This window comes from Simiduia agarivorans SA1 = DSM 21679 (genome assembly GCF_000305785.2).
Classification (GTDB): Bacteria; Pseudomonadota; Gammaproteobacteria; order Pseudomonadales; family Cellvibrionaceae; genus Simiduia; species Simiduia agarivorans.
Window position 1 is genome coordinate 3283586 of record NC_018868.3, and the last position, 56858, is coordinate 3340443.

Here is a 56858-nt window from a genome sequence, read left to right on the forward strand (position 1 = left end):
GTAGGGAATGCGCAGCATGGTGAGGGTGGAACCCAGGCCTAAGAAGCCCATACCGTGACGGCGCTTGCGTTGGATTTCGGCCTGCTGGCCGGGCAGCGCAAGGCCATTGATTTCCACCACGTTGTCGAGCATGCGGGTGAATATGCGCACCAGCTTGCGGAATCGGTCCCAGTCAAATCCGGCCTCGGGTTTGAATGCATCTTTCACAAACCGAGTCAGGTTCACTGAGCCCAACAGGCAGCTGCCATAGGGCGGCAAGGGCTGCTCGCCACAGGGATTGGTGGCACGGATGTCTTCGCAGAACCAGTTGTTGTTCATCTGGTTCACGCGGTCAATCAGGATGAAACCGGGTTCGGCGTAATCGTAAGTGGACGCCATGATCTGGTCCCACAAGCGGCGCGCGGGCATGGTGCGGAAAATACGGCAGGCCACTTCGCCCTGTGGGTTGCGCACAAATTCATCGTGCAGGTGGTCGAGCCGACGCCAGACCACTTTCTCACTGTCCTGCAAATCCACCGGATTGTTTTCCAGATCCAGGCGGGTCATGGGGAAGGACAGTTTCCAGGGCGCTTCGGCTTTTACGGCTTCAATGAAGTCTTCGGTAATCAGCAACGACAGGTTGAACTGGCGCAGGCGGCCGTCTTCGCGCTTGGCGCGGATGAAGTCCTGCACGTCCGGGTGATGCACATCGAAGGTGGCCATCTGGGCGCCACGACGGCCACCGGCGGAAGACACGGTAAAGCACATCTTGTCGAAGATATCCATGAACGACAGCGGGCCGGAGGTGTAAGCGCCGGCACCGCTTACATAAGCCCCGCGCGGGCGCAGGGTGGAAAACTCATAACCAATGCCGCAGCCCGCCTTCAGGGTCAGGCCGGCCTCGAGGTTCTTTTCCAGAATGCCCTGCATGGAGTCTTCGATGGTGCCGGAGACGGTGCAGTTAATGGTAGAAGTGGCCGGCTTGTAGGCCTGGGCGCCGGCATTGGACACAATGCGGCCGGCGGGGATGGCGCCGTTTTCCAGGGCCCAGAAGAATTCCTTCTGCCACTGCTTTTTGTTTTTCGGCTCCACCGCCGCCAGCGCTTCGGCCACCCGTTGCCAGGTACCGTGCACATCGGCATCGACCGGATTGTCCTGGCCGTCTTTGAGCCGGTACTTTTTATCCCAGATGTCTACCGAGGCCGGCTGCAGCGCCAGTTCGGCAATGCGGTCGGTGGGGGTGGCGTGTGAAGTGCTGGTCATGGTCTGTCCCTGTCTTTGTTCTGATGGGGTAAGAGTGCGGTAAACGCGTATTCTGCCACAATACCTAGTGGTGGGTAAGGTGGGTTTTGGCTATATGTGGGGTTTTTTGGTGACCGGCGGGACAGTGCTGGGGTATCGAGGGCTTGACCTTAAAGTACCAAGGGACCAGACCCCTTGGTACTTTGGGGTTAAGGAGTCAGTTTCGGCTGCTGCAGGGCGTACGCTTTGTGTGCTGGAGGTGCGGCACGAAATTGCAGGGGCCCTGGCGGGCGTCCAATTGGGCGCCGATGATCTCGTCCCAGGCGGTGCGGCAGGCATTGTTGGACCCGGGCAGGCAGAAGATCAATGTGCCGTTGGCCAAACCGGCGAGCGCGCGGGATTGGATAGTACTGGTGCCGATCTGGGCGTAGCTGATCTGGCGGAATAGTTCGCCAAAGCCTTCTACGGTTTTGTCGAACAGCGGCAGCATGGCCTCGGGGGTGGAGTCGCGGGCGGTGAAGCCGGTGCCGCCAGTGATAAGAATCACCTGCACATCGGCACGTGCAATCCAGGCAGAGGTCTGGGCGCGGATCTGGTACACATCATCGATCACCAGTGCGCGATCGGCCAGCTGGTGGCCGGCAGTGGTGAGCTTGTCGATCAGCAATAAGCCCGAGGTGTCGTTGTCAAAATTGCGGGTATCGCTCACGGTGAGTACGGCAATGTTGAGCGGTTCCAAGGTGTCGGCGGTTTGATGGCCCATGTTGAAGGATTCCTGTTTGTTAATTCCTGATTGCTGACTTACCCCCCCAGCATGGCCAGGTGGCGGGTATGGCCGGTGAGGCCTTCGGCCAGCCGGTGGCCGGCCGGTTTGAACTGCAAGCCTGCATGTATGGCCTCGGCGACAGCAGGCGGATTCTGCTTTTTGAGCAAAGGCCGCAGGTCTATTCCTTCATCACCGAACAGGCACGGATGCAGCTTGCCGTGCGATGACATCCGCAGCCGGTTGCAACTGGCGCAGAAGTTTTTTGAATAGGGCAGGATAAAACCCACGTTGCCGGCATAGTCGGGGTGGGTGAATTCCGCCGCCGGGCCGGCATCCTGGCCGCGCACCTTCTGAACCCAGCCCTCAGCTTTGAGTGCGTCCATGATGCTCTGGCCCGCAACGTGGTGTGCGCGGTAATACGCGGTGTTGTCTCCGGTATTCATCAGCTCGATAAAGCGCAACGTAATCGGCTCGTGCCTGACCAAATTAAAGAAGTCTTCCAGCTGGTCCAGGTTGTAGCCCTTGAGCAAGACCGTATTCAATTTGGTATTGCGCATGCCTAGTCGGTTGGCCAGCTGTAGCGCATCGAGCACCTGTTGAAGCTTGTCGTGGCCGGTAATCAAACGGAAAGATTCCGGTCTCAGACTGTCGGCACTGAGGTTCAGTTGATCCAGCCCCGCGTTAACATAGTCGGGAAGCTGGCGGGCAAGGCGATAACCATTGCTGGTCAGTGCCACCTTTTCTATCCCGGGTGTTTGTTTGCAGATCTGAATGATCTGCGCAAGATCTTTGCGCAAGGTGGGTTCGCCGCCGGTAATGCGCACTTTGCGTGTGCCACACAAGGCGAAGGCTTGCACCAGAGTTTCAATTTCTGACAGCGACAGTGGTGCGTCGGTGGTACTGGGGCAATAACCCTCGGGCAGGCAATAGTTGCAACGAAAATTGCATGCCTCGGTTACCGACAGGCGCAGGTAAGTAAAACGGCGATTGCTGCCGTCGCTGGCTATAAGCGGGTGTTGTCTTTGCATAGATGCCTTTCCAGGTTGGGAGGCAAAGGCGTTTCCATCTTTACCCTGAGAAGAGACTGCATCAATAACGGCCAGCCTTTTCTTTTGCGCACTTTTTTTGCGCATCGGCTGCAAAACCCTACGCGATAATGCGCTTAGGTGGTGCAGCTCGGCATGTCATCTATGGTGCATCTTTGCCGTGCGGTTGTGCATTCCCCACAGCTGGTATATGCGTGCGACTTTTCTACCCCCTTGTGGGTAGCTTTTCGCAGCCTGAAGCCACATTTCCCGCCGCACTCTGTACGTGTGAACCAGCGAAGGTTTATTTAGACGCCAATCGAAAGCCAAAAACTATCTTGTCAATTTACTGTCACTATGCTGGCTCAGACTTTGCAGTCACATACCTGAACGCAGTCCTGTTGGGTTGCGTCGTCTCTTGTTGTGTCTGTTCATTCGGCACCACAGAACCGAGGCATGTCTCCCCATTTCAAACGAGGTTTTTGCCATGGAAGCGGTTTACATTCTGAATGCCGGTCGGGTGCCGGCAGTGAAGTCAGACGAAGATGATGTTGCGCATTTAGCGGCTCGTGCTATCGCACCGCTGTTTGCAGAACAGGCGGCAGATCCCGCTGAAGTTACCGCGCTGTATGTGGGCAATATGCTGTCTGGCATTTTGTCCAATCAACAATTGCTGGCGCCGCTCATTGCGCAGCACGCGGGTCTCACGGGTTGTGAAGCGATTACGGCGGAAGCGGCCTGTGGCTCGGGTGCGGCGGCCATGCGCCAGGGCGTGATGGCCATTGCCAGCGGTTTCCATTCGTTGGTGGTGGTTGCCGGTGCTGAACAAATGAGCCGGAGTTCGCGCGATCAGGTGAGCCGCGGTCTGGCTACCGCCTCCTGCTGGGACAGAGAGGGCGGCCTGGGCGAAACGTTTATTACCCTTAATGCCCGCATCATGAAACGCTATATGGAACACTATGGCGTCTCGCGTTCGGCGTTCGCCCCTTTTGCGGTGTCGGCCCACAATAACGCGCAAAAAAATCACTGCGCCATGTTGCAAAAATCCATCACCACCGACGACTACGAGAGCGGGCGCATGCTGGCCGACCCTATCGGCCTGTTTGATGCGCCCCCCATTTGCGATGGCGCCTGTGCGTTGTTATTGGGCAATAAAGACATGGCCCGGCGTGCGCAGCGCATGGGATTGCCGGTGGTGAAAGTACTGGCGTCTACCTGCGCCACCGATCGGTTGGCACTGGAAGATCGCGATGACCCGCTCGCGTTGGCGGCGGCGCGCGACGCCTTTGCCAAAGCCTATCGCATCAGCGGGCTCACCAAAAACGACATCGATATATTTGAACCCCATGATGCCTACACGGTGATGACCGCGCTCAGCCTTGAGGCTGCAGGTTTTGCAGCCCCTGGTCATTCCACCAGCATGGCAGCGGAAGGAATGTTTACCAAAAATGGCGAGCTGCCCATCACTCTGTTCGGTGGCCTTAAGGCCCGTGGCCACCCTGTGGGTGCGACCGGCGTTTATCAGTTGGCGGAATGTTTTCTGCAGCTGACCGAGCAGGCCGGTGAATTACAAGTGCAGGGCGCGCGCATTGCCATGGCACAGAATCTGGGGGGCGCGGCGGGTAGCGCGTTTACCCATATTCTTGAGCGCGTGGCTTAACCGATATTTGAAAGAACTGTGAAATTATTTAACGAGCGAGGAAGAGATTATGATTGCAAAAGCACCCACCACTGATCGTCTGGCGCTGGTTACCGGCGGGACCCGGGGAATAGGTGAAGCCATCAGTATTGGCTTGCAGGAACAGGGCTATCGCGTATTGGCGAGCTACCAGCGCAATCAGGCGGTGGCCGATGAATTTTCGGCGCGTACCGGTATCCCGGTGTTCAAATTTGATGCATCGGATTTCGATGCTACAGAGCAATCGATTCGCACTATCGAAGCCGACATGGGCCCGGTGGAAGTACTGGTAAACAATGCCGGCATCACCCGCGATGGTGTGTTGCATAAAATGACCCCGCAGAACTGGCAGGATGTGATCGAAACCAATCTTTCATCCTGTTTTTACACTTGTCATGCAGTGATCGCCGGCATGCGTGAGCGTCGCTTTGGCCGGATAGTGAATATCAGCTCTATCAATGGCCTGGAGGGCCAGTTTGGCCAGACCAACTACGCAGCGGCGAAGGCGGGCATGTGCGGTTTTACCAAGTCGCTGGCGAAGGAATCGGCCCGCTACGGCATCACCGTGAATAGCGTTGCGCCAGGTTATGTGGATACAGACATGGTGCGTGCCATTGCACCAGAAGTGCTGCAAAAAATTATCGACAAAATTCCCGTGGGCCGATTGGCCAAACCCGAAGATGTGGCGCGCTGTGTGAATTTTCTGGTAGCGGATGATGCGGACTTTATTACCGGAACTACCCTGTCGGTAAATGGTGGGCAGTATATGAGTTGATAGAAGATTTCTGGTTTCTGGTCTCAAAGGACCAGAAACCAGAAATTCAGCTGTACTTATTAATAAACTCCGTAATCAACGGTCGGATATGCATCCTGAACTTCGAGCCACTGAAAATCCCGTAGTGCCCCGCGCCCTCTTGTAGATGGTGTTTGCGCTTTTTCTTGGGAATGTTCTTGCACACGTCCTGCGCCGCTTCAGTTTGACCGATGCCGCAGATGTCGTCGTTGGCGCCCTCCACGGTGAGTAGCGCCGTGTCGGTGATGTTGAGAAAGTCCACCGGCTTGCCGTGGTAAGTGGTGGCATTGCGGGCGATTTCGTTGTGGTGGAATACCCGCTCGATGGTTTCCAGATAGAACTCGGCCGGAATATCGAGCACCGCCATGTATTCATCATAGAAAGCGCGGAAGCGGTCGGCGTCTTCCTCTTCACCGAACATCAGGTTCTGGTAGAAGTTGAAGAACTTTTTCACGTGGCCGTCCATGTTCATGCTGAGAAAGCCGCCCAGTTGCAAGAAGCCGGGGTACACCCTGCGGCCCTCCCCCGGGTAACCTTTGGGCACCGTCATGATCGCGAAGTTGCGGAACCAGTCGAGCGAATGCTCTTGCGCGTAGGTGTTTACCCGGGTGGGATTTTTGCTGCAGTCGATGGGGCCTGCCATTAGCGTGAGTGACTTGGGCGTGGCGGAGCTTTTGCGCTCGGCCAGCACGGCGGTGGCAATCAATGCTTGCACGGTGGGCTGGCAAATCGCCACCACGTGGGTGTTTTTGCCCAGGTGTTCGATAAAATCCACCAGATAGTCCACGTAGTTGTCGAAACTGAACTCGCCTTCCTCCATGGGGATTTCCCGCGCGTCCAGCCAATCGGTAATGTACACCTCGTGATCGGGCAGCAGTGCTTCAACCGTGCCGCGGGTGAGTGTGGCATGGTGACCGGACAGCGGTGCCACCAGCAGTACCTTGTCGCTTTCTTCCAGACCGCGGCGTTTGAAATGCATCAGATTGCAGAAAGGTTTTTCCAGTTCGATGCGTTCATATACACCCACGCGTTTATTGTTCACAAACACTTCTTTGATGCCGAAGTCCTGCTTTTCATAACGCTGGGTCATGCGCAGCCCAAGTTCCAGGCCGGCATGTACCGCGCGCCCGGGCGGGGTGTGGATGAGCGGATTCTGATCGGCCAGCTGTTTTACCAAGCGCAGTGATTCATGCCACACACGCAGGCCGCTGGCGTAGGTTTCGAAGGTTTGATAACGCATGGTAGGGCTCCTTGGGGCGGGACCCGGAGGGCAGGCTCCATAGCGGAGCCTGCGTGTCGCTTGGTTAGCTGGCCTTGGTGGCGGGCTTGGCTTTTGCCGGCGCGGCCTGAGAAAACATGTCTTTCCAGGTTTCAGCCGCTTGTTCCTGCGCTTCCGACAAAATGCTGTAAGCATCTTTGGCGGCGGTGGTGAGCTTTTCCTGCATGCCTTCGGCAAAAGACTTGTTCGCTTCCATGTAGCTGTTCAGGTCTTTATGCGACGACAGGGTTTTGGTGTAGCTCATGGTGTCGTTTACCAGCCCGCTCACCAGTGCGGTGTTGTGCTGGGTGAGTTTTTCAAAGGTCTGGATATTCATGGCCAGCAGGCTGTTGGCCGGCTTCATGGCGGATTGGAACTGCTCGGTGATTTGCTCAAACATAGCCTTGCTCCTGATTGTCGGATCTATCCGGGATTAATTTTGCTGCACTGCAGCATGTGTTCGTTTAGATTAGGTGCGGGCTGAACAGAAATCAAGCAGTTTTTGCTGCATCGCAGCAAAATAATTCGGGACTGGTGCGTCAGTCCTTTTTGGGCGGCTGCTGGCCCGGCCAGAGCGGGTTGGCTTGCTGCATGAACTGGTTGAACAGACCCATGGGGCTGTTGTTCACCATCTGTTTCATGAAGCCGTCAATGGCATCTTGCTGGTCCAGGAAATGGGCCAGGCTCATTTCCAGGTATTGCCGCACAAATGCCTGCATATCGCTGTCATAGAAGCGTATCAGCTGCATGAGCAGGGTATTGGTCAGCAGCGACTGCTGATCGGTACTTTCCTGCTCGGCGATAATCTGCAACAGCAGGCTTTTGGTGACATCCTCGCCGGTTTTGGAATCCACCACCTGAAACGCCTTGTGACTGTTGATCAGGGCCTTGATGTCATTCAGGTTCACGTACTGGCTTTGGCTGGTGTCGTAAAGCCGGCGGTTGGGGTACTTTTTAATGATAATCACGTTCGCGCTCATGCTGTTTGCTGCATCACAGCATAACGCGCACCGGCCCCGGGCGCCAACGCCGGGGTTATCAGTCCCTTACAAGCGCTTCAACACATACCGCCCCGGCGCCTCAGTCAGTGGCGGAAAGAGACCGTTGCCCGGTTCCCGTGCCGGGGTTTTCTCGTTGCATTGTCCGGTCAGCCATTCAGCCCAGTCGGGCCACCAGGAGCCTGCGTGGGATGTGGCCTGCTGCAGCCAGTCCTCGGGCTTCAGACTATCAGCCCGGCTCAGCGGGCCGGCACAGTAGCCGTATTTTTGCAGGGCCGGTGGGTTGATCACGCCGGCAATGTGGCCCGAACCGGCCTGTACAAAGCGGGTAGGGCCGGTGAGCAGGCGGGCGCTGGCGTAGGCCGCCTGCCATAAAACAATGTGGTCTTTGGCGGCGCCCAGCACATAGGCCGGGGTATCGATCATGCGCGGGTGGCACAGTGTGTCGCCCACCATCAGACCTCCGTTGTTCACAAACGGGTTATCGCGATAAAACCGCTTAACGTAGCTGTGAAAAATCTGCTCGGTGAGATTGGTGCTGTCGCTGTTCCAGTACAGCAAGTCGAACGCCGGTGGTGTTTGCCCGTGCAGATAATTATTGATGAACGTGGGCCAGTACAAATCATTTTCGCGCAGGAAGTTAAAGCTGGTGGCCAGTACCCGGCCATCGAGTAAACCGCGGCTTTCTACCAACGGTTCCAGGCTTTCGAGCATGGGCGAATTCAGGTAATGACCCAGGTCGCCCGGTTCGGAAAAATCCAACAGGGTGGTGAGCAGCGTTATGCTCGCCAACGCCTCGCGTCCCTGTGCCCGCAGCCAGGCCTGGGTGGCGGTGAGCAGGGTGCCGCCAACGCAATAGCCGGCGGCGTGAACTTTTTCTGTACCGCAGATTTCGCACACCACCTCCAGTGCGGTGAGCAGTCCCTCCTGCATATAGTGCTCAAAGCCCAAATCACGGTGTTGGCTTTCCGGGTTGGCCCAGGACACCATAAACACGGTAAAGCCCTGATCCACCAACCAGGCCACCAGCGATTTTTTTTCGTTCAGATCCAGAATGTAGTACTTGTTGATAAACGGCGGCACGATCAGCAACGGGGTTTTATACACCTGCTCGGTGCGGGGTGCATATTGGATCAGTTCCATCAGTGCATTGCGATACACCACCTGCCCTGGCGTGGCGGCTACGTTTTTACCCAACGCGAAGCCGCTGTCGTCAACCTGGGAAATACGCAATGCCTCAAGCGGACTTTTTTGCAGATCGTTCAACAGATTAGTCAGCCCTTTTTGCAGGTTTTCGCCCTGCTGCGCCACCGTTTCGCGCATCACTTCTGGATTGGACCAGGCGAAATTGCCGGGGGCCATGGCGTTGATCAGTTGGCGAGCATAAAAACGCCAGTGCTTTTCTTCTTCCGCATTGTCGAAGCTCACCGCATCCAATTGCTGGGTCAGCAGGCGTGCATTGGTGAGGTAGGTCTGGCGCAAAAAACTGTACAACGGCTGTTGATGCCAATCTGCATCGGCAAAGCGATGGTCGCCGGCATCATCCGGTACCAGCTCGGGCATGTGTTCCTGTTTCTGCAGCGCCTGTGCAAGTGCGCCGCAGAGCGCTGTGTGCTGTTGCAGTGCCTCGGTTTGTAACCTCAGCCATTGGTCAATGTCCACGTCCGGTTTGGGCGAAAACGCCGGTGACGGCGGGTATTGGCCGATGTGCGCCTGCATTTGCTTGAGCGCTTGCTCGGTCAGCTGGGTAAACAGCTCGCTGAAATTGACGTTCATAGCCGTGTTTCCTCTCACTCATCGGGCGGTCCAGCCGCCATCCAGTACCAGGGTTTGCGCCGTCATGTTGCGGGCGGCCGGGCCGATCAGGTAATCCACTGCGCCACAGAGTTCATCTGTGCCAATAAACGATTTTTTAGGCATTGGCTTTAACATGATGTCGTTAATGACCGCCTCTTCGCTGATACCGTGACTTTGGGCCTGAGCACTAATCTGTTGTTCCACAAGCGGTGTTCGCACATAGGCCGGGCACAGGGTGTTGATAGTGACATTCCGCTCGGCGGCTTCGAGCGCAATGGTTTTGCTGAAACCAATCAGGCCGTGCTTCGCTGCCACATAGGCGCTTTTGTAGGGGGATGCCACCAGTGCGTGGATGGAGCCGATGTTGATAATGCGGCCGTAGTTCTGCGCATACATGCCGGGCAGAAAGGCGCGGGTCATCATGGCGGGGCCAGTGAGCAACACATCGATGAGCGTGCGAAAGCGTTGACTGGGGAAATCTTCAATGGGCGCCACGTGTTGCAGGCCGGCGTTATTGATCAGCAAGTCCACCGCGCCAATCTTGTCCGCTATTTGTGTAATTTGTGCTTCATTGCTCACGTCCAGTGCATGTGCCTGAACCATGCCAGCAAGGTTGGCCGCGGCAGCCTCAGCGGCTGCCAGTGAAATGTCGGTCAGATGCACCTGAACATTTTGTGCAGCCAGATGCCTGGCAAGTGCCAAACCTATGCCGCTGGCGGCGCCGGTGATCAGTGCGCTTGTGACCTTTGTTTGCGTACGGCCTTGCGAATCAGTTGGCATAGCGTCCTACTCCTCTCGGGTGCAAGAATCTTTCGAATACTACTCCACTACATATGACAGGATTACGAAAAAGACCGGCACCGGCGTTTTACTTGCGTTAACGCCGTGCCGGTACAGAGGCAAACCGGTCAGGCGACGGCCCGGATTTTTTTGTCTTCGGCCTTTTCAGAGCTGGTTTCTGGTGTCGGCTTTTTCTGTGCCGGATTACTGTGACGCTTGTGCAGGAATTCCAGTACTTCGGCGCGGTAACGGTTGTATTCGGCATCTTTGGCCATTTCCAACCGATCGCGTGGGCGCGCGAGGTCTACCTGCAGTATCTCGCCGATGGTGGCGGCCGGCCCGTTGGTCATCATCACAATGCGATCGGACAGGAGTACCGCTTCGTCCACGTCGTGGGTGATCATGATCACGGTACTGTTCAGCTCGGATTGGATTTCAATCAGTGAGTCCTGCAGGTGGGCGCGGGTCAGCGCGTCGAGTGCGCCAAAGGGCTCATCCATCAATAGCACCTTCGGTTCCATGGCCAGAGCGCGGGCAATGCCAACGCGCTGCTTCATGCCGCCGGAGATTTCATCGGGGCGTTTGTGCATGGCGTGTTCCATGTGCACCAGGCGCAGGTTGTGTTCAATCCACTCTTTCATTTCGGCTTTCGATTTGGTGCCTTTGAATACCTGATTCACCGCCAGCTCCACATTCTGGTAAGCGGTCAGCCAGGGCAGCAGGCTGTGGTTCTGGAACACCACCGCGCGCTCGGGCCCCGGTTGGTTCACTTCTTTTTTGTCCAGAATGACACCGCCCTCGGTGGCCTCGTACAAGCCAGCAACGATATTCAGGACGGTGGACTTTCCGCAGCCCGAGTGGCCAATCAACGAGATAAACTCGCCTTTAGCGATACGCAGCGACACGTCGTTCAGCGCACGGAAAGGCCCGTTCGGGGTGGGGAAGTCGATGCTCACATTCTCAATGGAAAGGTAGGCGTTTTCTGCATTTTTCTGTTCAACTGTCATTGTATTTCTCCTAACGCAGCGCGGCGCTCTTGTCCCAGCTCACGGCTTTCTGCAAAGCCAGCATGCCGCGATCCAACATGAATCCGATAATGCCAATGGCGAACACGGCAACCATAATGCGCGCCAGCGACTGGGAAGAACCGTTCTGAAATTCGTCCCATACAAACTTGCCCAGCCCCGGGTTCTGCGCCAGCATCTCAGCGGCAATCAATACCATCCAGCCCACACTTAATGACAGGCGAAGGCCGGTAAAAATGCCGGGGATGGCGGAGGGAATGACGATTTTTCGGATGTGTGTGAAGGCTGGCAGGCGTAGTACTTTACTGACGTTAATCAGGTCTTTGTCCACGCCCGATACCGCCACGGTGGTATTGATCAATGTGGGCCACAGGCAGCACAGCGTGACCGTGATGGCCGATACCAGAAAGGATTTTTCCAGCCAGGGATCATCGCTTACATAAAGCGCGGATACCACCATGGTCACCAACGGCAACCAGGCCAGTGGTGACACGGGCTTGAACACCTGAATCAACGGATTTACGGCGTTATAGAAAGTGGCCGAGAGCCCGCACACGATGCCTGCCGGAATGGCGAACAGCGACGCAATGGCAAAACCCACAAACACGGTTTTCAGACTGGTAAAAATCTGATCGATAAACGTGGGGCGGCCATTGTAGGTGCGCCATTTCACCTCGGCATCCGGGTTCTTTTCCAGTTTTTTGGCATTGCGGGCATCCTGCCGCTCATAGAAAGCGGTTTCTTTGCCGCGCTCTTCGCGGTGTTCGGCCCACAGGGATTTCGCCTGTTCGGTCACCTGCACCGGACCGGGTAATTGGCCCAGGCTGGTATTGATCTGTGCAGCCGTGATGTGCCAAAGACCCAGAAATAAAATCAGGGTAATGAGTGTGATGAGCGCCTGCCGGATAGGGCCGGTGGCGGGCGAGCCACCCAGCTCGCGCAACCAGCTGAAAAAGCCGCTTTTGGTACTGATTGATGCGGATGTCATTGAATTTGCCTCCAGTAGTGGAAAAATCCCTGCTGTTTTCGCTCTTCCTTGCGCGCCGGTTGAGCAGTGAACACCGCAGGGTGTTCACTGCTGCCCGGATTACAGTTTGTCTTTCGCTTTCAGGCCGATGCTGAATTGTTCCAGGTACGCTGTGGGCTTGGTGCCGTCATACACTACGCCGTCAATGAACTCTTTTTGCGGTGCCTTGAAACCGGTCTCGCTGTCAGACGGGAAGTCTGTGGCTGCCATCTTGCCTTCTGCTACCAGCTCTTTGGCGGCCTTCATGTAGATGTCCGGACGGTAAACTTTTTTGGCGATATCCATGTACCAGCTGTCGGGCTTGTGCTCGGCAATCTGGCCCCAACGACGCATTTGGGTGAGGTACCAGATGGCGTCGGAGTAGTAGGGATAGGTGGCGTTGTAGCGGAAGAATACGTTGAAGTCGGGCACTTCGCGCTTGTCACCTTTTTCATACTCAAAGGTGCCGGTCATGGAGTTGGCGATCACATCGTAGTCTGCGCCCACATAGTAAGGCTTGGACAAAATTTTCACCGCTTCCGGCCGGTTGGCGTTGTTATTCTCATCCAACCACTTGGCCGCACGGATCAGTGATTTCACCACGGCGATATGGGTCTCCGGGTATTTCTCCGCCCAGTCTTTGCTTACGCCAAATACTTTTTCCGGATTGTTTTTCCAGATTTCGTAGTCGGTGATGACCGGTACGCCAATGCCTTTGAATACCGCTTGCTGGTTCCAGGGCTCGCCCACGCAGTAGCCGTAGATGGTGCCGGCTTCCAGGGTGGCGGGCATTTGCGGTGGTGGCGTTACGGACAGCAAGACGTCGCCGTCAATCTGACCCGAGGTGTCGCCTTTGTGCGGTGCATAGTAGCCCGGGTTGATGCCGCCGGCGGCGAGCCAGTAGCGCAGCTCGTAGTTGTGGGTAGACACGGGAAATACCATGCCCATGTTGAATGGCTTGCCTTCGTCCTTGTATTTTTCAATAACCGGCTTCAGGTAATCGGCTTTAATGGGGTGTACCGGCTTGCCGTTTTCATGGGGAATGTTCTTTTTCATTTCTTCCCACACCGCATTGGATACGGTGATGCCGTTGCCGTTCAGGTCCATGCTGAAGGCGGTGACAATGTGCGACTGGGTGCCAAAACCGATGGTGGCGCCCAGAGGCTGGCCCGCCAGCATGTGAGCGCCGTCCAATTCGCCGGTAATCACCCGGTCGAGCAGAACTTTCCAGTTGGCTTGCGCTTCCAGTTCAACAAACAGGCCCTCTTCTTCAAAGAAACCTTTTTCCAGTGCAATAGCCAGTGGCGCCATGTCGGTGAGTTTGATGAAGCCAAACTTCAGCTCATCTTTTTCGGGTTCGGCGGCAACAGCCCCCTGAAACGCACCCAGACTCACGGCAAGGCCCAGCAGCAGGGATTTAGCTTTGTTCATGATTCACTCCTGTGGTTTTTGTGATTTTGTTGACAGGAGTAATACAAGTGCTGTGCCAGTTTTCAGCTTTTCCTTATGGGTAATGAGGTTTTTGGCAATCTTCACCGACTTGGTGCATAAATTCGGGGTTGGTTGATTTTTGGTGCGTAAAATCGTACGTACCCAGGCCGTCACTGATTGGTTTTGGTGCCGGTGTGCACCAATGTATTCACGAGCGCTGCTGGGTGTGCACTGTTTGTGGTTGAGTGGGAGATAATTTGGTGCGCAGGTAGGAGGTCAGTTCACCTATAAGAATCGGTTATTTCCGTGTTGGCAGTCGGTCATTGCTCCCTCCAAAACCGACATTCCTGCCCTCCATGGCAGTCATCGCAAACCCGCCATCCGTGACTCCTGTTTGCATACATACCCTCCTTGGCAATAAAAAAGGCTCCCGAGGGAGCCTTGTTATCCGAGGAGGATAATTTTACAAAGTGATCTGAACTTGTAGCCAGATTTTCTGGGTATCGCTTGAGAAATCGTCGGCGCTGTAGTCGGCGAACTTAAGCAGGGTTTTTACCTGCTTGTTGATCGCGTAGGCGGCGGTGAAGTCCCATTCAGTCCCGTAGCTGGCGCTGCCTTCTACAGCCTGGAAGTCATGGTAGGTTAATGACAGCGCAACAGGGCCTGCTTTGCCACTCACACCGGCGTAAAGATCCTGTACGCCATTAGCGGGGGTGCCAAGGAATTTGTCGGCAAAGCCCTGGAACTTGTGTCCGGTAGCCAGTGGTGTCTGGAAGCCTTTCACGCCGCCATCTGAACCGAGAATTTCAGCGCCGACGGTGGCGGTAACCACGTTGAAATCGCCGCTGGCTTCCAGCAGCAGATAGTCGGTGCTGTAGTCCACGGGGGCATCGCCGGTTTCAGACTGGGTGGCGTAGCTGCCGGTCAGGCCAACGGGGCCGAATTTGCCCTGATAACGCAGGCCCAGTGTCTGGTTGTTAAGTGCCGCGGCGTCGTCAAAATCCATGCTGTAAAAGAAGCCGGTAAGTTTGTGCGCGTCGCTGATTTTCCAGCCGCCGTTGGCCAGATGAACGTCACCGCGCAGGGTGGCACCCGCGCCACTTGGGCCGAAGATGCGGTTAACCTGGCTCACGTAGCTGTATTCTGCGCTGAAGGCATCCTGACCAAACTGAAGGCGGGCGCCATCATAGGTTTGCTCGTTCTGGCGCCAGGCCACACCACCTACGAAACGCTGATCATCCAGCACAATGCGCTGACGACCGCCAGTGGCTGTGAAGCCGCCGGCACTGTATTTTGCGTAAGCCTGGTTCAGGTCCGTGCCGCGTGGATCTGCCACAACGGGGTAGTCAGTCTTGCCGTTGCTGGTTGAATTGAAGTCGGTGGTGAGATGACGGACATCGTCAAATTCCAGACCGAAAGAAACGCCGCCCACGGTGCCGGTGGTTAAAGAGAGGCGAGTACGGAGTGTATTGGCATTGGCATCTTCGGCCTTGCCATCTTCTTCCACGCCTTCGTAGCGGTAACGCAGATCAACGTTGGCGGTACCGTCTTTCACCAGTGTTTCGAATGTGGAATCGGCGTGTGCAACAGTGCCAGTGCAGGCGGCGGCGATGGCCAGCGGTAAATACAGTTTTTTCATATCTCACTCTCTTTTTTTTACCAATGATGTTTGGTGGTCATAGACTAATGCTGTTTTTCGCCCGGTCAGTTGATGTGTATCAAGCGGCGGCGCGGGTTACTTCCCCAGAGAACTTTAAGTAACACCTTGTAGGTAACAAATACTGTGCCAAATCTATTCAAGGGGAAGTAGTCGGGTCTGATGCTGTGTTGTTTGGTGCCTTAATCACAGGGGTTTTTTGTGTGAGGCGCCTTATGCTGCCTGCCCGGTGTGACAGTTTGAGCGTTGAATGCTTCGGGGCTGAAGTGCCCTCCGAGTGGCACCGATAATGTGCAGCCACCCGTAAATGTGCTCCATCTGGTGCAGCATTCGTGGCGCGACTTGGGGCAAAGGGCGCCATGTTGGGCGAGACTGGTGCACAAAAAATCAACCGGGTTTGCCATCCAAACGCGCGCGCGTGAGCATGGGAAAGTAGCCGATACAGAAAATCCCGTAGCCAAACAGCCAGGCGATGGTCGCCATCGACAGCCACAGTAAGTACTGCGAAGGCCACAACCACACCGCCAATACTCGGGCTGTGGCGGCGAATAGCAGCGCGGCAAAAGCGAACGACATCCAGCGGGGGGCGAGCAGCGGTCTGCCCGTATGGCCCAACGCGACGCGGGCCATCATGGCCAGAATCATATTGCCCATGGCGCCAGCAAACAGCGCGTGCATGGCGGTGCTTTTACTGATGGGCAGCAGGCCGACGGGCGCAAGATAGTGCCAGGCCAATAAAAGAAACAGTACCGGCAAGCACCAGAACGCCAGGTGCAAGGACCATAACAATGGCACCCGCAAAGTAACCCGGAAACGCAAGCGGAAGAGCCGGGCACTGTGTGCCAAGCCCACCAGCGATGCCAGGCCGCCATTGAACCAGGTTGGTAATTGGTTGGCCACGCCGCTGCCCTGCAGTAAGACCAGCGCGAGGGTCAGGCCGATGCAGGTAAGCTCCAGCCAACGCAGGTTTTCCACCCGCGGGGTCTGACTGCCGTTGGCGGTAAACATGGGCAGAATGCGACCACCCAGCACGGTCATGATAAACACCACCATCCAGGCTGCGAGATAAACACCTTGCAACGCCAGGCTCGGATCACCTTTGGCAGCGCCCCAGTGTGACAGGGCATTGCCCAGCGTCATCACCAACAATACCGGCACAAACATCAGGTTGCGGAATTGTCTGGCTTCGATCACCGGGCTTGCCAATCGCCAGGCCGCGAGCGGCAGAAACAGACAGTCGACCAGCGCAGTAAAAACGGTGGGCAGATTAAGTGCCATGGCCAGTCGCCCGGCCAGCCAGACCAACACCAGCAGCGCCAGCAGGGGACCGCGCGTACCGATGATGCCGGTCCAGTTTTGTACGGCGGTCAATAGAAAGCCCACCACAATCGCCATCACAAACCCAAATACCATCTCGTGGGCATGCCAGAACAGGCCGCCGCCATAGGGGGTGAAATCGAGATGCCCGGTCAGGTTGGCGGTCCATAAAACGATGGGAAAAAGACTGAACGCGGCGCCCAATAAAAAGAAGGGGCGAAACGCCAGTCGAAGCAGTGGGATGGGTAATGCGTCTTGTGACATCAATCCTGTTCCAGAAAATTATGGCTCTGTGCAAACCGCAGGCGTTGCTGAAAGCGGTCGGCTTTGTTGGCAAAAAACATCACCACCATACACAGCGCCAGAACACCGTAGAGCACCATAAAGCAGACGCTGTAAATGCCCACCAGATCCACGGCCAAACCGAATACGATGGGCAGGGTGCAGCCGCCGAGCGCGCCGAGTGCGGCCACAAAGCCGCCCACTGAGCCCATGGCGTTGGGGTAATAATCATTGATGATTTTATACACGCTGGCGCGACCAAATCCCTGCGCAATGCCAATCACAAAAATCAGCCAGGAAAAAAACCACACATTCACTTCCAGTGTCAGGTGCACGTCGCGGTCTACGCCGTGAATGGTCATGGTGGTGGGTGGGTAGCTCAGAAAGAACAGACACACCAGACACAGCCAGAACACATTCCAGTTCACCGCGCGGCCGCCATAGCGGTCGGCAAACCAGCCGCCCAGTGCGCGCACCATGCTGGAAGTGGTGGCGAAAAACAAGGTAAAGGCCATGGCCTCGGCATCGGTGAGTCCATAGGCGTTCACGTAATATTGTGGCAACCACAGTATCAACGCGAGAAACGAGCCGAAAACGAAGTAATAGTAGAGGCCAAAGCGCCACACTTGCGGATTTTTCAGGCTCGCCATTTGCGTTTTCAAGCTGGGACGTTCGTCTTGTTTGCGCGCCCGCTGGCGGGCAATGGCATGCACGGGTGCGGCCAGCGCAAACAAAAGAATCATCAACAGCATACCCAATGCGTAAAACCAGCCGAGCGAATCCCAGCCAAATTGCGCCACCAGAATCGGCGCCAATGCCAGGGTAATGGCGGCACCGGCATTACCTGCGCCGAAGATGCCCAGCGCGGTGCCCTGTTGGTTGCGTTCAAACCAGTCGGTGACATAACGGATGCCGAAGGTAAAGGATGTGCCGGAGATACCCAGCCATAACCCGAGCAAGACAAAGTGCGCCAGCGATTCGGCAAACGGCAGCATCAACAGCGGCGGCAGGGTCAGCGCCATTTGCCATAGCCACAGCTTGCGGGCGCTGTGTCGGTCGGCCAGCAACCCGGCCGGAATCCGCAACAGCGCGCCGGTGAGCATGGGCGAGGCAAAGAACAAGCCCAGCTCGGTGGCGGATAAATGCAAGGTGTCCTGCAGATCCAGCCCGATTACCGCATAGAGTACCCAGACGGAAAAATTGGCGGCAAAGGCCAGCGTGGCCAATGCGAGTGCGCGCCGGGCGCCGGGTGTGGAGTTGGATTTTGCCATGGCCCCAATGTCTCTCAGTCATTCAATCTTACGGCTTCCACCTTATCGAAGCGGGGCGTCGGGCTCCATCGACTATCCCCAACGCGCCAGCGTGACCCGGGCCGCTACCCCCGAAGTGGTAGTGCCGTCGATGGTGTCTGGTGTGGCGGTCAGATCGGGCGTTTCCGAAGGGGTAGTAAAGGGGGTAGTCACACACGCACGGCCGCCGTGTCTGCGGCCTGCGCTTGATGCAGGTCAATATCCCGAAGTGATGGAAAGCGACACTGAGCGGGTAAATCACGCCAACTCCGATTGGCAACTAGCGGAGGCATTATGTCCACTGATCACAAAATAAACCTGTTCGCACTCAGTGATCCCAAAATAAAAACCTTACACATCACCTGGTTTGCGTTTTTCCTGACCTTTGTGGTCTGGTTTAACCACGCACCCTTGTTGGTGTTCATGAAAGAGGCGTTTGATCTCACCAGCCAGCAAGTCAAAGCGCTGATGATTCTGAACGTGGCGCTCACGATTCCGTCGCGCATTATTATCGGCATACTGGTAGACAAACTCGGCCCGCGCAAAGTCTATTCGGGCTTGCTCATCATATCGGCGGCCTTGTGTTTTATGTTCGCGTTCGCGAATACCTACCAGCAGCTGGCGCTGTTCCGATTTCTCATGGGCTTTACCGGTGCCGGTTTCGTGATTGGTATCCGCATGGTGGGTGAATGGTTCCCGCACAAGTCTGTGGGCATTGCCGAGGGCATTTACGGCGGTTGGGGCAACTTCGGTTCTGCCGCCGCTGCCATGTCGTTGCCCACGCTGGCCATGATCTACGGCGGTGACAACGGCTGGCGTTATGCACTGGCCACTACTGGCGCCATCGCCGGCCTCTACGGTGTGTTCTATTACATTACTGCACGCAATACACCAAAAGGTTCCACTTACTTCAAACCGAAAAAAGCCGGTGGTCTGGAAGTTACCAGCTGGGGCGATTTCTGGTTGTTGCAGGCCATGAACATTCCCATGTACCTGGCGCTGGCGTTGCTCACCTGGAAACTGTCACCCACTAACCTCGGGCTCCTGTCGGATACAGCCTGCTACGCCATCTACGGCGGTCTGGTGTTGCTCTATGCCTATCAGGCGTACCAGATCTATCAGGTTAATATTGAACACCTGCGCGCGGGTGTGCCGGAAATGGATCGCTATCACTTCAAACAAGTGGCCATTCTGGATTGGTCTTACTTTGTCACCTTCGGCAGCGAGTTGGCCGTGGTGTCCATGTTGCCGCTGTTTTTTCTGGAAACGTTTGAAGGGCTCGACCCCGTAAAAGCCGGCTTGCTGGCCTCCGGTTTTGCCTTCATGAACCTGGTGGCACGTCCTACCGGTGGCTGGTTCTCTGACCGTTTCGGTCGTCGCAAGGCGCTGATGATTCTGATTGGCGGTCTGGCGGCGGGCTACTTCGTACTGGGCCAGATTAACGCCGGCTGGTGGATTCCGGTTGCCGTAATTGCCACCATGGCCTGTTCATTCTTCGTGCAGGCGGGTGAAGGTGCCGTGTTCGCTGTGGTGCCTTTGATCAAGCGCCGCATGACCGGCCAGATTGCCGGCATGGCGGGAGCGTATGGCAACGTGGGTGCGGTGACTTACCTGACCGTGTTGAGCTTTGTGGACTACTCCACGTTCTTCATCGTGATCGGTGCCAGTGCCATGGTGGTGTTCTTCATCGCCATGATGATGGATGAACCCAAAGGCCAGATTACCGAAGTGCTGCCTGACGGTACTGTTCACCTGATCGATGTGGGTTGATTGAGTGGGCGCCCGCGCAAGCGGGCGCTTTTGCTTATGCCTGAGAAATGCCAATGACCCAACCGCTTAAAATCCGCATCGCCAGTCACACCACGGCGGGTATCAAATCCATCAACGAAGATGCGGCGGCGTGCGAGTTGCCGGCCGATGAATTTTTGCTGGCGTCAAAAGGGGTTATGGCTCTGGTGGCCGATGGTGTGTCGTCGGCCGAAGCCGGTAAGGAAGCGAGCGAAACGGCGGTCAGCCGGTTTGTGGAAGAATATTACAACACACCGGACACCTGGTCGGTGGCGCGCGCGGGCGAAAAAATCCTGTCTACGCTCAACCTGCGCCTGTACCGGAAAAGCCACGAGTTTGTCACCTCCACCAAGGGTTACCTGTGCACTTTCAGCGCGGTCATTGTCAAAAGCCGCACCGCGCATTTTTTTCATGTGGGCGACAGCCGCATTTTTCTGTTCCGGCGCAGTGCTGACGGGCCGACGCTCAAGCAACTGACCCGCGATCACGCCGTGATGATGGGCGGCGACAAGCCCACGCTCACCCGCGCACTGGGCATGGATAACCGGCTCAACATCGATTACGGTACCGCCGCACTCAAGCCGGGCGACATGCTGCTGGTTACCAGCGACGGCGTGCATGACTTTCTGGCTGAAGACGCAATCACCACCGCGTTATTATCCGGTCAGAAAGCACAGGCTTTGGTAGCCTCTTTGTGCGCCCGCGCCGAAGCCGCCGGCAGCGATGACAATATCAGTGCGTCGCTGTTGATTGTGGACAGCCTGCCCGAAGAAAGCCTGGAAGATTACCACGCCAAGCTGACCCGCCTGCCGTTTCCGCCGGATCTGGAACCGGGCGAAAAACTGGACGGCTATCGCATCGATAATCCGTTGTTCGCATCGGCCCGGTCGCAGTTGTATCAGGTGACCGATGAGGTGACCGGCGCCAGCTATGTGATGAAAACGCCTTCGCGGAATTATGAAGACGACGCCAGCTATATCGACCGCTTTATTCAGGAGGAGTGGATTGGCAAGCGCATTCACAGCGAGCGGGTGGTGAAAGTGGTGAGTGCCGGGCGGCAGAAAAATTTTCTGTACTACCTGATGGAGTTTGTGCCTGGCATTGGCCTGGACAAATGGATTGCCGAGCACACCCCGCCCAGCCCCAAGCGCGCGTTTGCGTTGATCAAAGACATTGCCGAGGGCCTGCGCGCGTTTCACGACAACGAAACCGTACACCAGGATCTGCGCCCGGCCAACATCATTGTGACGCCGGACGAGCGGGCGGTGATTGTGGATTTTGGTTCTGTGTATGTGGCAGGGGTTGCCGAACAGCAGCGGCCGATTGTGCACGACGCCGCCTTGGGCACTGCCTCCTATTCCGATCCGCTGTACATCATGGGCTCGAATCCGGGCGTTCAGGGCGATGTGTACGCGCTGGCCACCATTGCCTATGAAATGTTTACCGGTCATCTGCCTTACGGCGACCAGATAGAAGAATGCCGCACGGCGTTCGACTACAGCCGACTGCGTTACCGCGACGCGGCCATGTTCAACCCGGTTGTACCAATTTGGTTCGACGCTGCGCTAAAAAAGGGCACAGCGTTCGAATTATCCGAGCGATATCGCACGGTTGATGAACTCTTACTCGATTTACAAAGCCCGAATCCGCTGTTTTTGCAGGACGAACCGGTCACCGCCAGTGACGCCTCAAGCCTCGCATTCTGGAAGATATTGAGTGGATTCTGGTTTCTCACACTACTGCTAGTGATTTACCTCTTTTCACAAGTGCGATGATTTTTTATTCAGACTAAAGCGCTGGCCTGGTTTTTGAATAGCATCCTGGAAAAACGCCGCCTGCGGCAACAATGAGTCACACACATCGGAGCAACTATGAAAACACTGTTCGGTTTTTTGATCTTTATCGGCCTGAGCATGGGGCACGCTGCCAATGCTGCCATCACCATGGGCGAGGCCATTGACCGCGCCGGCCAGCAGCGCATGTTGTCGCAACGCATCGCGCAGAACTATTTGTTGGCAGCCATTCAGCCCGGGTCGGAAAAAGGGCCGGACCGGATGAACCGCGCCATCAGCCAGTTCGAGAGCAATCTGGCGGCGCTTGAAGGGTTTGATCGCGCCGCCAGCATTTCGCCCGAACTGATCAAAGTCAAAGCGCTATGGGTGCCCTACAAAACCCTGTCGCAACAGCCGGTCAGCCGCGAGGGCGCCGAGAAAATGCTGATTCAGAGCGACGCCCTGCTGGCGCAGGCGCATGCGTATGTCGGCCTGCTGGAAGGCTTGTCCGATTCCAAAAAAGGCGAGCTGGTCAACATCTCGGGTCGCCAGCGCATGTTGTCCCAGCGCATCGCGAAAAACTATCTGGCTTACTACTACCAGATTGGTGGCGAAGAACGCATTAAGGCACTCTATGAGGACCTGGCAGAGTACGAAAATGTATTGGGTTTTCTGAAGGAAAGCCCGCTCAATACGGACGTCATTAACACCAAACTGAACAAAGTGCAGGGCCAGTTTGCCTATGCATCCAAAGGCTTTGACGGCGACATGACACTCAAAGGTGATCGCCTGATTTACGTGATCACCGGCACCACCGATGCCATGCTGAAAAACATGGACGATGTCACCAAACTCTACGCCGCTCTCTGAGCGGCTGCCCGATACACGACGGGCTTTATCCGCGCTGGTGGATGAAGCCCGTCGTCGCTTCCCGTTTCATCGTCCAACCGCCGATCTGTGTACCGGCCCCTGCACCGGCTGCCCGAAAAAACTTCTGGAGTTGGCGGAGCTGCTGTTAACGGAATGGGAGCAGAAACTCTCAGCGCACTACCGCCCGAGTCTGGGCGAGGTCCAAAACCTGGCGCGCCAACTCACCAAGCTGGCGCGCGCGTTTGAGCGCAATCAATTGCTGGCCTAGCCTACGCCGGCCGTACCTGGCCGGGCCTAGTCTTCGCCGGCCGCACCTACGCCGGCGGCACCATAATACACCGCGAGCCAGAGGCAGGTCTGGGCCGGGTCGGTCCAGCTTACCCGGTGTTTGCAGTGTGCCGGAATATCCACGTGATCGCCGGGTGTGAGTGATAACACCCGGCCGTCTTCGAACTCCAGTTGGGCTGCACCTTGCATCAGCATGACCCATTCGCGCTCGGGTTGGTCGTACCATTCACCCACCGGCGTGCATTGGCCCAGGGTGGTGATGCGTTCAATTTTCAGGCCCGGTGCGCCCGCGATTACCTCAAACACTTCGCGTTTGGAGGCATCGGGCAGATGGTCAAAAAAATTCCCGGTGGTCAGCGCTTGTTTCATCATGTTGCCATTAACGGCGGTGTCTGCCGGGCCAGTTTGTCGGTTTGGGTAATGCGATTGCCGCAGAGCGCAAAACCGCGCAACTGGTTTTGTTGATCGACAAAATGGTACTCCACGCCCTCGGTATCGGCCGCGACAGTTTTCCATTCGCCGGCCACATTTTTTGCAGGCGGGCAGGCTACCACCGGGTGCAACGTGGTTTTGATGGTGACCGGAAAGGTGCCGTAGTGCACTGGTGTGGGGGTGTCGGTCAGGGTGGCAGCCAATGCCCGTGCGCAGGCGAACAGGGGCGCGATGTAGTAGAGCAGATGCCCATCCACTTCAGCACAATCGCCCAGGGCATACACATGGTTTGCCGAGGTGCGCAGTTCGCGATTGGTGACAATACCCCGCGCACAGGTGAGGCCCGCGTCCGATGCGAGCTGGGTGCGGGCGCGCACACCAATGGCCGAAAGGACAACATCAGCCTGCACTGTCTGCCCGTCGGATAACGTCGCCACCAGTTCGCCGGCCTCGCGCGTGAGTGAGCTGACCGTGCGGCCTAAATGAAAGCGCGCGCCAGCCGCTTCGAGTTTCGCTTGTACCGCGTGGCTTACGGGCGCGGGCAACAGGTTGCCAATGATCCGGTCCAGCGGGTCCACCACCTGCACGTCAAAGCCGGCTTGCACCAGGTCGTTGGTGTATTCCGAACCGATCAGCCCCGCGCCAATAATTAACACCCGGCGCTTGCCCACGCTGGCGGCGTGGAAGCGGGCGTAGTCCTGCAGATCGTTAACGGTGTAGATCTCGCCGGCGGCGTCACCGTCCACCGGCGCGGTGATGGCATCCGAGCCCAGTGCCAATACCAGCTTGGCGTAGCGAAGCTGACTCTGGCGGGCTTTGTGTACCAGCGTGAGCTGTTGTTGCGCGGTATCGATGGCACTCACGTCTGTGAAAATCCGTACCTCGGCGTTCAGACTTCTGGCCATTTGAGTGGCGCATTGGCTGCTGATTTCGGCGGCAGTTTTTTGTTTGTGGAAACCGGTCGAGAGCAGGGGCTTGGAGTAAAAACTGCCATCGTCCTGGGTAATCAGTACCAATGGCAGGTCGCTGTCGTGTTTGCGGATTTCTTTGGCCAGGGTGTAGCCCGCCAGGCCCGTGCCCACAATCACAATCGGGTCCTGATGCTGCGCGGGGGCTGCCGGTGGTGGCGTGGGCGCAGTGCGGGTGTTGATGGCCACCATCTCAAAATCTTCTTTGCCCACTCCGCATTCGGGGCAGAGCCAGTCGTCGGGTATGTCCTCCCAGCGGGTGCCGGGTTCGATGCCGTCTTCGGGCCAGCCTTTGGCCTCGTCATAGATCCAGCCACATACCAAGCATTCCCAGATTTTATAGTCTGCCATTGCGGGCCCTAACGCTGTTGTGAGTGCAACGCTGGACGTTAGTGCCCTCGCAGATCAATTGCAAGGGCAGCCGCGTGATCAGTACACTGGCTGTCCCGGACTCAAGGTGAACCCGTCGATGTATGTGCCCAGACACTTCCGCACGCCCGATCAGCAAACCGGTTTGGCATTGATAGACCAGATAGGTTTTGGCGACATGACTTCGCTGATCGATGGCCAGATGCATTGCACCGCCATGCCTTTTTTGCGCGATGGCGATTACCTGTTGGGCCATCTGGCGCGGGCCAATCCGCAGGCGGCGTTTCAGCCCGGTGCCGAGGTGCAGGTGACCTTTGCCGGCCCGCATGGCTATGTTTCGCCCGGTTGGTATCAGGCGCCCGGCGTCCCGACCTGGAATTACGTGGCCGTGCATGTGTACGGTGTGCCGGAGATCCTGACCGATGCGCAGGCCGTGCATGACCTGCTGGCGCGGCTCACCGCCAAGTATGAGTCGGGACTGGCCAATCCCTGGCAACCGGATTACGACCCGCGCCAGCTAAATGCGATTGTGGCGTTCCGCCTGCCCATTGCGCGGCTCGACACCAAACTCAAATTAAGCCAGAACCGTTCCGCCGAAGATCGCGCCGGCGTTATTGCCGGGCTCAGGGCGGTTGGCAACACCGCACTGGCCGATCTGATGCAGGTGCGCGAGGATCAGGCCTGATGCCCGATCCGCGTACCGAGCCACCGCCCCGGTATTACCTCGATAATTACCGCACGCTGATCCAATGGGTGCAGGCGCGCTACGCCGATTTATTGCTGCCGGCCGAGCAGGATTTCATCGCGCGTTTTTCCGCGCTGGCAGATGCGCCGGCGGCACTGCTGGTGCGCATGATAACCCGCAAGGGCCAATGGTTTCGCGCCGACAAATTCAATTACCCGGAAATCGGCACGCGCACCCACATCGACGAGGCGTTGGCGGCGCTGGCGCAGGCGGGGCTGATCGATAGGGGGCAGCACCCGGACCTGGCACAATTGTTCGCACTCTATACCCGCGCAGACATCGCGCCCTGGCTCGGGCAGATGTCCGGTACCAAAGCCGAGTGGTTGGCGCAGGCGTCGGCAACCTATGGCGAGGCCGCGCTTGATTGGCACGCCTGCGGCTTTCCGGCGGCCTTGTATGCACAGCGGATCGCGCTCACCTGCATGGCCGAGTGTGAGATTCTGAACCTGTTATTTTTTGGCAACCTGCGCCAATCCCTGTCGGAATTTGTGTTGTCGGAGCTCGGTATATTCCGTTACGAAACGGTGCCGCTCGATGCGGCCAGCCGCTCATTCCAGCGTCGCGATCAGGTGCAGGCCTACATGGATTTGCACCGGTTGCGCGAACGCTTTGATGCCGAAGACAACCCGCTCGAATGCCTGCAGCAATTGGGCGATATACCCGATCTTGCCTGGCTGGCCAAACGTTATCACCGCTTCCGCTACCGGCTGGGCTATCGGTTGGAACAGCTCAGTCAATATCAGGACGCCGTGACCTGCTACCGCGACAATCCCTTGCCGGAAGCGCGGCCCCGCTTGGTGCGCTGCCTGGAAAAAGCCGGTGAACTCGCCGACGCCCTGACCCATGCCATCCAAGTCAAAAACGCACCGCGCAACGAGCAGGAACGCCAGTGGGTGGCGCGCGCCCTGCCGCGGCTGCAACGGGCGGCCGGACACACACCGGAAAAACCGGAGCGCTTTACCCCCGCCACCTCAAGGCTCACCTTGCCCAACACCGGTGTGCGGGTGGAGCAGCAGGCGGCGGCGTTTTTTTCGGCAGAGGCCGCGCCGGTGTTCCATTGTGAAAACACGCTCTGGACCGGCATTGCCGGCCTGGTGTTGTGGCCGGCGGTATTCGCGCCAATGCCGGGGGCCTTTTTTCACCCGTTTCAGGCCGGCCCCAAAGATCTGCACGATGCGGATTTTGTCGCCCAGCGCCAGGCACTGATTGACGCCTGTCTGCACACATTGGCCGCCGCAGACTGGGCGCTTGTGTTGCGTCAGCGCTATGCCGACAAGGTCGGCGTGCAGTCGCCGTTTGTGCATTGGGATTACTTTACCGAAGCGCAGTTGGAGTTGGCATTGGCCTGCATACCGGCGCAACATTTTGCGCTAATTATCCGGCGCATGCTGTTTGACATCCAGGCCAACCGCGCCGGCTTTCCCGATCTGGTGCAGTTTTATCCGCAAGAACAACGTTACCGCATGATTGAAATAAAAGGTCCGGGCGATCGCCTGCAAGACAACCAATTGCGCTGGCTGCAATTTTTTCATCGGCATCAGATGCCCGCCGAGGTGGTGCACGTGGAGTGGGCGACAGATGCCGGTTAATGCGGTCAGCGTGGGCGAACTGTGCCGGTTTGTGGCGCGCCAAGGCGATCTGGATTTACGCTTTACCCCGGCGCCTTTGGCGGAAGAAGGCCGCGAATTGCATCAATGGGTGGCGGAGCAACGCACGGCCGAGTGGGGCGATGATTTTTCCGCCGAGGTGAGTTTATCCATCGAACACGCGGGCATCACCTTGCGCGGGCGCGCCGATGGCTGGTTGCCCACCTTGCCGCAGGTGGAGGAAGTCAAATCCTTTCGCGGCAAACTCAATAAAATGCCGGAAAACCGTCGCAGCCTGCATTGGGCGCAGGTGCAATGTTATGGCTGGATGCTGTGCGAGCGCGAGCAACTGGAGACTATCCGCCTGGCGTTGGTGTACGTGGATGCCGATCAGCATTCAGAGCAAATATTGGTGGAATACTGGACCCGCGCGGACCTGGCCGCACGCTGCACGGCCTGGTGCCAGGCCTATGCGGATTGGCTCGCGCGCCTGACCACGCACCGCGAGGCGCGGCTCGCCGCGGCGGCACAATTGGCTTTTCCCTACAACGCCATGCACGCCGGCCAGCGCACGCTGGCGGAAAACGTCTACATTGCCAGCCAGCGCGGGCAATCGCTGTTGGCCGAGGCCCCCACCGGCACCGGTAAAACCCTGGCGTGTTTATTTCCCGCGTTGAAGGCGAGCGCGCGCTACGACAAATGTTTTTTTCTCACCGCCAAAACGCCGGGCCGGGCACTGGCACTGGAGGGTTTACGCCAGTTGGCCTTGGAGCCTCTGGTGGTGGTAGAACTCATTGCCCGCACCAAAGCCTGTGAATATCCGGGGCAGGCTTGCCACGGTGAAGAGTGCCCGCTGGCACAGGGTTTTTTCGACCGCCTGCCGGCCGCGCGCGCGGCGGCGTTTGAACGCCAGTGGCTGGACGCTGCTGCGCTCAGGCAGGTGGCGGCGGAATTTTCTATTTGCCCCTATTACCTGTCGCAGGAAATGTGCCGCTGGGCCGACGTGGTGGTGGCCGACTACAACTATTACTTTGATGCCGGTGGCCTCTTGCACGCGCTGGTGCAGGAAAACGGCTGGCGCGCTTTGCTGCTGATTGATGAAGCGCACAATCTGGCCGACCGGGCGCGCGCCATGTATTCCTGTGCGCTCACCCGTAAAGATAACCGCGCCGTGCGCAAGCTGTTGCCCACGGCGTTGCACAAGAGCCTGAAAGCCGTGGACCGGCAATGGACCCAGTTGGTAAAGCCGCTGGCCGAGGGCGAGCGCAAGCGGTTGGCGGCTTTGCCGGAAAAATTTCTCGCCGCGCTGCAGCAATTTGTGCACGCCTGCAATCAATGGCAGGCAGACAGCGGCCGCAGTTTGCCGGAGCCGGTGCTGGAGTTTTATTTTTCGGTGGTGCAATTGTGCAAGCTGGCCGAGATGCCGGCCGAGCAATTGGCGCAGGACTACATCGTGGATGTCACCAAAATTGCGCGCGGCGAAGCGGCCCTGCATTTACGCAACGGCCTGCCCGGTCGTTGGCTGGCGCCGCGCTTTGAGGTGGCCCACGCCGCAGTGATTTTTTCGGCCACCCTGAGCCCGATGGAATTCCCGCGCCGCTTATTGGGCCTGCCGGAGGATACGGCCTTGTTGAAAGTGCCGTCGCCATTTTGTGCAGAACAGTTATCGGTCACCGTGCACCGGAAGCTGTCCACACGCTTCGCCCACCGCGCCGCCTCGCTGCCGGCATTAGTGGCGGTGATCGGCGAGCAGTGCCTGGCCGCGCCGGGTAATTACCTGGCGTTTTTTTCCAGCTTCGATTATTTGCAGCAAGTGGAGCGTTTATTGTCGGCGCGTTATCCCATGCTCAGGCTCAACAGCCAGACGCGGCACATGCGCGAGCAGGACCGGCAGGCATTTGTGGCGGGTTTTGACGCGGGCAGCCAATGCCTGGGGCTGGCGGTGCTGGGTGGCGCCTTCAGTGAGGGCATCGATTTGCCGGGTAATCGCCTGGTGGGTGCATTTGTGGCCACGCTCGGCCTGCCCCAATTCAACCCGGTTAACGAAGAGATGCGCCAGTTAATGGACCGGCAATTCGGCAATGGTTATGCCTACACCTATTTGTACCCGGGCTTGCAGAAAGTGGTGCAGGCCGCCGGCCGGGTGATACGCAAAACCACCGATAACGGCTGCGTGCATTTATTGGATGATCGCTTTGCCGACGCCGAGGTCAGGCAGCTGTTGCCGGACTGGTGGCAGATCGAGTTGGGTTGATGGCGGCCGGTCAATCGGACTCGGATGAAGTATCGGGTTGCTCGCGCGGCTTGTAGAGCTGGCTGTCGCGCGCTTCGACGGGCGCGCTGTGCTGTGCTTCACCGCCGCGGATGGTGTCGATGGCCCGCTGGAATTCTGCCACCAGTTTATCGGGTACATCCTGGCTGAACGCGAAGTAAAGGTCGAGGGTTTTCAGTACCCGTACCACTTCGTAGTCGGTAACTTTTGCGCCAATTTTCTTCAGCGTATCCTTGGCGCTGGACTCGCCATAGGCCCATAAATCCACCCGCCCGCTTTGCAGCATTTTGGCAATGGAATCCGGTTGCACGCCCAGTGTGATGATGGATTTTTCCAGGTGCAGTTCGCGTAAAAACAGCTCGCCCACATCGTCGCGGATGGCGCCGATCTTGTAGCGCTCGAGTTCTTTCAGTGAGTTGAGTTTGATGTTGCTGGATTTTTTCGCCATCAACACCACGTGGTTGGAGCCGATGGGGCCGGCCCATTTGAACAGGCGTTCGCGCTCGGGCGTGCGGGTGGTGGAAAACAACACCCGGTTGGGGCCTTCCAGTGCGTTGTGAAACGCGCGCGCCCAGGGTTGTACGGAAATATCGCGCGCGCGAATGGGGTTGCCGCTGAGGGCGGTGGCCGACAGCAACAAATCAACCGCCTCACCGCGCAGTACGCCGCCTTCTACATAGTTAAAGGGCGGGTAGTTTTCAGTAATGTATTCCAGGTCGGCCAGCGTTTCGCCCCGGCTGTGAGGCGAAAGGACTAACAGGGTAATACAACACAAGCACCAGATTCGGATAGACTTCATCTCAGACCCCCTGTCTTGTTAATGCCAGTATAGGACAGCGACAAAGGGCGCAATGGCGCTGCACATGCGAATAGGGAATGATGCCGGATGATTAAGGTTCGATTAGCAATAAGCAGCGATCTGCCCGCGCTGACTGGGTTGTTTAACCACTATCGGATGTTTTATCAGCAGCCGGATGATCCGGCGGGTGCGGCGCGCTATCTGGCGGCGCGGCTGGAGGCGCATCAATCGCTGATCTGGGTGGCGGAATCAGGCGGGCAGTTATTGGGCTTCACGCAGGTGTATCCGAGTTGGTGCTCGGTGGCGATGCGACCCCTGTGGCTGTTGTATGACCTCTATGTGGCCGAGGCGGCGCGCGCAAGGGGTGTGGGCGCACAATTGCTCGAGGCCGCCAAAACAGCGGCCATTGCCGGCGGCGCTGTGCGCATGGAGCTGGCCACGGCGGTGGATAACGCCACCGCCCAGCGGCTGTATGAGCGCAATGGCTGGCAGCGCGAAGCCGATTTCTACCGCTACAGTGTCAGCTTTCCGCAATCAGGCTGAGAATGTCGGAGCTGGAAATCACTCCCGCCACCTGACCGTCTTTTTCCACAAATACCCGGTGAATGCCGTTTGCCACCATGGTGCGGCACACTTCTTTTACCGTCACCTCGGGTGCCACGGAAATCACTTCCGGGTTCATGATCTGGTGTACGGTACAGCTTTCTTCCGCCGACAGGCTCCAGTTCTCCAGATCCTTGGCGTGAAAATCCAGCGCGTAGGCTTCCTGATAATAATCTTTCAGCTTTGCCAGCTTGTGTTCGCGGTCGGCGTTTTCAAAATTGAATACATCGGTCACGCTCACTGCGCCCACCAAGGTGTGATCTGACGCCACCACCGGCGCACCGGTGATTTTGTGTTTACGGAAAAATTCGCCCAGGTATTTAATGGACCAACCTTCGTAGGCAAACAGCACGCCGTTTTTCATGATGTCTTTTGCGGCCAGATGTTGCATGTGCAGCTCCTTTTGTTCAGCTCTGCGTTTTATCCAGAATAGCTGCACGTTAACGAATGGCGCGGGTCTTTTACCAGCACATTTGCCGCGCCCAAGGGCTTTGCTTGATCTGGCTCAAGCGCGCGCAGGCCGGGCGCTTGGCGCTGCACTTTGCTGGTGCGTTTTCGACGTGCGCCCGGGGCCAAGGCCGAATAACCAGCGGCTGAAACCAAAGCGCCGGATAACCTCAAACCCGAGCGCGCAACCCAGCCCTGTGGCGCTCACCAACAGCAGAGGTTCCCACACCGGGCCCAGCGCCATCTGGCTCAGGTAAAAGCCCGCCCATACGGTGATGGTCTGGTGCAGCAGGTACCAGGGGTAGACCGCCTCGGTGACATAGCGGCGCGCGCGCGAATCGCGATTAAGAAAATGGTGTGCCAGGCCGCACAGGGCCAGAATCCAGAGCCACAGATTCACCGCCCGCAAACAATCGATAAACCGGTCGCCCCATAACTCCACGCCTTCGCCCAGGCCCGTGGTTTCCGGCAGACTGAACAGTGCCATCATCATCCCGTAACAAAAAAAAGCCGCAATCGATAAATCCCAACGGTGCCGGGCCAGGCTTGCCCATAGCCGGGTGTGGCCGGCGAGCAGGAAACCCGCGATAAACAGGCTGAGCGACACCGCGTGGTTGTGCCAGTCGTCCAGCAAGGCGTGGGTGGTGGGGAAGTGGGCGCGCAACCCCAGGTTGGCCGCACTCAGCACAAGACAGGGCAACCACAGCCACAGCCGCAGGCCGCCCGAGTTGGCGACGTGGTTCAACAGAGGCGACAGCAACAGCACTATCACCGAATAGCACCAGAGGTAAGGTAAAAACCACAGGTGATTCCAGGTCATCTGCCCGAACAGGGGGGTGCGGTGCGCGTCAAACAACGGGTGATCGGGCGTGAGATAGGCACCCCAGAAGGCCAGGTAGCTGCCCGTGGGTTCGCCTGCCTGACGCATCTCGAAGTACAGCTGCGGCGGCACTATCACCAGAATGCCCAGCAACAACGGGATACCCAGCCGGGCCGAGCGCAGGCGGAACAGTTGCCCGCCACTGTAGCGTTCGCACGCGAGTTTAAGGGCGGCGCCGGCAATAAAAAACAGCAGCGGCAGACGCCACTGGTTCACCAGCAGCATCAGGTATTTGAGGCTTTCACTCTGGTACTGGCTGGTAATGTGCCAATCCCAGCTCACGTACATCATGCCGCAGTGGTACAGAATCAGCAGGCCAAAGGCCAGGCTTCTGAGCCAGTCCAGGTCGTAGCGTCGTTGCATAGGGGCTTCCTCCATTTTCTGGTAGGCTCGCATGCACAGAGCAACAAAACAGGGCCAGATGCCAGAGCGCGCCTGGCCTGTGACCAACCGCGTGCTGCCAGGGACGAACGCCATGACCTTTGATGACTACCAACGCCGGCCAAGGGTGTGGCAAAGCCTGTTCTGGTGTGTGCTGGTGGGCCTGGTCATTCTGGTCAACGCCACCACCCAGTTAATGGAGTGGCAACGCGCCGGCACCCAACTGCCCGTGTGGGCACCTTTCTTGTGGGAAGTGTCCAGTGCCCTGGCCTGGACCCTGCTCATCTACCCCATGCACCGCTTCGACCGCCGCTTTCCCCTGCAATGGGGCCGCCTGCGCCGGCACGGCATTTACCACCTGCTGTTCAGCCTGCCAGTGTCGCTTTTTCACGTGGGGGTGATGTTCGGACTGCGCTTTCTGGTGTATGGGCTACTGGAGCAGGACTACAACCCCGGCGACTGGGGCTGGGTGCTGGTGTACGAATACCGCAAAGACATTCTGGTGTACCTGCTGATCCTGTCGGTGTTTTACACCCACGATTTTGTTGTGAGCCGCCTGGCCGGTGAGGCCGCCTTCGTACAGGAAGGCGAAGAAGCCACACCCGATCGCCTGAGCGACCGGGTGCTGGTAAAAAAATTCGGGCGCGAATTTGTGGTGCAATTGCAATCGGTGCAATGGCTCGCCGCCAACGGCAACTACGTTAACCTGCACGTGGGCGAACGCGTCTACCCCCTGCGCGCCACCATGGCACAAATGGAACAAAGGCTCGAGCCCATGGGCTTCATGCGCGTGCATCGCAGCGCCATCGTAAATTTGCGCGCCATCGCCTCACTGGAGCCGCTGGAAAACGGCGAAGCGTTGATTCACTTAACGGAGGGTCAACAGGTCAAATGCTCGCGCAATTACCGGGATGGGTTGAAGGAGCGGTTGAGGTAGTGGGGTGGCTGGCGGGTTTTCGAATTGTTACGGATGTAGTATCTGGATATTTCATAAACAGCCAACCCATATTCGGATAATTTTAAGGGAGATTGTTCGAATAGCTCAGCCGTGTGTGCGTATGTGTCAAATTATCTACATAGGATTAGGCTACCCCAAAGTGAATTGATCATGACGTTAACGCATTAGATATAAAGCGTCGCTACTAGCAATTAAAGGGCGAGCTGATAAAAATGATCGAAATAAGTACTCATTTCCCTCTGTTCGTCAATAATTTAGCAACGAGTCAATAAAAAACAAAGGAATACACCATGTTCAGTCATATCATGATCGGCTCCAACGATCTGGAAAAATCAGAGCGTTTTTACACGGCCGTGCTCGGCGTCTTGGGCGCCGGTGCGCCCATGGAAAACGAGGCGCCGAGTGGGCATAAGCGGTTGTTTTATCGCCATGAGGGCATGACGTTTTGCGTAACCCAGCCCATCAATGACGAGCCGGCCACTTTCGCCAATGGCGGCACTATCGGCTTTAAATGCAGCTCAGAGGCACAGGTGCAGGCGTTTCATGATGCGGCACTGGCCAATGGCGGCACTACCGATGAGGCGCCACCCGGGCTGCGCAGCAATGCGGTTGGGTCTTTGTATCTTGGTTATGTGCGGGACCCGGACGGCAATAAACTGTGTGCGCTCTATCGCCCGAAATAAAGACCGGGAAAAAGCGCTGACCTGCAAAGCCGTCCGGTCGGGAGGCAGGTCAGCCCGGTCTCGCTAGCCTGTACCAAGGTATCAATTACGGGGGTAAGACGGCTCCGGCAACCGGCGTTTGGCGCCATAAGCTTGAGCCGTCACCAAGGCCGTGCATAATCAGCGGTTTTCCAGGCTTGAGACACGGACATGTCGATCTACGAATTAACCGACGCCAATGGAAAGCGCCTGCGCATTGTCCCCGGTAGGGGTTCCATTCTTTGTAATGAAGCCAATCTCTTTGGCAATCCTTTTGCCGCCCGGGCATTTGTGGAAGCGCTGGCACCAGATACCCGCATGGCCATCAGTCGCCTGTTCATGGACGCCTTCCGCGATCAGCCACGGCACATCAATGCCCCACTGGATGCGCCCAGCTTTGGTGGCCCCTGCGATCCAAACAAGGCGTTGTTAACCTCCGATGCCAAGCTGACCCGTGCCATTGCCAATAGCGAATTGGTGGTGCAGCTGGACGACAGTCTGCAGCCGGTAGACGACAATCGCGCCGAGCTGCGCATGAAGATCCGCATGCAGCTCAACACCCTGCTGGCCGATGAGCGGCGTGAAGCGGCCATGTACCAGGCCCAGATGGATAAGGAATCCACCTTTACCAAGGGCCTTATCTACACGGGCGCGTTTTTTCATGGTTTGGGCAATGCCGCCTGGGATACGCTCAAATGGGCCAAGGAAGTCAGCGATCTCGGCAACCCGTTGGTGCAGATGCGCAATATGTTCAACGCGGCCTACGACGCCTACGGTGAAGACAGGGCGGTGGAGGCGTTCGCAAAAAACCTGCAGGCCGCCCATTGGCGCGAGCTAGTGGAGGCGCTCGGCTTCGACCCCAGCCAGATCTCCCGCGAAATGATCGCCCAGGCCATGGATGCCGCCAACGTAATCTGGGATGACGAAACCCTGCGGCAGGACCTCACCACCTTTGCCAAAGACTATATCAAGGCCCAGCACGCCGTAGAGCTCACCAACATGGGCGGCGGCGCTGCGCTGGAAGTGGTCATCACCGCCATCCTCGCTGCCCTCACCGCAGGCGCCGGCCTCGCCATAGCCACCGCCGCCAAAGCCCGCCACCTGCCCAATTTGCGCAAGCTGGGTGATCTGCTGTTGGAGTTCGCGGAGCAAAGCAAAAAACTGGCGCGCTACCTGAAAGAAAAAGCCCAGCGGGCGGCGAAAGGTAAACCGGATAAGCCGCTGGATGCAGAGCCGGTGGTGGAGAGGGTTAATGAGCCGCCGAGGGGAGAGACAGGTTCTGGTTCAGACCGTAAGACATCAGACTTCGAGCCGGAAACATTGTATAGGCGCGATAGTCGGCCTCCTGAGACTATATTCGAGGAAGGATTTCAGGCGAGGAGACCAGACGCAAATGTTCCATTAGAGGATTACGTTGATTTCAATGTTCCTAGTCAATATGTTGGTACATCCAAGGTGTTTGATGGTGCGTCACAGGTAAACACTCAAAAGGGGCAAGCAGGCTATCTGTATGAAATTAGAAATCCAGGTGGTGGTATAGATGTGAATAAGGTTTATCCAGACGGACCATTTCCAGAGGAGCAAGAAATGGCTTTTGTAGGGGGGATCGATAGCTGTAACATAAAGGGGTGCACGCCTCTGGACAGCGATAATAATGCTATAGGCGAGTATATTTCAAACCCCCGTTATACAGGTGGAGATTGAACTTGAGCGCTAATTATTGCCCCTATGTCGTAAAAGATGGAATTTTACTTGGCACGATTCAACTAAGATCGTTTCTTCAAGATTCACAGCCTGCGCTGGAGTATTCGTATGACTCAGAACTAGTTGGTGTAGTTAAAGGAGATGACTATTTTGACCTGCTAGGTATGTTGAGAACAATTTTGCAGGAAAAAGGGTTCGATATACTTTGTGAGGGGGCGCTGATCAATGTGTTTCCCGGCGGTTTGGTGTCAGATCAAAGCTTTAGTGAAGTGGCATACAAGCATGTTGAGCCCGGCGGACAGTTGATAAAAGTGAATATTTTTTCGCCGGCAAAAGAATCTGAGTTGGATATGATTGCAGGTCGTGATTCTCAAAGAGAGGCGCGTAGAAAGGTAATTCGAAGCCGAAGGAAGTAGAGGTGGAAGTGAAATTTTCTCTGGTTGATGTAGGGGTTGAAAAAATAGTTGCTTTGGTTCGCAACGAGGGCGAAGGAATAAAAAATATAGGCGAACACCAAATAGTGGGTAAGCTTAGGTATCCGGAAGAGTCTATCGTTGCTGAAAACTTTATCGAAAATAAAGCCTTTTTAAGCTGTGTATTTGAATTCTTTAGCCTTGATATTGGTGCGGTAGTTGGTTCAGCTGAAGAAGAATGGTTGTATGTTATTGATCAGCGTTCAAAGGGCGAAAATGTTCCTCCTTATTATGTGGTAGGTGCTTACCATCTGAAGGGTTGCGTGAAGCAAGATTTTAAGATGAATCCTAATTTTAGGCTTCTAACAGAGGATGGTTTTTTTGATTTTGGTTCTCGAAATGATGATTTTCAACGGTTTGTTTTTAGTAAAGTCGATGCGGGATAGAGTTGTCCCATGATGTTTTTGGGCGGATAAGAATCTAGATTTTTAGTTTTATTGCAAGTCTGAAAATAGATTTTATTGGAGCGGTTGGGGTAGGATGAAAATTTCCGTATCTAGATTGCTATGCTCAACTGATGGCAGATTCCTCAATTGTTAAAAACCATTCGCCAAGAACATATAAAGAAATTCCTCTCCCCTTTTAATTTTATTAAACCTCTTTCTCAAGTAGTGGATTGCGTTGCACTTAATCCACCCTACGGGTTTGGTGGTTGAACAGGTTGCTGGAAGTTGGGGTAAACTGTCGGTTTAACGCTTCAACATAAACGACAGAGACAAGGAGTGGTCTGCGATGCAGCCTGATTTGAGTTTTGAGCACCTGGATGCGGTGCTTGGCGCCAGTTTTGAAGATCTGAAGCTGGATTCGCAGGAAAAACACCAGCTTACCGAGTTGCTGGCGCTGTTGCCGCCCGATCGTTGCCGTTATGTACGCAACCGCGCTTTTGATCGGGTGCGGGAGCAGTTGAGTGAAGGGCACACGGAGCATTCGCTGGCAGCGTTGAAGTGGTTGGAGCATGTGATCAAGTGCCTGGACCGGGCCGATGCGGAGCCTGCGCTGGAGCCCAGTTGTCATTTCAGCCCGGGTGATGCGTGCCGGGATAAAATTATCGAGTTGATCCGCCGCGCGCGCACCAGTGTGTGGGTTTGTGTGTTTACCCTGTCGGATGACCGCATTACCGCGGCACTGATCGACGCCTTCCAGCAAGGCATCGATGTTCGGATTATTTCCGATGATGACAAATCGGAAGACCGCGGCAGCGATATTGACCGGCTGCAGGCCTTGGGTGTCGCGGTCCGGCTGGATGATTCGCCCTACCACATGCACCACAAGTTTGCCCTGTTCGACGAGTCCGTATTGCTTAACGGCAGCTTTAACTGGACCCGCAGTGCCAGTGAGGTCAATGAAGAGAATATCCTCATTACCGCCGAACCCAAGCTGGTGGCGGGCTACTCGGCGCAGTTTCAGCAATTGTGGGCCAGTTTTTCCTAGCGCCGATGTCTCCGGCTGTAACGTTTGCAGAATCCCTGCATCCAAGCAGTCTTTTGTATCTTCTGGAGTAGATCATGCGAAAGCTATTGGGTGTGCTAACCATGGTGCTGGTAACGGCGCCGGCCTGGGGCGGCGAGTTAACGCTGCCGGCCCTGCCGGATGCCAGCAAGATGCCGGCGCCGGCCGACGCCGCGCTGGGCGTGCGCGACGGTGATGCCGGCCTTGCGCCGGGCGAGGCCGTACCGCCATTTGCAGCGGTTACCCACGAGGGCAAAGCGGTGTCGCGCGATAGCCTGTTCAAGCAGGGTAAGCCCGCGCTGGTGATTTTTTACCGGGGCGGATGGTGTCCCTACTGTAATCTCCAGATTCGCCAGCTGACCGAGGCTTACCCGCAGTTTGCCGAACGCAATGTGGAATTGGTGCTGATCTCGGCCGATAAAACCGATGCTGCGGCGACCGCACAGCGGCGCTATGACATTCCGTTTCCGGTGATTTCAGATCCGACCCTGGCGGCGCACGAGGCCTTCCGGGTGGTAATGGCGCTCACGCCCGAGTTGTATGAAACCTATAAAGGCTACGGTATCGATGTGGAGGCCTGGTCCGGGCAGACGCATCACAAGTTTGCGTTGTCGTCCGCCTTTCTGGTGGATGCTCAGGGTGTGGTGACATGGGCGCATGTATCGGAAGACTATAAGCGCCGGCCGTCGGTGGCGCAGTTGCTGTCGGTGATTGACGCGGCCAGGCTGTAAGCGCGTTGGCTTTTTTAGCCAATAACCCTGGCTCGCTCAGGGTTATTGGTACCAGTGCCGATAAGCTTCAGGAAAAGCTCTCTTCTTTCTCGTCTTTTTTCAACAGCAATACAAGCAGGTAAATCAGGCTGAGTGGCGGAATAATCGCTAAAAAAAAGCCTGAAAATGCATGCATCACCGGTGCGTTGGTTTTTGCACGGGCCACGAACCAAATCAGAATCGTGCTGACCAGCATCCACGCTGCAATCGCCTGAGCAATGAGTGAAATACTCAAATTCATGGTTCCCTCCATGGGGTTATTATGTGCCGGCTATTGTAGTGTGTTTGCAATGGCGAAGGGTATGTTTTGGTGATTGAGTTCCAGATAGTTGGTGGTTTTTTTGTGTTGAATGCGTCACGGCTGTTTGCCTTGGCGCGCAATTCAACCTTGCTTTCAGTAGGGTTTTTAATTGGGTAAAAGGATATTGCGATGAATAAACACACTGTGTTGACCCGACAGCAGATCGCTGAGATGGCGGGAGAAAGTAAAACCCATTTCCTGAATGCCAATGCAAAAAGAGTCAACAAGGATCTTGGCGGGTTGGTGGGCTTAACCGGAATCGGATTTCATTTAATTGAGGTGAAACCGGGTTTCGATTCCACCGATTACCATGTGCATCACCACGAAGATGAGTGTGTCTATGTGCTGGAAGGTGAGGGCGAAGTGGAAATCGGCGATGACATTATTCCGGTGGCGGCGGGCGATTTTATCGGGTATCCGGCCGGCGGCTTACCGCACAACATGCGCAATGTGGGCGATGGCCTGCTCAGGTGTATCGTGGTGGGGCAGCGGCTGGCGCACGACGTGGTGGATTATCCACGCCAGCATAAGCGCCTTTTCCGCAACGCCGGCTTGCCCTGGGATCTGGTGGATAGCCGCCAGATCGTTGATCCTAAGCGGGCATAGTGACGGCGCCAGAGGAGGCATCGCCCTGGTAGTGCTACACGCTAGCGGGCGGCTGTGCGCAAATAATTCAGTCCGCCGGCAATGGCGGCCACCTGGGCGCGGGCACACTGTTCCGGGGTAGCGCTGGGGCTGTCCGGGTACACTTCGGTGGTGGTGGTGTAGTGCGCATCGGTCATGCCCGCGCACAACCCCAGTTTTTTGGTGGCGTAATTGATCACGCCGAATTGTTCGATGGGCGTGCCAATGAGTTTGCCGTCAGGGTCTGCTTCGGCTATGTGCGTGACCTTTTCCACTGCGTCGAGAATGGCGCGCTGAAACGCGGGTTGCGGCCGGTCGGCACAATCCACCAGGTAAAAGCCGTCGGGAATATTCCAGACTTTGTTGGTCACGCCGTCGCGCGCGGCCAGCGCCACGCGGAATTCGGTGTTATCGGTGTCGGTGGTTTCGTGCAGATCAATATGAGCAACCGGTGCCACGCCCAATGCGTGAATGTAGGCTTTCAGCAACTGGGCTTCTGCCGCCTGGCCCTGGTCACCAAAGGAACGGTTCGGGTCTATGGCGTGAGGATTCCAGCGGTTGATGGTTTCAAATCCCCATGGGCTCACACAGGGCACCGCGATTAATTGAAAACTGTCACTGTAGTTGCGCGCTTCCTGTTCCAGAAACATCAGGGCGCCCATCACGCCACTGGTTTCATAACCGTGTACGCCGCCGGTGACCAGCACCAGGGGTAAATGGCTCGGGCTACGGCTTTTTACCGCCAGTAAAGGGTAGTGGCCACTGAGTGCGGCCGGCGTGCCAGCGGGCAATTGTTGGTAATCCAGTTCGCCGTATTGCTCAATATCGAACCGATCGCCCAGCGCCTGAATACGCGGCAGTACCTGTTCGCTGTACAGGCGGTGTTTTTGCTGCCGACACAGCCATTGGTGTTTTTCTGTTTCATTCCAGGGTGTACCGGGCGTGCCGATGGGGTAGGGCGAATCTGCGTATGCGGTCATGGGATTTCGGTTTTGTTGGGTTTTGTTCGGATTGTGAATGGGACGAACGAGCGGGGGCTTGCCGCAGGGGATTCGCGCAAAGGATTGCGGATGGCCGCACCGGCACTCAGAAGAGGGGCGTGGCCGCCTGCGCGCCTGCCGGCTGGGATTATAGTCGCCAGACCAGTTGCAGTTGCGGCACCGATTCGGTGGTGCCTTTTTCGCCCAGTTTGTTTTTCCAGTACTGGTATTCGATGCCCAGATACAATTGATCTTTCACCTGCCACAGGGCGTGGCCCAGGTCCCAGCGGAATTGGGGTTGTGCCAGTATCCACTCCGCCACTTCGCCGCCCAGTTCGTTTTCGCGCGCGCCAATGTATTCGATGTGGCCAGCAATCAGGAAATATTGCGAGCCCCATTGGAACGGGTACAGGCCATTGAAGTCGATGATATAGCTGTCGGTTTGCGCAGGCGCGCCACCACCGGCCAGGCCTTTGCTGTGGTCGAGGTAGGCCATGACGTCGGTGTTGAGCACTGAGCCTTTGGGCAGATCCCAACTGAAGCGGATGCCGGGCAGGAATTTTCGGCTTTTGGCATCGCCCGCAATATTCAGCCCCGCCAGCAGGCCCACATCTTTAATGGGGCCGAAACCGAGATCCTTGCCGGTTATGCTACCGAGGCTGAAGTTGAGGTACAGCTCACCGTAGAAATCACCGTTGTTAAAGCCGTCGTCGTTATCGTCGTCCAGGTAGTCGATAAAAAAGAAATTATTGCCATAGTCCCAACCGGAGGCGTGCTGAAACGTGATTAACGTGGTCTGGGCTTTGCGCACCTCGCCGCCATTGATAAAGCCCGGCGTGGTGAGATTGCCGTGGGTCAGCTGCAGCTCCGTGGCGCTCCAGTTGGCGGCGTGGGCGGAGCTGGTCAGCACGGCCAGGTAGAGTAGGTTAAGGAAGAGCGCGGGCAGTTTCATCGACAGTCCACATATTACGTTGGGTTAAAACCAGCTTAGCTGAATTTCCCAGACGGGAAGGTTTCTTCGCGGGTATGCCTGATTGTGCTGCAGGGGCTTCTGTAATACTCTGCCGGCGCACGCTGCCAGCAGGCATTACACCAGATGGCATTGGATGAATGACGAAGAGATTACACGGATGAGTAATACCCCCGAGTTTGAGGACTACACCTACGCAGAATTATTGGACGCGTATAACGGAATCGATGCAGCGCAGTTCCCTGAAAGAAAGGCGCGAGTGGCGGAGTTACTGCAAGAAAGGTCTGGTGCGGAAGCTGCGGTAACGGCGAATAGCGATAGATACCAGACCTTTGGCTTGCGTTTTCTGGCATCGATTGTCGATTTTCTAGCGCTTGTGGCGCTTGCTACAGTTCTGGGTACCCTGTTCGGTCTATTACCGGCATGGTTTGTGGAAGGGGTGGAAACCCTGTTTCAATTTGATGTGTTTTTTTATTCTATTTTGTTGCACTGGTTGTATGGCAAAACCTTCGGCAAGATGGTGATGAACGTGAAGGTGGTAAATTACAAGGACGAGGGAGATATAACGTTCTTGCAGGCATTCTTGCGTGACAGCGTGCCACTTGTTCTGGGCTTGTTGGGTTGGCTCTATGGTTGGCTATATCTGTCAGATGCCGAAATGGAGGTCTCAAGTACAGATCTGGTGTTGTTGTTTGCCCTCTCAGCACTCGGTTTGTTCTGGTTTTTACTTGAAATGATCACCATGCTGTTCAACGAAAAACGCAGAGCGCTGCATGATTTTATTGCCGGCACCGTGGTGATCCGCGTCAAGTGATCGCCCGCTCTTGAGTGGAGGGCCTTACGGTTGGCGTTGAGATTTGTTCGCTTTTATCTTGCGCTTGCGCTTCCTGTCCGGGTTGCGCTGCTGCACCAGCGCCCAATCCACATGCTCGGCCACCAGGTCGCTCACTTGCGTGCGCGCTTGTGAGAGTATTCGGATGATTTCGGCGCTTTGCGGTGCATTGCCGAGGCCTACCGCCAGGTTGCGTTGCCAGTTTTCAAACCCGGTGCGGCGCAAGGGCGAGCCGGCGGTGCGGTCGAGAAAAGTCTGTTCGCTCCATTGGAACAGGTCGATGAGTTTGGCGCTGTCCAATTGGTGCCGGGGCAGAAAATCCATTTCCTGGGTGTAGCGGGCGTATTTATTCCACGGGCAAATGGCCTGGCAGTCGTCGCAGCCGAACACGCGGTTGCCGATGGGGTCGCGGAATTCTTCCGGTATCGGGCCCTTGTGTTCAATGGTGAGGTACGAAATGCAGCGGCCGGCGTCCAGTTGGTAGGGCGCTGGAAAGGCGTCGGTAGGGCACACTTTCAGGCAGGCAGTGCAGTCGCCGCAGCGATCGGGCTGATGCGATTGGTCCACCGGTAACGGCAGGGCAGTGAACACTTCGCCCAGAAAAAACCAGCTGCCTGCGTCGCTGTTCATTATCAGCGTGTGTTTGCCCTGCCAGCCCAGACCGGCTTTGGCCGCTAACGGTTTTTCCGACACCGGTGCCGAGTCCACAAACGCGCGATGGCGAAAACCGTCGGGCAGGGGCAGGCCCAGCGCGGCGGCTTCCGTTTCGATAAAATCGGCGAGTTGGCTGAGGCGTTTGCGCACCAGCCTGTGATAGTCGCGACCTAATGCATAGCGGGAAATGTAGGCGCTTTCGCCGTCTTTGAGTGCGGCGATGAGATTGGTGTCGCCGGGCAGGTAATCCATGCGCGCGCTGATCACACGCAGGGTGCCGGGCAGGAGTTCTTCGGGCCGGGTGCGCATATTGCCGTGGTGGGTCATCCACGCCATGCCCGCGTGGTAGCCTCGGTCGATCCAGCCGGCCAGACGCGCTTCTTCGGCGCGCAGATCCGTGTCGGTGATTCCGATCTGCTGAAATCCCAAGGCCTGCCCTTCTGCCTTGATGCGCAGCGCAAGCGTGTCCAGCAGTGGCTGTTGTGCCTGATCGTTATTCATTCGCCCTTGAAGCCGTTGGGTCCCGATAGGTATTGCCGGGAGACTCCCGTATAATCGGCGCAAATTTTACCTGTATGAGAAGTCCCATGTCTGTAGCGGCAACGCCCTTGCCTACCAGCCTTTATAGCGCCGATGCCGTGCGCTCGCTCGATCATTACCTGATTAATACCCAGGGCATTGCCGGTGCCGTGTTGATGAAACGCGCGGGCCGGTTTGCGTTTGAGTGCCTCACACAACACTGGCCGGAGGCCCGCAAGCTGCACATTGTGTGCGGTGCCGGCAATAACGGCGGCGACGGATATGTGGTGGCGGCGTTGGCGCAGGCGCGGGGTTTTGAAGTGAGCCTGCGCTGGCTGGCCGATCCGCAATCGCTCAGTGGTGATGCGCGCCGGGCGGCGGATTATGCGATACAGGAAGGGGTCAGCATGGCCGCGTTTGATGCCGGTGAAACCCTCGCGGCCGATGTGCTGGTGGATGGTTTGCTCGGCACCGGCCTCAACAAACCGGTGGGCGATCGCTATGCCGCCGCCATTGCCTGGCTGAACCAGCATGACGCTCCGGTGCTGGCGCTGGACCTGCCATCCGGTATCCATGCCGATACCGGCGCCGTCCAGGGCGCGGCCGTGCAGGCCGCACTGACCACCACTTTTGTGGGCTTGAAGTTGGGCCTGTTTACCGGCGCCGGCCGGCAGGCGGCCGGACGGGTGCGCTTTTCCGATCTGGACGGCGATACCGCCGGCGCTGGCGTCACCGCCGCGGCCGAGCGACTGGACATAGACCGGGTGCTTGCGTCGTTACCGGCGCGCGCCATCGACAGCCACAAGCTGCACTATGGCCATCTGGCGGTGGTGGGTGGCGATAACGGCCTCAATGGCGCGGCCATCATTGCCGCCGAGGCGGGCTTGCGCGCCGGTGCGGGAATGGTGAGCCTGGTGTCGCGTCCGCTCACGGCGCAGATTGCCCTCACCCGCAGGCCCGAGCTGATGGCGTTGGGCGTGGACGCCGGCATTGATGCCGAACCCAAACTCGCACAGGCCACTGCGCTGGTGGTGGGGCCGGGGCTGGGCCAGGCAGCCTGGGGCGAACAACTGTTGCAGCAAGCGCTCAAACGCGCACTGCCCACGGTGCTGGACGCCGATGCACTCAATATACTGGCTACTCACTCAGTCGCATTGCCTGCGGCCAGTGTCATCACACCGCATCCTGGTGAGGCCGGGCGCCTGTTGGGTACCGATACTGCCGCTGTGCAGGCCGACCGGCCCGCCGCAGCCGTGGCATTGGCACAAAAATATGGCTGTGTGGCGGTGCTCAAGGGCGCCGGCAGTATCATTGCCACGCCCGAGGGCAAACGCTATCTGGTGGATGCCGGCAATCCGGGCATGGCCAGTGGCGGCATGGGAGATCTGCTCGCCGGCATCATCGGCGCCCTGCTGGCACAGGGCCTTTCAGCGCTGGATGCGGCCTGCCTGGGGGCTTTGGTGCACGCCTTGGCCGGCGACGAGCAAGCCACTATCGAAGGCGAGCGCGGCCTGTTGGCCACCGATTTGCTCGCCTCAGTGCGCGGGATGCTGAACGCACTATGAAGTCGCTCGATCTCACGGCTTACGGTGAAGACGCCATGGTGGCGCTGGGCCAGCGTATCGGCCGTGCCCTGCCTGTGGGTGTGATTTATCTGGAAGGCAACCTGGGCGCCGGCAAAACCACCCTGACCCGCGGCGTATTGAACAGCCGGGGCCATTCAGGTGCGGTTAAGAGCCCCACCTATACCCTGGTTGAGCCCTATGAATTTGACAGCGGCCCGGTGTACCACTTTGACCTGTACCGGTTGGGTGACCCGGAAGAGCTCGAATACATGGGCATTCGCGATTATTTTGCCGGCCCGGCCCTGTGCCTGGTGGAATGGCCTGCACGCGGGCAAGGGGTTTTGCCTCGTCCGGATTTGCAGGTTAAAGTCGGGGTAGTCAACGATGCGGCGCTGGGTATCGGGCGCACCATCGCGTTGATTGCACAGACCCCCGCCGGTGTTGCGGCGCTGGCTGAAATCGCGGATGAATCGGATTCGCAAACGGAGTAGTGAGCAGGTGCAGATGGCGCAGTTAGCAATCAGACCATGGACAGCCGGGCTAGCGATGCTGCTGCTCGTGTTGTTCACCACACCTGCGCTGGCCACCACCATCGAAAGCGCTCGTCTGTGGCGCGCACCGGATCATACCCGCATTGTGTTCGACTTAAGCGGCCCGGTGGAGCATTCCATTTTCCCGCTCACCAATCCCGACCGGTTGGTGGTGGATATCAAAGACGTCAAACTCAAATCGAGCCTGGCGGAACTGCCGCTGGCCGATACGCCCATCCGCTCGGTGCGCTCGGCGCCGCGCAACAAAACCGATATCCGCATCGTGCTGGATTTGTCCCAGTCGGTGCGCACGCGCAGCCTGGTGTTGAAAAAACACGGCGACAAATCCGACCGTCTGGTGATTGACCTGCTGGACCAGGACATCAAAATTGAAAAAACCATCGAGCAGATAGCGCCTAAATCCAAGCGCGATATCATCATTGCCATCGACGCCGGCCACGGCGGTGAAGACCCTGGCGCTCTGGGCCCGGGCCGTTTGCGGGAAAAAGATGTGGTGCTGGCCATCAGTAAAGAACTGGCCGCATTAGTGGATCGTGAACCCGGTTTCAAAGCCGTGCTGGTGCGCAAGGGCGATTACTACATCCCGCTCGAAAAACGCCGCAATCTCGCGCGCGCGGAGCGGGCCGATTTATTTGTCTCGGTGCACGCCGATGCGTTTACGCATCCCAAGGCTAATGGTGCTTCGGTGTTCGCGCTTTCGCACCGCGGCGCGTCATCTGAAACCGCCCGCTTTCTGGCCCAGCGCGAAAACGAAGCCGACCTGATCGGGGGTGAATCGAGCGTGCTCGAGGGCCGCGATGACATGCTCGCCTCGGTGCTGGTGGATTTGTCGATGACCAGTACCCTCAGCAGCAGCCTGGATGTGGGCGCGCGGGTATTGAAACAAATGGGCGGGGTGGCGCGGTTGCACAAGTCCCATGTGGAACAGGCGGGGTTTCTGGTGCTGAAGTCTCCGGATGTGCCCAGCATTCTGGTGGAGACCGGTTTTATTTCCAATCCCTATGAAGCCAAGCAGCTGGGTACCCACAGCTACCGGCAGAAAATGGCGCGCGCGATTTTTAACGGCGTTAAAGATTATTTTTATACGGTGACTCCACCGGATTCCTACGTGGCGTGGAAAAAGCAAGGCGGCAAAGACGCGCCTTTCGCTGGCGCGCGTGAATACGTGATCGGTCGGGGTGATACCCTGTCGTCCATTGCCCGCCGCCACAACGTGAGTGTGGAGGCAATACAGCGCGCCAATAATCTTTCCGATTCGCGCATTAATATTGGCCAGAAATTACAGATCCCCACCAGCTGATGTCCTCCGTTATCCGTTTATTATCGCCCCGCCTCGCCAACCAGATTGCTGCCGGTGAGGTGGTGGAAAGACCCGCCTCGGTAGTAAAAGAGCTGTTGGAAAACAGTATCGACGCCGGCGCCACCCGCCTGGATGTAGAGGTGGAAGAAGGCGGCGTCAAACTCATGCGCGTGCGCGATAATGGCGTGGGGCTCAGTAAAGACGACCTGCCTTTGGCCTTGTCGCGCCACGCCACCAGTAAAATTTACGAGCTGGACGATCTGGAAGCGGTGGGCACGCTTGGCTTTCGCGGTGAGGCGCTGGCGTCCATCAGTTCGGTGTCGCGCCTGCTGATTACCGGCAACCAATCCGACAATCCGACTGAGGGCTGGAGTGCGCGCTCGGAAGGCCGCGATATGGCTACCGAACTGATGCCGGCACCGCACCCACGCGGCGCTACCGTGGAAGTGCGCGATTTGTTTTTCAACACGCCCGCCCGGCGCAAATTCCTGCGCACGGAAAAAACCGAATTTTCGCGTTTGGAAGAAGTGGTCAAGCGTTTAGCGCTGGCGCACTTCGATATCGCGTTCAGTCTTTCGCACAATGGCCGCGCCATTCACCAATGGCGGGCCTGCAACTCGCGCATCGAGCAGGAGCGCCGACTCGGCCAGATTTGCGGCAATGCGTTTCTGGAAAATTCACTGTACGTGGAGGTGGAGCGCGCGGGGCTTAAACTCTGGGGTTGGGTGGCGCTACCGGCGTTTTCCCGTTCGCAGGCCGACCTGCAGCATTTTTACGTGAATGGTCGCGCCATCCGCGACAAACTGGTGACCCACGCGGTGCGCCAGGCGTATCAGGATGTGTTGTTCCACGGTCGCCATCCGGCCTATGTGTTGTACCTGGAGCTGGACCCGGCCACGGTGGATGTGAATGTGCACCCCACCAAACACGAAGTGCGTTTCCGCGATTCGCGCCTGGTGCACGATTTCCTGTTCCGCACCCTGCATCACGCCCTGGCCGACGTGCGCCCGCAAGACCAGATGCAGCCACAGGAGGCGAGCCCCGCACCGAAAGTGGCCGGCGCCAGCAGCGGCGTGTTCGGCCCGCAATCGGCATTGGGGCTGGCCACGCCCGGGCAGGCTACGCCGCAGGTGCTCGACAGCCAGCCAGCATCCCACTGGCAAAATGCACGCCCGGCACCGCAGGCGTTGCAGCAGCAGATGCAAAGCTACGGTGCCCTGCACCCGTCGCCCGCACCTGCGCAGCCACTGCCGGATACCCCGGAGGATATGCCGCCGCTGGGCTTTGCCATCGCGCAGCTCAAGGGCGTCTACATTCTGGCGGAAAACGCCCAGGGGCTGGTGGTGGTGGATGCCCATGCGGCGCACGAGCGCATTACCTACGAGCGCATGAAGGCCGCTTTCGATGCCGAGGGCCTGCGCGCCCAACCTTTGTTGGTGCCGGAATCCATTCCGGTGAGTGAAAAAGAAGCTGATCTGGCCGAAGAGCACGCGCAGATCTTTAACAATCTCGGCTTTGGCATCGAACGGGCCGGGCCGGAAACCCTGCTGATCCGCCAGATTCCGGTGATCCTGGGACAGGCGCGGGTGGAGCAGCTGGTGCGCGATGTGTTGTCCGACCTGAGCGAGCACGGGTCCAGCGAGCGCATCCGCCACCACATCAACGAAATTCTGGCCACCATGGCCTGCCACGGCTCGGTGCGCGCCAACCGCAAACTGACGATTCCCGAAATGAACGCGCTGCTGCGCGACATGGAAGCCACCGAGCGCTCAGGCCAGTGCAACCACGGCCGGCCCACCTGGTTTCTGCAGTCTATGGATGCGCTCGACAAACTGTTCTTGCGGGGCCAGTGATGGGCAGCAAGCCGCAAGTGATCTTCCTGATGGGCCCCACCGCGTCGGGCAAAACCGACCTGGCTATCGCCCTGCGCCAGCACCTGCCGGTGGAATTGATCAGCGTGGATTCCGCCTTGGTTTACCGGGGCATGGATGTGGGCTCGGCCAAGCCCACGGCCGAAGAACAGGCGGCGGCGCCACACCGGCTGATCGACATCTGCGACCCGGCCGAGTCCTACAATGCCGGCCAGTTTGTGAAAGATGCCGAGCGCGAAATTGCCCACATCCATGCCGCCGGCCGCATTCCGCTGTTGGTGGGCGGCACCATGTTGTATTTCAAAGCGCTGTTGGACGGCCTGGCGGATATGCCCGCCACCGACCCGGCCATCCGTGCGCAGGTTGAGCAGGAGGCCGCCGAGCGGGGCTGGCCGGCGCTGCACGCGGAGCTGGCCCGCATCGACCCGGACACAGCGGCGCAACTGCACCCCAACCATTCGCAGCGCATTTCGCGCGCTCTCGAGGTGTACCGCACTGGCGGCAAAACCATGACCGAACTGCGCGCCGAGCAACAGGCAGCGGCTGGCCGGCCCTTTGCCGAGCGCTTCAATCTGGTGCAATTGGCCATTGGCCCGCATGATCGCGCCGTGCTGCACGCGCGTATAGAGCGGCGGTTCATGAAGATGTTGGAACTCGGCTTTGAGGACGAGGTCAGAGCTCTGATGGCTCGCGGTGACCTGCACCGGGACCTGCCCGCGATCCGCGCCGTGGGTTACCGCCAGATGTGGGAGCATCTGGAGGGTGACTATGACCGGAACAGCATGATTGAAAAAGGCATTGCCGCCAGCCGGCAACTGGCCAAACGGCAGCTCACCTGGCTGCGTGGCTGGGACGGCGTGAATTGGGTCTATACTGACAATTCGGCGGGAATTGGACTGTCCTCACAAGAAATTGTGCACCAGGCCTTGAACTGCCTGGGGGTAACCCCCCTATAATGTGCGGGCGTGTGTCCGGTGATTTTGCCGGCGCGCCAGTCAGTTACTTACGCTTATTGTTGTTGCGCCCGGGTGAGCAGTGATGTCCGGGGTATTCGCAACCCATTTATTATAAGGAGAATAAACATGTCAAAAGGGCATAGCTTACAAGACCCTTACTTGAATGTTTTACGCAAAGAACGTATCCCCGTTTCCATTTACTTGGTTAACGGCATCAAGTTGCAAGGCCAGGTCGAATCGTTTGATCAATTTGTGGTGTTATTGAAAAACACCGTGAGCCAGATGGTGTATAAGCACGCCATCTCCACCGTTGTTCCCTCCCGCGCCGTGCGCGTGCCCATGCTGAACCCAGCGGAAGGCGAGTCTGAAGAGGGCGGTGAAGGCTGAAACGCCTGACAGCGGTAGTGGAGTGCCACTACCGCTTTACTCTTTTCCCCCGAGGTTATCTTGTTCTTTGAACGTCCCGAATCCGGTGAGCTCGCCATTCTGGTGCACCTGGAATTTCAGTTAAATATTGAAACCAACGACCCCCGTGAATTTGAAGAGCTGGCATTGTCTGCCGGCGCTGATCCCGTTGCCTTTCTGACCGGCAAACGGCCCTCGCCCGATGCCCGCACCTTTATGGGCAGCGGCAAGCTGGAGGAGCTGCGCGACCTGGTCACCTTGCACGAAGCGAAGCTGGTGATCTTCAACCACGCGCTTTCGCCCAGTCAGGAGCGCAACCTGGAAGCCGAGCTCAAGTGCCGGGTGTTGGATCGCACCGGCCTGATCCTGGATATATTTGCCCAGCGCGCGCGTACCCATGAAGGTAAATTGCAGGTGGAGCTGGCCCAGCTGCGCCACATGTCCACCCGCCTGGTGCGCGGCTGGACCCACCTTGAGCGCCAGAAGGGCGGTATCGGCCTGCGTGGCCCGGGTGAAACCCAGCTGGAAACCGACCGCCGCTTACTGCGCGCGCGTATCAGTTTTATTGAATCGCGCCTGGAAGATGTGCGCCGCTCGCGCCAGCAGGCACGGCGCTCGCGTTCGCGCGCAGACATTCCCACCGTGTCGCTGGTGGGTTACACCAACGCCGGCAAATCGACCCTGTTCAACACCATCACCGATGCCAAGGTGTATGCACAGGATCAGCTGTTCGCCACCCTCGACCCCACCATGCGCCGGGTCGAGCTGCCCGACGTGGGCGCGGCGGTGCTGGCCGATACCGTGGGTTTTATCAGCCACCTGCCGCACAAGCTGGTGGAAGCCTTCCGCGCTACGCTGGAAGAGGCCGCGAGTGCTACGTTGCTGTTGCACGTGATCGATGCGCCCAGCGAAGAGCGCAAACGCAATATGGAAGAAGTACAGCTGGTGCTGGAAGAAATTGATGCCCATGAGCTGCCCCAGCTCAAGGTCTACAACAAAATCGACCTGCTCGACGACTTTGGCCCGCGCATTGACCGCGACGACCAGGGCCAGCCCGTGGCCGTGTGGCTGTCGGCCAAAACCGGTGCCGGTGTGCCCCTGCTGTTACAGGCGGTGGCGGAATTGCTGGGCGATGAAATTGTGCATCAGCAGGTGCAATTGCCCGTGCGCTGGGCCCGGCTCAGGGCACGTTTGTATGAGCGCAATGCGATTCTGAGCGAATCCATTGCCGATGACGGCGCCTACGACCTGGATGTGCGCATCAGCAAGGTGGATTTGCTCCGGTTGTTGAGCGCAGAAAAGATTCCGTTGGCCGATTCGCCCTGGAAGGGCTTGGATGAACCGCCGGCCTGGTAGCGGATGGCGCGCCTTGAAATCGGCGCGCGGACCCCAATCGTAGAACTATTTGCTGTTACACTGCGAATAACATTTTTTGACTGCAGACTTGATGGAGACTGACTATGGCCTGGAATGAACCGGGTGGTAATAACCAGGACCCCTGGGGCGGCCGCCGCGGCGGTGGCAAAAACGATGGCCCGCCGGATATGGACGAAGCCCTGAGGAAGTTTCAGGAGAAGCTGGGCGGGATGTTCGGTGGCAAGGGCGGTGGCAATGGCGCCGGCCTGGGCGCTGGCTTTTTTGGCCTGCTGCTGGTGGTTGCCTCCGTGCTCTACGGCATTGCCGGTTTCTATCAGGTGGACGAGCAGGAACGCGCCGTGGTGCTGCGTTTCGGCTTGTTCCATGAAGAAAAAGGTGCTGGTTTGCGCTGGAATCCGCCGTTGGTGGATAGCGTCACCAAGGTCAACGTGACCCGCGTGCGCCTGCATCCCACCAAGACTACCATGCTCACTGAAGACCTGAATATTGTGGATGTGAACCTGTCGGTGCAGTACTCCATTCGCAGTGCCAAGGATTTTGTGATCAACGTGAACAACCCGGAAAACAGCCTGAAAGAGGCCACGGATTCCGCCTTGCGTCATGTGATCGGTGCAACAGTGATGCACGAAGTGCTGACTGAAGGCCGTACCCAGATTGCCGCCGATGTGATGGCACGTTTGCAAGAGTACCTGAACGAATATGGCACCGGTATCCATGTGGAAACGGTTAACATGGAAGATGCGCTGCCGCCCAAAGCGGTGCAGGCGGCGTTCAACGATGTGAACAAGGCCCGTGAGGACGAAGAGCGCTACAAAAACGAAGCCCAGGCCTACCTCAACGGCGTGGTGCCGGAAGCCCGCGGTCGCGCCCAGCGCATCGTCGAAGAAGCCAACGCCTATCGTGCTCGCGTCATCGCCGAGTCCGAGGGTGATGCCTCACGCTTTGAGCAGCTGCTGGTGGAATACAAAAAGGCGCCGCGGGTTACGCGCGATCGACTGTATCTGGATGCGGTGGAGTCGGTGATGACCTCCAGCTCCAAGGTGATGGTGGATGTGAAGGGCGGCAACAACATGCTGTATGTGCCGCTGGACCAGATTATGCGTCAACGCGGCAACGCGGGTCTTTCCCAGGGCGAGATTTCTTCGGATGTAATCCGTGAAGTGAGCGACCGGGTGATAGACCAGTTGCGTCGAGAAGCAGCCAGTAACCGCCGGGAGGTACGCTGATGAGCCCGAAATCAATGTTTGGCCTGGCCCTTGTGGCTGTGGGACTGCTGGTAGCTTCCAGCTCACTGTACGTGGTGAAAGAGACCGAGCGCGCCGTGTTGTTGAAATTCGGTGCGGTTGAAGAAGCCGATGTGAAACCCGGTCTGCACTTCAAGGTGCCGATCATGAACGAAGTGCGCAAATTCGATGGTCGCGTACTGACCCTGGACACTCAACCGCAGAACTATATGACGGTTGAGAAGAAGGGCATGATCGTGGATTACTTTGCCAAATGGCAGATCATCGACGTGGAAAAGTTCTATACCGCCACCGGCGGTGACACCAATAATGCTAATCGCCTGATGGCACAGCGCATCAACGAAGGCCTGCGCAACCAGTTTGCCAAGCGTTCGCTATTGGAAGTGGTGAGCGGCGAGCGCGATGAACTGATGGATAAACTCACCGATGATCTCGACGGCTTCAGCCGCTCATCGTTGGGCATTCACCTGATCGACGTGCGCGTGAAGCAGATTGAACTGCCGCAGGAAGTCTCGGGTTCGGTGTACAACCGGATGACCGCCGAGCGTGAGCGCGAAGCCCGTGAACACCGCTCCAAAGGTAAGGAGCAGGCGGAATTCATCATGGCTGACGCCGATCGCCAGAAAACCGTGATCGAAGCCGAAGCTTACCGCGACGCCGAGCGCATACGCGGTGAAGGCGATGCGATTGCCGCCGCCAACTATGCCAACGCCTACAACAAGGACCCGGAGTTCTACACCTTCGTGCGCAGCCTGAATGCCTACAAAAAGGCTTTCCAGGACAAGCAGGACGTGATGCTGGTCGATCCTAACAGCGAGTTCTTCCGCTACCTGAAAGACGCCCAAGGCAAGCAATAAGCCTTGGCGCGGGGCCCAGCCCCGCGACGGGGTCTGACCCCTTGGTACTTCCGCCCCAGAGGCTTAACCTCTGAGGCGGAAGTACCAAGGGGTCAGACCCCAATCTCTTCCCATCCCGCCTGCTTTTTGTTCAACATTTCCCCGCAAACAGTGATAGAATGCGCGCCTTTCGGTGATCTGCCACCAGAATCAGAAAATCACCGGGCAGCCTGGGATGCGGGTACAGACTACGCGCTCAAGAGCCCGGTTTTTTTGTGCTGAAAAACTGCGGTATGAGTGAGTTCAGCCAATAAGCGTGATGTTTTTGGTTATTTGTGGCGCAAGACCTGTGTGTTGCTATGTGGGAAGAATTAGGAAGAGCGTTTTGTCTGATGCTGGTCATCGAGGGCATTATTCCCTTTCTGAATCCCGGTCGTTGGCGCAGCCTGGTGGCTACGCTGGCGGTAGTAAGTGATCGCCAACTGCGAATCATGGGGCTGGCCAGCATGTTGCTGGGTGCCGGTCTCCTGTACCTGATATAAACCTGATTGAATTAACGACATTAGCCGGACCCCAACATGAGCCTCGCTGATCGCTGGTTGCTGCCCGATGGTATTGCCGAAATCCTGCCCGCCCAGGCAGAGAACATTGAACTGCTGCGCCGGGACCTGCTCAACCTTTATCATCGCTGGGGTTACGATCTGGTGATCCCGCCGGTGCTGGAATTTACCGAGAGCCTGTTGACCGGCCTTGGCAGCGATCTGGATCTGATGACCTTCAAGGTGACCGACCAGATCAGTGGCCGCACCATGGGCCTGCGCGCCGATATCACCCCGCAGACTGCCCGCATGGATGCCCACTCGTTCAAGCGTCAGGGCGCCAACCGCTTGTGTTACGCCGGTCATGTGGTGCACACCAAGCCCAAGAGCCCATTGGCCACCCGCACGCCGATTCAGGCCGGGGTGGAACTCTACGGCGAAGCCGATTTGTCCGCCGATATTGAAGTGGTATCGCTGTTGCTCGAATCCCTGTCCCTGGCCGGCGTTGAACAGCTGAATATCGATCTGGGCCATGTGGGTATCTTCCGCGCCCTGGCGCAGGCCACTGGCCTGGATCAGGTTCAGGAGCTGGCGCTGTTTGAATTGCTGCAGCAAAAGGCCACCAGCGATATCGACCAGTGGGTGTCCGGGCAGATTGCTCAGCCCGATTTTGCGGCCCTGATCCGGGCGCTGCCGAAAATGTGTGGCGGGATCGACGTACTGGAGCAAGCGCGCGCCGAACTGTCCAAATTTGTTCCGGAAGCGCTGCACGCGGTGGACGAGTTATCCAATCTGGCGCGCGTCATCGGCGAGCGCTACCCCAAGGCCAACCTGTATTTTGACCTGAGCGAATTGCGTGGCTATCACTACCATACCGGTGTGGTGTTCGCGGCTTTTGCGCCAGGCTTTGGCGATGCCATCGCCAATGGCGGTCGCTACGACCACATCGGCGAAGTGTTTGGCCGGGCCCGTCCCGCCACCGGCTTCGCGGTCGATCTGGGCGCGCTGAACCGGCTGGCGGCGCGGCCGTCGGCATCCGGGGGTGGCATTCTGGCACCCGAGCCCACCGACGCTGCCGGCTGGGCCGCCGTGCAGGCCTTGCGGACACAGGGCGAGCGGGTGGTATGCACCCTGTCTGAAGCCTCCTTGGTGCGTGACGAATTACATTGTGACCGGGAACTGGTGTGTGAAAACGGCCAGTACCTGGTAAAACCGATTTGCAAGTAAAGGGTTGATCGAAACATGGGCAAGAACGTTGTTGTATTGGGTACCCAGTGGGGTGACGAGGGCAAGGGCAAAATTGTTGACCTGCTCACTGATCAGGTGTCGCTGGTGGCGCGGTTTCAGGGCGGTCATAACGCCGGTCACACATTGGTGATCAACGGCCAGAAAACCGTATTGCACCTGATTCCCTCCGGCATCCTGCGCGAAGGCGTTCAGTGCCTGATCGGCAATGGCGTGGTGCTCTCGCCCGAAGCCCTGTTAAAAGAAATGAAAGGCCTGGAGGCCAGCGGTGTACCGGTGCGCGAGCGCCTGCGTTTGTCGCCCGCCTGCCCCTTGATCCTGCCTTATCACGTGGCCCTGGATCAGGCTCGCGAAGCCGCCAAGGGCGATGCCAAAATCGGCACCACCGGCCGCGGTATCGGCCCCGCTTACGAAGACAAAGTGGCGCGTCGCAGCCTGCGCCTGGGCGATTTGTTCGCACCGGCGCGGTTTGAAACCAAACTGCGCGAAGTGCTGGCCCTGCACAACTTCACCCTGACCCAGTACTACAAAGTCGACCCGGTGGACGTAGACGCCGTACTGGCACAGGCGCGCGAGTGGGCCGAAGAACTGAAGCCGCTGGTGGCCGATGTCACCGACATCCTGCACACCGCGCGCGAATCCGGCGAAGGCATTTTGTTCGAGGGCGCCCAGGGTTCGCTGCTGGATATCGATCACGGCACCTACCCGTTTGTGACCTCATCCAACACCACCGCTGGCGGCACCGCCACCGGCTCCGGTTTTGGCCCCCTGTATCTGGATTACGTACTGGGTATCACCAAGGCGTACACCACCCGCGTGGGTTCCGGCCCATTCCCCACCGAGCTGTCCTGCGATGTGGGCGAGCACCTGGGTGTGAAAGGCCATGAGTTCGGTGCCACCACCGGCCGCAAGCGCCGCACCGGTTGGTTCGACGCGGTGGCCGTGCGTCACGCGGTGCGCATCAACTCCATGTCCGGTATGTGCCTGACCAAGCTGGACGTGCTCGATGGTCTGAAAACCGTGAAAATCTGTGTAGGCTACCAAGACAAGCAGGGCAACCCCATGAATGTGCCTTGCGATGCGGAAGGCTGGTCTGAAGTGGTGCCGGTGTACGAGGAAATGCCGGGCTGGAGTGATAACACCTTTGGTGTGACCACTGTCGAAGGCCTGCCACAGGCCGCGCGCAACTACATCAAACGACTGGAAGAACTGGTGGGCGCGCCCATCGATATTATTTCTACCGGTCCGGATCGCGTGGAAACCATCGTACTGCGTCATCCTTTCGCCTGATCGCGCACCTACGATCGAAAAAAAGCCGGCCTTGTGCCGGTTTTTTTATGGCTGGTGATTGCGTCGGTTTTCGCTATGGTCCTATAGTACGCGCGTTTTCACACCCCGCCTTTCGTTATCAGGACAACTCCTATGACCTATGTGCCCGAGGCCGTGCTGGTCACCAGCGAAACCCTCACCGCAAAACTGAAACAGCAGATTGAAAGTTTTGCCTATTCTCA

Annotated in this window: 55 protein-coding genes and 1 riboswitch (2 of these 56 running past the window's edge); of the genes, 32 read left to right on the forward strand and 23 right to left on the reverse strand. The window is 57.6% G+C overall.

The window, feature by feature from the left end:
- From M5M_RS14830 to moaA, 3 genes are all read right to left on the reverse strand, one after another.
- A protein-coding gene (locus M5M_RS14830; protein WP_016389655.1) for an adenosylcobalamin-dependent ribonucleoside-diphosphate reductase crosses the window boundary here: on the reverse strand, nt 1-1242 show its 5' portion. 906 nt of this gene lie to the left of the window's left edge; only the first 1242 of its 2148 coding nucleotides appear in the window; its start codon is at nt 1240-1242; its stop codon lies beyond the left edge, outside the window.
- A 196-nt stretch (nt 1243-1438) separates the two neighbouring features.
- Nucleotides 1439-1984 (reverse strand): molybdenum cofactor biosynthesis protein B, encoded by a 546-nt coding sequence (gene moaB / locus M5M_RS14835; protein WP_015048310.1) that lies wholly within the window; start codon nt 1982-1984, stop codon nt 1439-1441.
- A gap of 38 nt (nt 1985-2022) precedes the next feature.
- The gene (moaA, locus tag M5M_RS14840) at nt 2023-3015 is read right to left on the reverse strand and encodes a GTP 3',8-cyclase MoaA (protein WP_015048311.1); all 993 of its coding nucleotides are present in this window, start codon (nt 3013-3015) and stop codon (nt 2023-2025) included.
- Nucleotides 3003-3181, reverse strand: a riboswitch (molybdenum cofactor riboswitch). Its footprint overlaps the gene before it by 13 nt.
- Before the next feature lie 318 nt (nt 3182-3499).
- On the opposite strand from moaA, the gene M5M_RS14845 reads away from it, so the two are divergent.
- Together M5M_RS14845 and phbB are read left to right on the forward strand one after the other, a co-directional pair.
- Entirely contained in the window at nt 3500-4672 is a 1173-nt protein-coding gene (locus M5M_RS14845; RefSeq protein WP_015048312.1) for a thiolase C-terminal domain-containing protein, read from the forward strand.
- A gap of 49 nt (nt 4673-4721) precedes the next feature.
- Complete coding sequence (gene phbB / locus M5M_RS14850; RefSeq protein WP_015048313.1) at nt 4722-5465, forward strand: acetoacetyl-CoA reductase; 744 nt, start codon at nt 4722-4724, stop codon at nt 5463-5465.
- A 46-nt stretch (nt 5466-5511) separates the two neighbouring features.
- On the opposite strand, the gene M5M_RS14855 is transcribed toward phbB, so the two are convergent.
- The 11 genes from M5M_RS14855 to M5M_RS14905 all read right to left on the reverse strand — a co-directional run bounded on the left by M5M_RS14855 (nt 5512) and on the right by M5M_RS14905 (nt 18305).
- Nucleotides 5512-6723, reverse strand: a complete 1212-nt coding sequence (locus M5M_RS14855; protein ID WP_015048314.1) for a polyhydroxyalkanoate depolymerase — start codon at nt 6721-6723, stop codon at nt 5512-5514.
- A gap of 64 nt (nt 6724-6787) precedes the next feature.
- The gene (locus M5M_RS14860; protein WP_015048315.1) at nt 6788-7141 is read right to left on the reverse strand and encodes a phasin family protein; all 354 of its coding nucleotides are present in this window, start codon (nt 7139-7141) and stop codon (nt 6788-6790) included.
- 139 nt (nt 7142-7280) lie between these two features.
- Entirely contained in the window at nt 7281-7721 is a 441-nt protein-coding gene (gene phaR, locus M5M_RS14865) for a polyhydroxyalkanoate synthesis repressor PhaR (protein ID WP_015048316.1), read from the reverse strand.
- A 66-nt stretch (nt 7722-7787) separates the two neighbouring features.
- Nucleotides 7788-9515 (reverse strand): PHA/PHB synthase family protein, encoded by a 1728-nt coding sequence (locus M5M_RS14870; RefSeq protein WP_016389660.1) that lies wholly within the window; start codon nt 9513-9515, stop codon nt 7788-7790.
- A gap of 18 nt (nt 9516-9533) precedes the next feature.
- Nucleotides 9534-10316 (reverse strand): 3-hydroxybutyrate dehydrogenase, encoded by a 783-nt coding sequence (locus M5M_RS14875; RefSeq protein WP_015048317.1) that lies wholly within the window; start codon nt 10314-10316, stop codon nt 9534-9536.
- Between the two features lie 128 nt (nt 10317-10444).
- Complete coding sequence (locus M5M_RS14880; RefSeq protein WP_015048318.1) at nt 10445-11323, reverse strand: ABC transporter ATP-binding protein; 879 nt, start codon at nt 11321-11323, stop codon at nt 10445-10447.
- Between the two features lie 10 nt (nt 11324-11333).
- Nucleotides 11334-12329 (reverse strand): ABC transporter permease, encoded by a 996-nt coding sequence (locus M5M_RS14885; protein ID WP_015048319.1) that lies wholly within the window; start codon nt 12327-12329, stop codon nt 11334-11336.
- 99 nt (nt 12330-12428) lie between these two features.
- Nucleotides 12429-13778 carry a CmpA/NrtA family ABC transporter substrate-binding protein gene (locus M5M_RS14890; RefSeq protein WP_015048320.1) on the reverse strand — a complete coding sequence of 450 codons (1350 nt, stop codon included), beginning with the start codon at nt 13776-13778 and terminating at the stop codon, nt 12429-12431.
- 463 nt (nt 13779-14241) lie between these two features.
- Nucleotides 14242-15417 (reverse strand): alginate export family protein, encoded by a 1176-nt coding sequence (locus tag M5M_RS14895; RefSeq protein WP_015048321.1) that lies wholly within the window; start codon nt 15415-15417, stop codon nt 14242-14244.
- A 405-nt stretch (nt 15418-15822) separates the two neighbouring features.
- Entirely contained in the window at nt 15823-17016 is a 1194-nt protein-coding gene (locus M5M_RS14900) for an NnrS family protein (RefSeq protein WP_015048322.1), read from the reverse strand.
- Nucleotides 17016-18305 (reverse strand): MFS transporter, encoded by a 1290-nt coding sequence (locus M5M_RS14905; RefSeq protein ID WP_015048323.1) that lies wholly within the window; start codon nt 18303-18305, stop codon nt 17016-17018. Before M5M_RS14905 ends, M5M_RS14900 begins: the two co-directional genes overlap by 1 nt.
- A gap of 312 nt (nt 18306-18617) precedes the next feature.
- On the opposite strand from M5M_RS14905, the gene M5M_RS14910 reads away from it, so the two are divergent.
- The 4 genes from M5M_RS14910 to M5M_RS14925 all read left to right on the forward strand — a co-directional run bounded on the left by M5M_RS14910 (nt 18618) and on the right by M5M_RS14925 (nt 23021).
- Nucleotides 18618-20093, forward strand: coding sequence for a NarK family nitrate/nitrite MFS transporter (locus tag M5M_RS14910; RefSeq protein WP_015048324.1), 1476 nt, complete (start codon nt 18618-18620; stop codon nt 20091-20093).
- A 53-nt stretch (nt 20094-20146) separates the two neighbouring features.
- On the forward strand, nt 20147-21886 hold the full coding sequence (locus M5M_RS14915; protein WP_015048325.1) for a bifunctional protein-serine/threonine kinase/phosphatase: 1740 nt from the start codon (nt 20147-20149) through the stop codon (nt 21884-21886).
- Between the two features lie 96 nt (nt 21887-21982).
- The gene (locus tag M5M_RS14920) at nt 21983-22753 is read left to right on the forward strand and encodes a type IV pili methyl-accepting chemotaxis transducer N-terminal domain-containing protein (RefSeq protein WP_015048326.1); all 771 of its coding nucleotides are present in this window, start codon (nt 21983-21985) and stop codon (nt 22751-22753) included.
- Complete coding sequence (locus M5M_RS14925) at nt 22725-23021, forward strand: hypothetical protein (RefSeq protein ID WP_037433887.1); 297 nt, start codon at nt 22725-22727, stop codon at nt 23019-23021. Before M5M_RS14920 ends, M5M_RS14925 begins: the two co-directional genes overlap by 29 nt.
- Nucleotides 23022-23047: 26 nt before the next feature.
- Here the strand turns inward: M5M_RS14925 and M5M_RS14930 are convergent, their stop codons facing one another.
- Nucleotides 23048-23410: a cupin domain-containing protein gene (locus M5M_RS14930; protein WP_015048328.1), complete on the reverse strand. Its 363-nt coding sequence runs from the start codon at nt 23408-23410 to the stop codon at nt 23048-23050.
- On the reverse strand, nt 23410-24792 hold the full coding sequence (locus M5M_RS14935; protein ID WP_015048329.1) for an FAD-dependent oxidoreductase: 1383 nt from the start codon (nt 24790-24792) through the stop codon (nt 23410-23412). Before M5M_RS14935 ends, M5M_RS14930 begins: the two co-directional genes overlap by 1 nt.
- A gap of 106 nt (nt 24793-24898) precedes the next feature.
- Between M5M_RS14935 and M5M_RS14940 the strand changes: the two genes are divergently transcribed.
- The 3 genes from M5M_RS14940 to M5M_RS14950 are packed head-to-tail and all read left to right on the forward strand — an operon-like array spanning nt 24899 to nt 29395.
- The gene (locus M5M_RS14940; protein ID WP_144062478.1) at nt 24899-25495 is read left to right on the forward strand and encodes an FMN-binding negative transcriptional regulator; all 597 of its coding nucleotides are present in this window, start codon (nt 24899-24901) and stop codon (nt 25493-25495) included.
- Entirely contained in the window at nt 25495-27144 is a 1650-nt protein-coding gene (locus M5M_RS14945; RefSeq protein WP_015048331.1) for a VRR-NUC domain-containing protein, read from the forward strand. Before M5M_RS14940 ends, M5M_RS14945 begins: the two co-directional genes overlap by 1 nt.
- Nucleotides 27134-29395, forward strand: a complete 2262-nt coding sequence (locus tag M5M_RS14950; RefSeq protein ID WP_015048332.1) for a helicase C-terminal domain-containing protein — start codon at nt 27134-27136, stop codon at nt 29393-29395. Before M5M_RS14945 ends, M5M_RS14950 begins: the two co-directional genes overlap by 11 nt.
- 10 nt (nt 29396-29405) lie before the next feature.
- Here M5M_RS14950 and M5M_RS14955 read toward each other — a convergent pair whose 3' ends face one another.
- Complete coding sequence (locus tag M5M_RS14955; protein WP_015048333.1) at nt 29406-30212, reverse strand: substrate-binding periplasmic protein; 807 nt, start codon at nt 30210-30212, stop codon at nt 29406-29408.
- A gap of 87 nt (nt 30213-30299) precedes the next feature.
- Here M5M_RS14955 and M5M_RS14960 point away from each other — a divergent pair, with 87 nt between their 5' ends.
- Nucleotides 30300-30755, forward strand: a complete 456-nt coding sequence (locus M5M_RS14960; RefSeq protein ID WP_015048334.1) for a GNAT family N-acetyltransferase — start codon at nt 30300-30302, stop codon at nt 30753-30755.
- On the opposite strand, the gene M5M_RS14965 is transcribed toward M5M_RS14960, so the two are convergent.
- Both M5M_RS14965 and M5M_RS14970 read right to left on the reverse strand, forming a co-directional pair.
- The gene (locus M5M_RS14965; RefSeq protein ID WP_015048335.1) at nt 30733-31206 is read right to left on the reverse strand and encodes a CBS domain-containing protein; all 474 of its coding nucleotides are present in this window, start codon (nt 31204-31206) and stop codon (nt 30733-30735) included. The two genes, M5M_RS14960 and M5M_RS14965, sit on opposite strands and share 23 nt — an antisense overlap.
- A 114-nt stretch (nt 31207-31320) precedes the next feature.
- Nucleotides 31321-32505, reverse strand: coding sequence for an acyltransferase family protein (locus M5M_RS14970; protein WP_015048336.1), 1185 nt, complete (start codon nt 32503-32505; stop codon nt 31321-31323).
- A 31-nt stretch (nt 32506-32536) separates the two neighbouring features.
- Between M5M_RS14970 and M5M_RS14975 the strand changes: the two genes are divergently transcribed.
- The 7 genes from M5M_RS14975 to M5M_RS15005 all read left to right on the forward strand — a co-directional run bounded on the left by M5M_RS14975 (nt 32537) and on the right by M5M_RS15005 (nt 38539).
- A complete protein-coding gene (locus tag M5M_RS14975) occupies nt 32537-33460 on the forward strand; it encodes a LytTR family DNA-binding domain-containing protein (protein ID WP_016389666.1) in 924 nt (307 codons plus the stop codon).
- A 311-nt stretch (nt 33461-33771) separates the two neighbouring features.
- The gene (locus M5M_RS14980; protein ID WP_015048338.1) at nt 33772-34164 is read left to right on the forward strand and encodes a VOC family protein; all 393 of its coding nucleotides are present in this window, start codon (nt 33772-33774) and stop codon (nt 34162-34164) included.
- 189 nt (nt 34165-34353) lie between these two features.
- On the forward strand, nt 34354-35886 hold the full coding sequence (locus M5M_RS14985) for a scabin-related ADP-ribosyltransferase (RefSeq protein WP_015048339.1): 1533 nt from the start codon (nt 34354-34356) through the stop codon (nt 35884-35886).
- A gap of 2 nt (nt 35887-35888) precedes the next feature.
- A complete protein-coding gene (locus M5M_RS14990; RefSeq protein ID WP_029880102.1) occupies nt 35889-36302 on the forward strand; it encodes a hypothetical protein in 414 nt (137 codons plus the stop codon).
- Nucleotides 36303-36304: 2 nt separating this feature from the next.
- Nucleotides 36305-36745, forward strand: a complete 441-nt coding sequence (locus M5M_RS14995) for a hypothetical protein (protein ID WP_015048341.1) — start codon at nt 36305-36307, stop codon at nt 36743-36745.
- A 346-nt stretch (nt 36746-37091) separates the two neighbouring features.
- Nucleotides 37092-37790 (forward strand): phospholipase D-like domain-containing protein, encoded by a 699-nt coding sequence (locus tag M5M_RS15000; RefSeq protein ID WP_015048342.1) that lies wholly within the window; start codon nt 37092-37094, stop codon nt 37788-37790.
- Nucleotides 37791-37864: 74 nt separating this feature from the next.
- Nucleotides 37865-38539, forward strand: a complete 675-nt coding sequence (locus M5M_RS15005) for a peroxiredoxin-like family protein (RefSeq protein WP_015048343.1) — start codon at nt 37865-37867, stop codon at nt 38537-38539.
- A 67-nt stretch (nt 38540-38606) separates the two neighbouring features.
- On the opposite strand, the gene M5M_RS15010 is transcribed toward M5M_RS15005, so the two are convergent.
- Nucleotides 38607-38819 carry a hypothetical protein gene (locus tag M5M_RS15010; protein WP_016389667.1) on the reverse strand — a complete coding sequence of 71 codons (213 nt, stop codon included), beginning with the start codon at nt 38817-38819 and terminating at the stop codon, nt 38607-38609.
- A 189-nt stretch (nt 38820-39008) separates the two neighbouring features.
- Between M5M_RS15010 and M5M_RS15015 the strand changes: the two genes are divergently transcribed.
- On the forward strand, nt 39009-39485 hold the full coding sequence (locus tag M5M_RS15015) for a cupin domain-containing protein (protein ID WP_015048345.1): 477 nt from the start codon (nt 39009-39011) through the stop codon (nt 39483-39485).
- 41 nt (nt 39486-39526) lie between these two features.
- On the opposite strand, the gene M5M_RS15020 is transcribed toward M5M_RS15015, so the two are convergent.
- Together M5M_RS15020 and M5M_RS15025 are read right to left on the reverse strand one after the other, a co-directional pair.
- A complete protein-coding gene (locus M5M_RS15020) occupies nt 39527-40483 on the reverse strand; it encodes a M14 family metallopeptidase (protein ID WP_015048346.1) in 957 nt (318 codons plus the stop codon).
- Nucleotides 40484-40631: 148 nt separating this feature from the next.
- A complete protein-coding gene (locus M5M_RS15025; RefSeq protein ID WP_015048347.1) occupies nt 40632-41435 on the reverse strand; it encodes an outer membrane protein OmpK in 804 nt (267 codons plus the stop codon).
- 154 nt (nt 41436-41589) lie between these two features.
- Here M5M_RS15025 and M5M_RS19680 point away from each other — a divergent pair, with 154 nt between their 5' ends.
- Complete coding sequence (locus tag M5M_RS19680; RefSeq protein ID WP_015048348.1) at nt 41590-42267, forward strand: RDD family protein; 678 nt, start codon at nt 41590-41592, stop codon at nt 42265-42267.
- Between the two features lie 24 nt (nt 42268-42291).
- Here the strand turns inward: M5M_RS19680 and queG are convergent, their stop codons facing one another.
- Complete coding sequence (gene queG / locus M5M_RS15035) at nt 42292-43440, reverse strand: tRNA epoxyqueuosine(34) reductase QueG (protein WP_015048349.1); 1149 nt, start codon at nt 43438-43440, stop codon at nt 42292-42294.
- A gap of 86 nt (nt 43441-43526) precedes the next feature.
- Here queG and M5M_RS15040 point away from each other — a divergent pair, with 86 nt between their 5' ends.
- The 13 genes from M5M_RS15040 to M5M_RS15100 all read left to right on the forward strand — a co-directional run.
- Entirely contained in the window at nt 43527-45023 is a 1497-nt protein-coding gene (locus M5M_RS15040) for a bifunctional ADP-dependent NAD(P)H-hydrate dehydratase/NAD(P)H-hydrate epimerase (protein ID WP_015048350.1), read from the forward strand.
- Entirely contained in the window at nt 45020-45514 is a 495-nt protein-coding gene (gene tsaE / locus M5M_RS15045) for a tRNA (adenosine(37)-N6)-threonylcarbamoyltransferase complex ATPase subunit type 1 TsaE (protein WP_015048351.1), read from the forward strand. Before M5M_RS15040 ends, tsaE begins: the two co-directional genes overlap by 4 nt.
- A 13-nt stretch (nt 45515-45527) precedes the next feature.
- Entirely contained in the window at nt 45528-46874 is a 1347-nt protein-coding gene (locus M5M_RS15050) for an N-acetylmuramoyl-L-alanine amidase (protein ID WP_016389674.1), read from the forward strand.
- Nucleotides 46874-48727 carry a DNA mismatch repair endonuclease MutL gene (gene mutL / locus M5M_RS15055; protein WP_015048353.1) on the forward strand — a complete coding sequence of 618 codons (1854 nt, stop codon included), beginning with the start codon at nt 46874-46876 and terminating at the stop codon, nt 48725-48727. Before M5M_RS15050 ends, mutL begins: the two co-directional genes overlap by 1 nt.
- Nucleotides 48727-49701 carry a tRNA (adenosine(37)-N6)-dimethylallyltransferase MiaA gene (gene miaA / locus M5M_RS15060; protein WP_015048354.1) on the forward strand — a complete coding sequence of 325 codons (975 nt, stop codon included), beginning with the start codon at nt 48727-48729 and terminating at the stop codon, nt 49699-49701. Before mutL ends, miaA begins: the two co-directional genes overlap by 1 nt.
- 126 nt (nt 49702-49827) lie before the next feature.
- Nucleotides 49828-50088 carry an RNA chaperone Hfq gene (gene hfq, locus M5M_RS15065; RefSeq protein WP_015048355.1) on the forward strand — a complete coding sequence of 87 codons (261 nt, stop codon included), beginning with the start codon at nt 49828-49830 and terminating at the stop codon, nt 50086-50088.
- Between the two features lie 60 nt (nt 50089-50148).
- Nucleotides 50149-51462 (forward strand): ribosome rescue GTPase HflX, encoded by a 1314-nt coding sequence (gene hflX / locus M5M_RS15070; protein ID WP_015048356.1) that lies wholly within the window; start codon nt 50149-50151, stop codon nt 51460-51462.
- 104 nt (nt 51463-51566) lie between these two features.
- Entirely contained in the window at nt 51567-52709 is a 1143-nt protein-coding gene (gene hflK, locus M5M_RS15075; RefSeq protein WP_015048357.1) for an FtsH protease activity modulator HflK, read from the forward strand.
- The gene (hflC, locus tag M5M_RS15080) at nt 52709-53584 is read left to right on the forward strand and encodes a protease modulator HflC (RefSeq protein ID WP_015048358.1); all 876 of its coding nucleotides are present in this window, start codon (nt 52709-52711) and stop codon (nt 53582-53584) included. The genes hflK and hflC overlap by 1 nt, the downstream gene beginning before the upstream one ends.
- 338 nt (nt 53585-53922) lie before the next feature.
- Entirely contained in the window at nt 53923-54105 is a 183-nt protein-coding gene (locus M5M_RS15085) for a DUF2065 domain-containing protein (RefSeq protein ID WP_024330485.1), read from the forward strand.
- A gap of 36 nt (nt 54106-54141) precedes the next feature.
- Nucleotides 54142-55329: an ATP phosphoribosyltransferase regulatory subunit gene (locus tag M5M_RS15090; protein WP_015048360.1), complete on the forward strand. Its 1188-nt coding sequence runs from the start codon at nt 54142-54144 to the stop codon at nt 55327-55329.
- Nucleotides 55330-55344: 15 nt separating this feature from the next.
- Entirely contained in the window at nt 55345-56637 is a 1293-nt protein-coding gene (locus M5M_RS15095; RefSeq protein WP_015048361.1) for an adenylosuccinate synthase, read from the forward strand.
- Nucleotides 56638-56769: 132 nt separating this feature from the next.
- Nucleotides 56770-56858, forward strand: partial view of a DUF389 domain-containing protein gene (locus M5M_RS15100; protein ID WP_015048362.1) — the 5' end (the start) only. Its footprint extends 1831 nt past the window's final position; 89 of the gene's 1920 nt are visible here — the first part of the coding sequence; its start codon is at nt 56770-56772; the stop codon falls past the right edge of the window.

Excerpts from the sequence above, each read along its gene's own strand:
- moaB (WP_015048310.1), bottom strand. The coding sequence starts at position 1,984 with ATGGGCCATCAAACCGCCGACACCTTGGAACCGCTCAACATTGCCGTA.
- moaA (WP_015048311.1), bottom strand. The coding sequence starts at position 3,015 with ATGCAAAGACAACACCCGCTTATAGCCAGCGACGGCAGCAATCGCCGT.
- M5M_RS14845 (WP_015048312.1), top strand. The coding sequence starts at position 3,500 with ATGGAAGCGGTTTACATTCTGAATGCCGGTCGGGTGCCGGCAGTGAAG.
- phbB (WP_015048313.1), top strand. The coding sequence starts at position 4,722 with ATGATTGCAAAAGCACCCACCACTGATCGTCTGGCGCTGGTTACCGGC.
- M5M_RS14855 (WP_015048314.1), bottom strand. The coding sequence starts at position 6,723 with ATGCGTTATCAAACCTTCGAAACCTACGCCAGCGGCCTGCGTGTGTGG.
- M5M_RS14860 (WP_015048315.1), bottom strand. The coding sequence starts at position 7,141 with ATGTTTGAGCAAATCACCGAGCAGTTCCAATCCGCCATGAAGCCGGCC.
- phaR (WP_015048316.1), bottom strand. The coding sequence starts at position 7,721 with ATGAGCGCGAACGTGATTATCATTAAAAAGTACCCCAACCGCCGGCTT.
- M5M_RS14870 (WP_016389660.1), bottom strand. The coding sequence starts at position 9,515 with ATGAACGTCAATTTCAGCGAGCTGTTTACCCAGCTGACCGAGCAAGCG.
- M5M_RS14875 (WP_015048317.1), bottom strand. The coding sequence starts at position 10,316 with ATGCCAACTGATTCGCAAGGCCGTACGCAAACAAAGGTCACAAGCGCA.
- M5M_RS14880 (WP_015048318.1), bottom strand. The coding sequence starts at position 11,323 with ATGACAGTTGAACAGAAAAATGCAGAAAACGCCTACCTTTCCATTGAG.
- M5M_RS14885 (WP_015048319.1), bottom strand. The coding sequence starts at position 12,329 with ATGACATCCGCATCAATCAGTACCAAAAGCGGCTTTTTCAGCTGGTTG.
- M5M_RS14890 (WP_015048320.1), bottom strand. The coding sequence starts at position 13,778 with ATGAACAAAGCTAAATCCCTGCTGCTGGGCCTTGCCGTGAGTCTGGGT.
- M5M_RS14895 (WP_015048321.1), bottom strand. The coding sequence starts at position 15,417 with ATGAAAAAACTGTATTTACCGCTGGCCATCGCCGCCGCCTGCACTGGC.
- M5M_RS14900 (WP_015048322.1), bottom strand. The coding sequence starts at position 17,016 with ATGTCACAAGACGCATTACCCATCCCACTGCTTCGACTGGCGTTTCGC.
- M5M_RS14905 (WP_015048323.1), bottom strand. The coding sequence starts at position 18,305 with ATGGCAAAATCCAACTCCACACCCGGCGCCCGGCGCGCACTCGCATTG.
- M5M_RS14910 (WP_015048324.1), top strand. The coding sequence starts at position 18,618 with ATGTCCACTGATCACAAAATAAACCTGTTCGCACTCAGTGATCCCAAA.
- M5M_RS14915 (WP_015048325.1), top strand. The coding sequence starts at position 20,147 with ATGACCCAACCGCTTAAAATCCGCATCGCCAGTCACACCACGGCGGGT.
- M5M_RS14920 (WP_015048326.1), top strand. The coding sequence starts at position 21,983 with ATGAAAACACTGTTCGGTTTTTTGATCTTTATCGGCCTGAGCATGGGG.
- M5M_RS14925 (WP_037433887.1), top strand. The coding sequence starts at position 22,725 with ATGTCACCAAACTCTACGCCGCTCTCTGAGCGGCTGCCCGATACACGA.
- M5M_RS14930 (WP_015048328.1), bottom strand. The coding sequence starts at position 23,410 with ATGAAACAAGCGCTGACCACCGGGAATTTTTTTGACCATCTGCCCGAT.
- M5M_RS14935 (WP_015048329.1), bottom strand. The coding sequence starts at position 24,792 with ATGGCAGACTATAAAATCTGGGAATGCTTGGTATGTGGCTGGATCTAT.
- M5M_RS14945 (WP_015048331.1), top strand. The coding sequence starts at position 25,495 with ATGCCCGATCCGCGTACCGAGCCACCGCCCCGGTATTACCTCGATAAT.
- M5M_RS14950 (WP_015048332.1), top strand. The coding sequence starts at position 27,134 with ATGCCGGTTAATGCGGTCAGCGTGGGCGAACTGTGCCGGTTTGTGGCG.
- M5M_RS14955 (WP_015048333.1), bottom strand. The coding sequence starts at position 30,212 with ATGAAGTCTATCCGAATCTGGTGCTTGTGTTGTATTACCCTGTTAGTC.
- M5M_RS14960 (WP_015048334.1), top strand. The coding sequence starts at position 30,300 with ATGATTAAGGTTCGATTAGCAATAAGCAGCGATCTGCCCGCGCTGACT.
- M5M_RS14965 (WP_015048335.1), bottom strand. The coding sequence starts at position 31,206 with ATGCAACATCTGGCCGCAAAAGACATCATGAAAAACGGCGTGCTGTTT.
- M5M_RS14970 (WP_015048336.1), bottom strand. The coding sequence starts at position 32,505 with ATGCAACGACGCTACGACCTGGACTGGCTCAGAAGCCTGGCCTTTGGC.
- M5M_RS14975 (WP_016389666.1), top strand. The coding sequence starts at position 32,537 with ATGCACAGAGCAACAAAACAGGGCCAGATGCCAGAGCGCGCCTGGCCT.
- M5M_RS14980 (WP_015048338.1), top strand. The coding sequence starts at position 33,772 with ATGTTCAGTCATATCATGATCGGCTCCAACGATCTGGAAAAATCAGAG.
- M5M_RS14985 (WP_015048339.1), top strand. The coding sequence starts at position 34,354 with ATGTCGATCTACGAATTAACCGACGCCAATGGAAAGCGCCTGCGCATT.
- M5M_RS15000 (WP_015048342.1), top strand. The coding sequence starts at position 37,092 with ATGCAGCCTGATTTGAGTTTTGAGCACCTGGATGCGGTGCTTGGCGCC.
- M5M_RS15005 (WP_015048343.1), top strand. The coding sequence starts at position 37,865 with ATGCGAAAGCTATTGGGTGTGCTAACCATGGTGCTGGTAACGGCGCCG.
- M5M_RS15010 (WP_016389667.1), bottom strand. The coding sequence starts at position 38,819 with ATGAATTTGAGTATTTCACTCATTGCTCAGGCGATTGCAGCGTGGATG.
- M5M_RS15015 (WP_015048345.1), top strand. The coding sequence starts at position 39,009 with ATGAATAAACACACTGTGTTGACCCGACAGCAGATCGCTGAGATGGCG.
- M5M_RS15020 (WP_015048346.1), bottom strand. The coding sequence starts at position 40,483 with ATGACCGCATACGCAGATTCGCCCTACCCCATCGGCACGCCCGGTACA.
- M5M_RS15025 (WP_015048347.1), bottom strand. The coding sequence starts at position 41,435 with ATGAAACTGCCCGCGCTCTTCCTTAACCTACTCTACCTGGCCGTGCTG.
- M5M_RS19680 (WP_015048348.1), top strand. The coding sequence starts at position 41,590 with ATGAATGACGAAGAGATTACACGGATGAGTAATACCCCCGAGTTTGAG.
- queG (WP_015048349.1), bottom strand. The coding sequence starts at position 43,440 with ATGAATAACGATCAGGCACAACAGCCACTGCTGGACACGCTTGCGCTG.
- M5M_RS15040 (WP_015048350.1), top strand. The coding sequence starts at position 43,527 with ATGTCTGTAGCGGCAACGCCCTTGCCTACCAGCCTTTATAGCGCCGAT.
- tsaE (WP_015048351.1), top strand. The coding sequence starts at position 45,020 with ATGAAGTCGCTCGATCTCACGGCTTACGGTGAAGACGCCATGGTGGCG.
- M5M_RS15050 (WP_016389674.1), top strand. The coding sequence starts at position 45,528 with ATGGCGCAGTTAGCAATCAGACCATGGACAGCCGGGCTAGCGATGCTG.
- mutL (WP_015048353.1), top strand. The coding sequence starts at position 46,874 with ATGTCCTCCGTTATCCGTTTATTATCGCCCCGCCTCGCCAACCAGATT.
- miaA (WP_015048354.1), top strand. The coding sequence starts at position 48,727 with ATGGGCAGCAAGCCGCAAGTGATCTTCCTGATGGGCCCCACCGCGTCG.
- hfq (WP_015048355.1), top strand. The coding sequence starts at position 49,828 with ATGTCAAAAGGGCATAGCTTACAAGACCCTTACTTGAATGTTTTACGC.
- hflK (WP_015048357.1), top strand. The coding sequence starts at position 51,567 with ATGGCCTGGAATGAACCGGGTGGTAATAACCAGGACCCCTGGGGCGGC.
- hflC (WP_015048358.1), top strand. The coding sequence starts at position 52,709 with ATGAGCCCGAAATCAATGTTTGGCCTGGCCCTTGTGGCTGTGGGACTG.
- M5M_RS15085 (WP_024330485.1), top strand. The coding sequence starts at position 53,923 with ATGTGGGAAGAATTAGGAAGAGCGTTTTGTCTGATGCTGGTCATCGAG.
- M5M_RS15090 (WP_015048360.1), top strand. The coding sequence starts at position 54,142 with ATGAGCCTCGCTGATCGCTGGTTGCTGCCCGATGGTATTGCCGAAATC.
- M5M_RS15095 (WP_015048361.1), top strand. The coding sequence starts at position 55,345 with ATGGGCAAGAACGTTGTTGTATTGGGTACCCAGTGGGGTGACGAGGGC.